Consider the following 51,296-nt stretch of genomic DNA (forward strand, 5'->3'; position numbering starts at 1 on the left):
CTTCCCAAGGAACCGGACCTGCAGAATGCTGCATAACTGAAAATGGAAAAGATAAATGACTGAAATACTAACACATAGCATATGAAGTCAAACCGTAATTGGTTGAAATCATGTGCTTAAAGAATAAGTGCGAAACTTTAATAAGTTACATATGCAAGGGCATCTACATCATGGGTCAGAAACAGTTCAAAACTTCTTTCAACCCTCCTTCCCTGGTATCCCATACGCCTCATCAAATTCCACAGCATCTCCACATATTCATTTACCACCGGTCTATGCAGAAAACCATATTGGAACGCAATGCTATCCTCCCCTTTAAACCTAGCATGCTCATCCCTCCTTTCATGAACGTATTCTTCCCAACGGGTCAGCATAAAAAAGGCCGATGCAAAAATGTCGATCCCAACGATGATCGTATTTTCCGTCTCGACAATCTCGTCATTCCCATAGATTACAGGAATATCCTTTTCGGTGGTAAAAACATTGCTAGCAAACCCAATTCTCTCCGGAAGTGCTTCTCTTACCTGGTAGGATAAAGGGGCAGGATAGCTGGAAAAAAAGCTGTCCTTGATCGCCAATTCATTCTCATGGATTTGAACAACATAATCCCGGACGGCTTCATTGATATGAAGGGAATATGATAACCCCAGATAGCCAGTGAATATAGCATCAATAATGTACTCTCTTTCAGGTACATTGTTATTTGGAATCTGAATATTAATCATGAAACGGTTCCAGGAATTATTTCCCCTTTCCCCAGCTATTGAACTATAAAACGGAGAGGCTTATTAAAGGTTTTTTGTACCCGTTGATTTACAAACCAGAGAACATATACACCGGGCGACAAAAAGGCCTGAAAAGTCATCAATTTGGTCTTTTCTCCCTCATTAATGGTATTACTGCTATCGTGGATTCTTCCGTCCATTCCCATGACATTGATATTGCTTGATTCTTCCAAAGCTTTTTCTAATTCAAGTGTAAATTCTCCAGAATTTGGATTCGGATAAATCTCGAAATCATTATACGTTGTGTCAGGTGGGTCAGGCGGATCAGAAGCATTAATGGAAATCTCTATCACATTTGAAAATGTTGACATCCCACTCCTGTCAACTGCCTCTGACCTGAGGCTATGATCGCCTGTAACATCGCTATCCCAGACAAATTTCCATACAGATTGAGAAATCATCTCACCATTGCCCAAAAATAACTCTCCATCAAGATAAAAGCTCACAGAATTCACAAAACCACTTTCATCGGCTGTTTCAGCCTGCATTACTATCTGGTCACCTTCCTCATACTCACTTCCATTCACCGGTGCAATGAGGCTGATTGACACTGATCCAAGCTCATGAGCACCGAGATCACGTGCAGAACCACTGTAGAGTAGACCCACATCAATGCCACGGTCAATTAAGTCTGAGCCCGTCACAGGTCTCATAAAAGTAATATCGGGCAACGAACCATTTGGTTTTCTGGGTCTCAAAAGCTGATCCATATCAAGACTCTCAAAATCCCCCTCTGTTACATTGTAATCGGGATTATCTGCGGATCGATGATAGGGCCCCTGGATCCATGTATTATGATCCTGGGTGATATATAAGGGATATTCGTAATTACAAGCACTAAACGCACACTGGTAATCGCTACGTTGAGCGAATATAATATTATTCCTATACACATCATGAGCAGGATCAACTCCACAATCGAAATAATTGGGGCCTGCTCCAAATCCCTGACCGTCCCCATAGGAACTATTATTGAAATAATACATCCTGGGGCCATAATCTTCACTATAAAGATTCAGCTCTGCAAAACCCGTCGCCCTGTTGCGAGCAGAGATGCAGTTCCTCGTCCATCTCTTACCATCGGTTAATACCCGGCTATAGGAGAATTTAAAACCCGTACCATCTCCAGAATATTCCCCGTAATTCCCATTATTAAAGGTCCAGCAACTATCTATCTGAATTTGTTTGGTGCTCCCGATATCATATCCGTCATCTGACACATTCCATACCCTGCAACCTCTGAGAACTGTCAGGTAGGTAGTATCATTCTCATCACCCCTGCTGGATGCCATTATGCCATCTCCATCACCACCAGGCCAGGAAACATCCAGACTATCACAGCAATTATATACATCGCAATTTATGAAATATACCGTATCGTATTCCCTCGCCCACATGCCGGCCCCGCCAACATTGTGTACGGTCATTTGTTCAAAATGAACCGTACCCAGTCGTCCTCCGCTCACCCCCACGCAGTTATGGGATGGATCCAACATTCTGACATTCCTAACCGTAAGGCCCTTAAATTTAATATAGGTGGCATTGGCTATTCCAATTCCATTGTTCCCGGTCCCTGGCTCGCTAGCATAGGTACAATCCAGTATGGGATAATTGCCTTCTGCAAAGTCGGGAGGATAGGCGAAAAAACAAATGGGATTCTCTGGCGTTCCATTATTCCCATATCCCAGATCCGGATCAATTCGTGTAACAGCATATCCCACAGAGGATTTGGTTGGAGGGTACCATGTACCGCCTCTGAAATATACCGTATCCCCGGCCCTTGCTATATTAAAGGCTCTTTGCCAGGTTGCCCAGGGCCTGGCTATATCTGTCCCGAGATTAAGATCACTTGCATAGGAACCATAAACATCATCATAAGCCGGATCCTGCACGTAAAAAACATCCTGTCCTGACAAATAAACGCTTAGGGAAATACAATATATGATAAAGACGTGTTTCATATTGACTCTAAAGATAATCCTTTACTCTAACACCTTCTGAAAATGGTCCTCCAGATTATAAGCAGGTCTCCAAAAAAGTTCATACTATGATAGTAATCCAGGTTGATTCTAACTTTATCCGGCCAAATCACCTCTTCATTGTATTTTATCGGATCCTCCACTTTTGAAAGCAGTTCCTCCTCATTCGCATACTTCAAAGATGCCGGCCCTGTTATTCCAGGTCTTAGTTCCAGGATTAATAACTCTTCCCCGGAGAGCATTTTTGCATACCAGGGCATATCAGGTCTGGGCCCGACAAGGCTCATATCACCTTTGAGAACATTCCACAATTCAGGTAGTTCATCAAGCTTAAATTTTCTAAGTATTCCACCCAATTTAGTTATCCTGCTTTCTCCTTTAATTGAAACTGTACTTCCTCTATGTTCAAGAAACATCGAACGGAATTTAACCAAGGTAAATTCCTTCCCCCATCTGCCAGCTCTCTGCTGGCGGAAGAAGACAGGGCCTGGCATCCTGATCTTAATCAGGACAGCAATCACTGCAAATAAAGGTGAAAGTATCAATAAACCCGATATGGAAACCACGATATCAAACAACCTTTTCAAGACTTAATCTTATTAATCACTAATTCTTAACGAATTCAACCAATAAAAAGTTGTTCTGGAGATGCTTTAAAATTATTATATGCTGGTTTTTTGAATGAGCCTGTATTACCAACGCATTATCCCGTGAAATGGTGGACATACAGCGGAATCCCATTCTCCATGCAGTCTCATACATGATCTGATTCATGGCCACCCCAATCCCCTTTCCCCTATACTCCTTGTCAATCAGGCGGCCGACAAAACACTTCTTATTTATGAAAAAGCGTAGAAAAAAATAACCGATGAGAAAATCCTCATCAAACACCCCCATCATCACAAAGGATTTCTTCCTGAATTGTTTGCCTATTGCATCCATATCAAAAGCATGCGGATTAAAATATTCCAGGTCGGCATGCGTTTGTTTCTTCACCAGTTCATATAACGATCTGGCATCTGGCAGGTTTAATCTCCTGAAAAAATAAGGCGATAGCAAGGCTTCTCCAATAACTTCCGCTACTTTCTGATCCATGCGCCCTTTGAAAATAAGGGTAAAAAACACATTATTTCCCCATTCAATTAAGTTCCACAAAAAGCCTAGATGATGCTTAATATAAATCAGGATTTTCTCCATACTTAAACCCTGCTTAACTCATTTTTCAGGCCCTGTTTCACCGGTAGCTGCCAAAGTAATTTACACCAATTATGATTGCCTTCGATCAATTGGGGTCCCCCTTTCGTTATAGCGATATCCCATCCTACCGATTTATTTTCTGAAGAGAACAAGGCAGCATCTTCAGCCAGTTTCATCACCTCACTCCAGAAGGGAATTTGGAATCCTTCAATCGCTATTCCGGTGACCGGGTGAATTGCCGTGTCATCTTTGGTAATATCACTATAGACACCGGGGCCACATACAATTCCTGAGCTTAGATCGACAGGGGCAGCCAGGTTGCCTGCTCCCATATTGTCAACCGTTGAATTTACAGAAATCCGGAGCCGGGCTCCCAGAAAACTGACACTCCCGTCATGTACCTGAGTGAAGATCCTTACGGTATTCAGGCCGGAAGGAGATAACTTCATTATAGAAGGGTGTTGTACCACATACTCTTCAAGCAGATCATAATCCTTCTTGGACATATAGTTAATTAGGGAGTCAGCAGTATACCCGGAAACGGAAATAACTTCCACTTCCGCACCAACCTGTCCGCGTGAATTCTTTAATACCAGACGTGCAGCAGGATCACTGAAAACTGTCTCCATGGCTTTAACATTTTCCTTCAACTCCTTCAGGCTATAATACCTACGATTAACAAATTTCCCGAAATGATCCAAAAACTGTATCTTATTTTCGAGTAATTCTCTGCTCTTTTTAGGATTCATTGCAAGCTGGTACTCATACAGATATCCTGTTCCCGCCCATGTTTTCCGGTCAGACTTTTCCAGTTCAAAAAATCGAAAATAGAAATAATCCAGTATAGATATGTTATATCTGAAAACTGCACAAACTGCATCCGCGAAAACTCTGCATCCTGGTTTTGCAGTCTTATCAGTAGCATAACGAACAAACTTCCAGAGCTTTTTATAATCCGTCTGCTTAAAATAATATAACAGATATATGACCCTTCTCATCTATTAATAGTATTCCACATTTCTATAACAATTATCTAGTTCATCAATTTCTTTCTGATCCGGCCAGAAAGGTCCAAATACCGATTCGACTTCAACAAGAGCAGGACTGAATGCATTCCATTCTAAGAGCTTAGGTTCACCTGTCTCTGTAACACATACATCCCATCCAATAATCCTGAGATAAGGGCATTGAAGATGTGCAAACTTACATTTTTCCAGGATCTTATCAAATACGGGAATCTTCAAATCCCTATAGGCAAATCCTGTGTTTTTGTGCCTACCATCATCGGGAAGTAACAACTTACCAACGTATGCAACTTCAGAAGGTACCCCCTCAGGACTGAAGTAAACAAATTGTCCACCAGATGTAAGATTGTCAACCTTTGAACCATCGCTACCAAACCTCAATGCTACGAACTTTACACTGACATTGCCCTCATGCCCTAAAAATGTCGTTACCCTAAAGGTATTTACACTATCCGGGTAAAGTTCATTAAGTGCCTTATATTGCTTAATAATTGGTTGAATTACATAATTCCGATCCTTTCTTAACAGCTCAGCACTGAATTCGTTGGAATGAACAAACTGAATCTGTTTTCCTCCCCTACCGGCTTCTTGTTTGATTACTATGAGCCCATTATATTCAGACATGATACTTTTGACCTCTTCGGTACCCAATTTCTGCATATCCGGACCGAAAAACATACCTGATACGTAAGTAACTAGCGGGATAACTGCAAAATCTTCAAAAAGCCTGTGATCCATAGTTTTCACATCGCTAAGTCTTCTGTAAATAGCGGGATTCGCTTTGGGTAAAAGGATATAACGATAATAATCAAATGGTAACCAACCTTCAACAAATTTGCCCCTGATTTCCGTGTAGAAGGCCAGATAGGGCCAGTAAGCTGAACTGCCAAATCGCTGCTTGGCGTAACTTTTAATCTGCTTCTTGATCTCCCGGTTAACAACTCGAAATCCTTTAATTCGAATAAGCTGCCTACGATTAACTCGTGCTATATATCTGGAGCGAACTAATAGCAGCCTAATGGTAAAAACTTGCCATTTACGCTTAAGTTTGAACAATCTGTTCTCTATTCTCACTTTCATGACTTATCCTGATAGAGTTTATATGATCTATTTGGAAGCTATCTCCAATTCCGGTCAATATACGCCAATTCCGGTTATAATACCCCTTTAGTTTCTTATCCAATTTCCTGCCAAAGGAATTTGCTTTCAAAAGCTTGTATAATATTCTGCCTCGCAAAGGGATCCGGTAACCCATACCCTTCTGCATAACCTGAGTACATGGTGTGCAAATCCCACAGGGTTCTCCCTTTAATGGATGGACACAAAACCAGGTTTTGGAAACAATATCACTAAATCCAAGCTTATTGTAGGATTCCAGGGTTTCCAATTTTGTCATATTATTGAGTGGTAAAGGAAACCGAAAATAACCATATAAATCCTGCAAAAACTTTTCTGACTTATCCCTGTTTAGTTCCCGATAGGCAATATAAGTTCCTCCTTGAACGGGCACCGATACTTCTGCAAACTCACTGTATTTTAAGAAAAGATATCCTAGTTTTCCCACCGGATTATGCTCGATTCCGATCTCAAGACTAAGATTGTATTGTTTAGCGTATCTTGACAACAACTCGTACTGGCGGCCAATTGGAATTTCTTCACATATTTTTTTATACGCAAAGCTAATATCTTCGTCTGCATAATTTCCTCCTGGTTAAAAACTATTATAGGAAGAAAACGGCACTTTGTTGATTCCCGTTCCTCAAGATGTTCTCTTATGGCCTTAATTGCCTGCAGCTCATTGGGAACAGATTTCTTTCTGGCCTTCATATAGTAGGGCTGTATTTCTACCTCCAGAAGTGACAACTCACAAATCCTATATGTTGAATCGAATCCTCCGGTCCAGAGTATATCAACTCTATGCATGATATAAAGAATGATTATAAAAAAATGAAAATGAAACCAAAAGTCGCAACTGCTAATACCTATGCTCAGATTTCATTATATAAGTAATTCATAATGATTCATTTACTCTATCTCCAATACCTGTTATAATACTTTTTAAGTTTCTTATCCATTTTTCTTCCTAAGGAATTTGCTTTCAACAATCTGTACAAAAGCCTTCCAGTTTGTGGTATCCGATGAGCTATTCCGGTCTCCATAACCTGGGTACATGGCGTACAAATCCCGCATGGCTTTTTGAAGATCGGATGGGCACAAAACCATGTCATAGGGATAAGCTCTTCAAAACCAAGTTTTTTATATGCTTCTATAACCTGAAGTTTGGTCAATTGAAAGAGTGGAAGTGGGAATCGAAAGTTTCCATATAGATCACACAAAAACTTCTCAGATTTTACTTTGTCCAAGGCTTGATATTTAATGAATCCTCCCCCTTTAATTGGCTTGGAGACTCCCTCAACAGATCCATATTTCTCAAATAATCCCTCTACTTTACTGTTTGGTTGATGCTCAATACCAAGCTCAATTGAAAGATTTTCTTGTCTGGCATATTGTGATAAATACTTATACTGGGTACCGATTTTATTAATCTCACATACCTTCCTGTAGGCACTAGATACCTCTTCATCAATAATAATTTCCTCCTGGTTAAAGATTAATAAAGGAAGAAAACGACACTTTGTTGATTCCCGTTCCTCAAGATGTTCTCTTATGGCCTTAATTGCCTGCAGCTCATTGGAAACAGATTTTTTTTTGGCTATCATATAATGAGCCTGAATTTCCACTTCCAGAAATGATAACTCACAAATCCTATATGATGAATCTAAGCCTCCTGTCCAGAAAATATCTACTCTTTGCATCTTGATTTAAGAAAATTATGAAAGATTAAAATAACCGGAAGTCCTTGCAGTTAGTACTTATGCTCAAACTTCCTTTTTATATAACGAAATACCTTGCTCGAATCCTGCCGGTGATAGTTTTTCCTCCAGAATTTCCTCAAAGGGATAACCAGCCAGGCCTTCATGCGAGTGAATAAGGGAAACCTGAAACCCATCCCGGCCATGACAGCATCGCTGCATGGCCCGCAGGTTCCACACGGAGAAATCTTCTTTTTAGGACGGTGGCAGAATGAGGTCCTGATTAAAATTTCGTGCCAACCACCCTTTCTGGCGATACTGAACATTTCCTTTTTCGTTAGGTTTATGGTGGGGTATCGAAAGGGTGTAAATGCTTTACACTTTTCAAAATCCTTAAAGAATGGTTTATCTCTGGTAACTCTGGTCAGCGCCACTTCAATTTCTTCGATATCGAAAGCTTTGCAATAGCAGGACATGACATCATACTGTTCTGTTACCTTGTCTAGATTCCTTAATTCATTGATATGGCCGATCACATCCTCATCCCTGGGTATCAAACCTTCGTTCACGTAGATGGTGGGAAGAAAGCGGGATCCTACTTCCGGATATTTCCGTACAATCATGCGTCTGAGATAGATCATGGTGTCAATCTCGATGCCCGTGGAAGACTCATACCTGACAAGGTAGTGAGGCTGTACGGTATTTTCTGAGGTCAGCAGCAACTGAATAATCCTGAAGGTGGAGTCGACACCACTGGTCCAGAATACATTTACAACATTGCTGTTTCCCGGTATATCAGTATTATTCATGGTGCTATAGTCTTATATTGAGCTCACTCATGATTACTTTGCTGAGCGAATCAAATTCATATGCGCCCAAAAATTTACTAAGCTTGGGTATCACTGTTTTCCTGTTAAACCAGTATGCCTGTAGTTGCAATCTTGCCTTGATGGAAGATTTTCTGACCTGATCCATATAAAAGTCCTGGAAAGGCGGGGGATCAATTTCATAGGGGTGCATGTACATATTGACGGGTCTTTTACCCGATATTTTATTCATGGCAAATTTATTCATCCCGTAGGGAAAGATGCGTAAATATCCACCCCCGCATACCGGAAATTCACGATTAAGAATGCTTAATGTGGACATGGGGGCTTCTATGATCTCAGTGCCATTCCGGAGGCTGATCCTCCTGATATCTTTTTGAAAACCAGGCCAGCCATACCTGCCCGTTCCCGCCGGGAAAATGCTGCTATCATATTTCAGGCCGGCTTCCACCAGGACTTCCAGTACCCAGGAATTTTCCTGGTTAATGGAGAATGCCGGGGCACGATGGCCAAGCACCTGCTGTCCTGAAACGTCCTCCACCTCCTGTTTAGCCCTTTTCAGCTCGGAAAATACCTGCTTCCTGTTCAGTTTATCATATCTGGTATGTGAATAACCATGGATCCCCAGTTCATTTCCACGATTTGCTATTTCCCTGACAAGTTCAGGATATGTTTCTGCCACTTCACCGAGGATGAAAAATGTTGCCTTTGTATGAAAGAAATCAAAAAGGTCCAGCAACTTCAGCGTATTCTCCTTCACCCTGTAGGTTGGTGCCATATCCCTGGCAAAGAAGTATCTCATGGCCAGATTAACAGCATCTTCCACATCAACGGTAAGGGCATGAATCATGTCAGTTCTCATGGCGTTTACGTCTGGAAAATTTCCTTCTCAACTTATTCAAGTTAACATATTGCCTGATGTTGGTCAGCACATATCCCAATGAAATAAAGGGATCATCCCACCTGAAATTCTGGTAATAGGTGTTCCTGCCGAAAAAACTAAAAAAGAATGGATCAGACTTTCTGAGCGTGCTAAAAGAAACAGCAAGCATCCATGGAAGTTCGAGAAGCATATTCCTTAAAATAATCCCCTTTTTATACGCGCCGGAGAGGACCTCTTTGCTGCCAAACACTTGTTCATAGTGAAACATGGCGACATCAATACCCGATTCAAAGACTACCCGGACCATGGCTCCGACTCGTGGATTAATCTCGATCACTTTGGCTGTATTATCTCTTTCATCCATGATAAGATCGAGGTTTGCACTACCGACCCATCCGATCTTCTCCATTAATTCAATCACAATCGATTGAATATCTGTCTGAGCTGTTGTGACACTACAACTACTTGTCCCTCCCGAAACAGGAAAGTAACGTTCTTTCCTGATTACAGCACAGAACCTGACCTTTGATTTCCTGTCACAGAATACCTCAACGGTGTACTGTACCCTGTTTGGAATATACTCCTGAATCAGCAGTGACCCATACTCCTTTTTCAGACTATTAAGTTTAAGGTCCAGTTCATGGGCATCAGATAAGACGTAAACCCCTTCCGAACCTACTCCTGTCCTCGGCTTCACCACCTGGGGGAACTGAATATCCTCAACAATCTTTTGCATATCGATTTTTTCCGGATCAATGGTATGAGGACAGGAAATACCCTTCTCCATGCAAAACTGCATGGTTAGGAGTTTGTCCGCAGCAAGCCTGAAGACCGGGAATTCAGGAACGATAATATTCGTCAATTCCTGAAGCTTTTCCTTATGCCGCGACAATAGTTTTGCAGTCTTATCCCCAAGGCCCATTACCAAATCAACTCTATGGTTGCTCAGGAAGTCTGACAAACGGCCTACTGTATCCGCTTCATCCCGGTATAATAAAGGCCAGACCAGTTTTTCGCTGGCATATCTGGAAAAGTATCCCGAACTCATCCTGTGCGGGATCACTATTGTAATAAAACAAGCTGCCCTGTACAGGGACCTGATCATAGGAAGGCACTGACTGCTGCTCCCGTCCAACACCAGGATATGCTTCTCTTTGCTTTTCTTATCCATCATACAATCTGCCTGGTGTGAAGAATAACAAACGCTTCTGGGATTTCCGATAGTAGCCCTTAAACTCAAATCCAGCCTTCTTGCAAAGGGCAATGGAAGCATGGTTCTTGTCGTGGGTCATATACCAGACGCTCCTGCCTTCGCGGTAACTCAGATAATTGGCAACAAGTATCAGATCATTAGCCAGTCCCTTGCCCCGGTAATCCGGATGGGTGTACACATATTTGAACTGGACATCATTCTTCCGCATAAACGGCCACAAATAAAAGGCAGGTACACACACAAGCGAAGAAACGACCCGCCCGTCATGCATCATCACATAGGCCCCGTATGAACTGTTCTTAAATATGTGAAAAAAATGAGCCAGGCTGAGAAGTGCCAGAGGCAAACCTGTATTGGGTGGTATAAACCTGAACAGGGAAGGCCTCCAGTCCTTGATGGAATACTCCATTCGCGTTTTGGGTGCTGTAGCTTCTTTGTCCAGCTCTTTCGAAAAAACCAGGATTCTTTTCATATATGCTCCAGCTGTTCCATAATCAAACCATAAGCTTCCTGAACCGTATATTTTTCTTCCAGGAGACGGCCTGCGTTGACTCCCATCGATTTCCGTTCGACCGTGTTCTCCGAAAAATACTTCAGCTGTTCTGTAAATGCATCCAGATCTCCGTGTTCAATGGATTTTCCGCAGGCGTATTCTTCCACGATCGTCCCAATATCCGTATTGCTGTTTACCGCGCAAAGAGCGGGTTTTTGCATATCCAGGTAACTTAGTAAGCGGGATGGGAACTGGGGGATGGTATACTTCTTGTCCAGCAATATAAGCCCCACATCACTGGTGCCAAGTAATTGCTTGAAATCTTCCGCCGGCAGGCGCTTGTATAACAGCACGTTCTGGAGATTCATTTGTTGAATCGCTTTCTTCAGGTAGGAGAAGTGGGTCCCTGATCCCCCGATGAGAAAATACGCATCTGGATAATCCGCCAGCTTCCCCATCGCCTCCACCAGGAAGGGCAGGCCGTGACCCCTGGCTAGATTTCCACTGAAAATAAACACACAGGCTTTATCCGGGATTCCATACCTGTGCCTGATGGCAGTATGGTCAATGGTTACGGGCTTATCCGTGGGCCTGATGGAATTGGGACATACCTGCACCTTCCCGGCCGGAAGATAATTGTTATGTTTCAGGAGATAATCCCTGTTCATGGGAGACATGGTCCCGAGCACATCTGCCACCCTGTAAGTAGCTTTTTCATGATAGCGAAGAAACTGCCAGATAATACTGTATTTCCGGAAAACCCCCAGGTCTACAGAACCCTGGGGCCAGATATCCTTTACCAGCAGATAGAACCTGGCCTTGTAGTTCTTCTTCAGCTTTTTAAAGAGGGCCGACAGGGTTACGGGTGGTGTGGAGGCAATGATCAGGTCAAAGCTTTCTTCTCCATAAAATTCTCTGATGGATCTCAGCATTTTACGGCCAAGAGATAATAATGTCACGGCCTTCTTCAGGTATGTCGTCTTTGCAATCCGTGCTGAAGGTATTCTTAAGACCTGAATGCCATCTTCCTTATTCAGGCTGGGTCGGGCCCCTACCGTTGCGTGGTCTGAACAGGCAACCATTACCTGATGTCCCTTACTTACAAAGGCTGTCATCAGGTCTGTATAAAGGTTTCTTTCCCCTGGACCCGGCCAGGCAATTGAAATCAAGAGGACTTTCATATTAGTTTTTAAATATCCAAAGGAGTGTCCTGGCAGCCTCCCTGACCCTTATATTGTAATCTTCGTAATGATTAATGAGCCTGTCTCTTGCTGGATAGTCTTTCAAAATCTGCATCAACTCTCCCACCTGATCAGGATCAAAGAAAGTCCCGGCCTCTCCCAGTTGCTCCATATTTACCCGCAGGTTTGATGCAATAACAGGAACCTGCAGGGATTTTGCATCTTCTATTACCGTGCTCCAGCCTTCAAACTTACTTGGCTGGATAACCGCAGCGGAATACTCCATGATCTTCAATTGATCCTTTCTGGGAATAACACCTAAAAAACGAACCTGATCCTCCAGCTTGTTCGATTCTATGATTTCATTCAGATCATTCAGGTAGGGAGAATCGGAATCCTGGGGCAGCTTCCCCGTAATGAGCAGATATATTTTATGCCCTTCCTGCTTGAGTCCGGCCACAGCCTGAAGGACTACTCTGTGATTTTTGTGTTTATGGAACTGATTGGATATAAGGTAGTAGTTTTCCGGTAAATTGTATCGGGGACGTAGATCTTCAATTAAGATATCTGGTGAATCATCTTTAATTGATACGAAACGATAAATATGAATTTTTGTCTTTTTCCTTACCCTGTAAAAAGTCTCCAGATCGTTTTTTGCATCCAGACTTGAAACCACAAAATGGTTCGTATGCCGCAAAGCTAATTTCAGCCTTGTGGTTCTTCCCAACAGCTGAATCCTCGTAAAAAACTCCGGATAGTATTTATATTGAAAATCTGCTATCCAGGACACTAATTTCACATTTGTTCTGACGGCAAGCGGATAATCCTGTAAGGGAAATACCGTATCCAGCTCGTATCTGGAGAGTATGGGGGATATAAAGACATTCCTTCTTTTGATCCATGATTGCATATGTCCTCTGGCTATGGACGGGAAATGCCATTCTACCAGATTCAAATAAGGATATTCGATATCCTTGACAAAATCCGAGAACTCGCTTCTGTAGAAAAGATAAATCTCTGGCTTTTCTTCGTTGTCCAGGTAGGAAAGTGTCCTGATAATATTCTTTATATATACGGCACCCCCCATCCAGGATGGCTCAAATTTGAGTAATATGCCCAAGCTAAGCCTTCTTCTCCGTCCGCTATGATCCATCTATCTGTCTAACTTAAGCTTACGGGATAATATTTTTTTCTCATTGGGATAATTCCATGCATCCCAGGCAAAATGTTCCCCATTGCTCCAGTTCTTCCAGCGTCTAAGATCAGAATCCAACATGATTTCCGCAAGACCTGTAAACTTTGTGTTGGGCTGCCATCCAAATTTGTCCTGGGCCTTCTTATAATCTCCTTTAAGATACTGAACGTCCACAGGTCTCATGAAACGTTCATCAATCTTAACATACTCCTGCCAGTCCAGGTTCACTGCTTTAAAGACCACTTCAAGAAACTCCCGGATTGTATGGGTTTCATTGGTGGCAATTACATAGTCATCTGCCTGGTCTTCCTGTAAAATCATCCACATGGCTTCCACATATTCAGGTGCATAGCCCCAATCCCTCCTGGCATCAATATTGCCCAGATCGATATGGTCTTCCAGGCCCAGGCTAATCTTGGCAACAGCATTGGTAATTTTACGGGTCACAAACTCCAACCCACGCAAGGGACTCTCGTGGTTGAACAGGATACCGCAGCTGGCAAAAAGGTTGTAACCCTTTCGATAGATCTTTACCATATTGTGCGCTAAAAGCTTGGATGCAGCGTATGGACTTGAAGGATCAAAGGGGGTATCCTCCGATTGATCAGTAAACAGATTGTCGCCATACATCTCACTTGTGGAAGCCTGATAAAACTTCACATCAGGAGCAATATTCCTGATCGCCTCCAGGAATCTAATCACACCTAAGCCCGTGATCTCTGCTGAGGCCAGGGGCTGTTCGAAGGAAGCTCCCACAAAACTCTGTGCAGCAAGGTTATATATCTCATCGGGTTTTGAAATCTTGATAGCCTCAGTAATGGAAAAGCTATCCAGCAAGTCGACAGGTAAGAGTTCTACTTGATCAAAAATGGAAAGGTACTGTAGTCTCCAGAAATTGGGAGTTGAAAGTCTGCGATAGGTCCCGTATACCCTGTAGCCCTTCTCCAGTAAAAGCTTTGCCAGATAGGCACCATCTTGTCCTGTTATACCTGTTATTAATGCATGTTTCATAAATGCTGGTGTTTTTTTATCCATTCATAATATTCTTTCAGCCCAAGTGCCAGATTGTAAGAAGGATTATATCCCATTCCTGACAATTTATGCAGGTCTGCCCTCCAGTTAATCGGATCACCTTCTCTTTCTTCCCCTGTAAAGGTATATTCCATCCCACCCTCGAAGTAACTGAAAAACACGGAGACGGCCTCTTCAATCCGAATCTCTATTCCATTGGCAACATTAATGGTATCCGCCGTAAAATCTGCTTTCTTAATTATTAACTCAATGGCTTTAACAAGATCAGCTATGTAGATAAAATCACGTGATTCCTTGCCGGTGCCAAAAAGATTGACTGTTTGGCCTGACCTGGCCTTCTGGTACAAATCCCAGAACAATTGCTTCTGTAAACCGATGCCATAGACTGAGAAAAGCCTCAGGGAGCAGGTCGGTATCCCATACAACCGATAGAATTCCTCGCAGATCTGTTCAGCCATCAATTTATGTAACCCATACGGAGAAATTGGATCCAGTGTTGCAGATTCTTCAATGGGCAGGCTCACCGGATTCCCGTAAACCGCAGCACTCGACAGATTTATAAACTTGCAGGAATCCTGATATTCTTTTATGGCATCCAGGATCCTGAATACGTTTACAGTATTCAAAAAATAATCCCTAACGGGATTTTTCAGAGATTCCAGGACACTGGCAGCACCTGAGCAATTAATACAGATATCAAAATCATGGTGTTTGAAAATCTCCTTGTAATCAGAATTCGATGCATCGATTAGAAAATACCCTTCCCTCTTCGAATAGTCTACCACCACATCTGCCTCGTAAATGGTATTCCCTTTCTGAGTTAAATAGGCGGATAGGTGACTTCCGATAAAGCCTTTTGATCCGATAATAATTATTTTCATTGCTAAAGATCGTTAATAAAACGGTAAAATGCCTCTCCAATCAAGTCGTGAGAAGACTTTTTTATGCTTTCCCGGGCATTGTTCCCCATGCGCTCCCGAAGGGTTTCATCTGAAATCAACTGAGCTAGTTTCGCTTCAAAGGCTTTCTCATCAAATAGCGGAATAAGGAATCCATCGTGCCCATCGCTTATCATTTCGGAAGGACCTGCCACACAATCAAAGGCGACGACAGGTAAAGCTGCAGCCATTGCCTCCCCGATAGCATTTGGAAATCCCTCGGAACTGGAAGTAAAGGCAAATATGGAGCTTCTTAGGTAAAGTTCTTCAAGATCTCCCTTCTTACCTGTAAACTGGATCTGATTTTCCATATCCAGGTTTCTTGCCAGTGCCTTCAGATTCTCCATGTTGCTTTGTTTCAGATGATCATAACCCACCAGAACAAGCTTCCAATCCGGAGGGCTAACCCTGGCAAACATCTTTATCAGCAAATCCTGGTGCTTGCTCTTGATAAAGCGGCCAACCATCAGTACCAGCTTTTCTCTTAGCTCTTCCGTTTTTCCTGAATCGGTCTGCCTGATTGGATTACCGATGACTGCAATATTGGGATGCCTGTGCTTTCTCAGGAAGATCTCTCTGGCTTTTTGGGTCTGAAATATCAGTCCCTGGGCTGAGGGATAAAGCCATTTTCTCAGCCTGTCGTGCAATTGTCCCAGGCTTTTATCGGGTTGACTGCGATCTGAGACGTAAACCGGAAATTTCAGCCTCAGGAGGGATAGCAACACGAAATTATTCCAGTATTCACCAAAGCTCAGTATCCGGTGAGGCTTAATCTTTTTGACGGTATTCCTCAGATAAAACAGCGTACGTATGGTACAGATAGTACGGTACCGGTTATCGAATTTAAAGTCGGGCCTGTATACCCGGGCCGATTCTGGAATCGGGAAAAATATTGTACGGTTAATGCCGTACAGAACCAGGTGCAATTCCACATCCTTCTTAGTGGAAAAGTACCATGCCAGCTCTGACATCACCCGTTCCATTCCTCCCGCCTGAAGGGATGGTATGATTAAACAAATCTTACTTTTTCCAAGCTTTTCCATACGTATAAATAGAAGAACTCGGGCCTACTGCTTCTCCATTCCGGCTATCAAGTCCTCGACCATCCATCCATAGGGATTAAACTTACCTGCATGCCATACCACGTCCTGATCCCAGTAGCCAGTACAGAGATCATATCCTTCTTTAGTAAACCCAAAAGAGATCTCAACAATCAGGGGTTTGCCATCCTGAAATATGAAATCATAGGCCATACATTGAACCTTCAGCCTGCTGGAAATATCAAAAGCCAATCGAATTGTATCTTCATCGAAATGCTCTTTTTCATACAACAGGTACCCACTCCCGGAGGCCCTGAAATCGTTTTCCCTGACCAGCCGTTTAATTGCAAATGCCTTATCCCCCACAACCACAACCCGGATATCATATTCATTTCCGGGTATAAAATCCTGAAAATACACATAGCCCATTTCGTTTCCGGTCAGCCTGGCATATTCAGTGGTGTGAAACAATCTGATAACCCCTTTGATCACATCCCATGTTTTCGCTTTACCAATTCTGTACTTCCTGATCCTTTCCTGTAGGTTGCTCCATCCCTCATATTGCTTAAATCCCCGACCAAAAGCCTTCTTAATTAAACGCTTAGCCCGTCTTTCTGACCTGACCAGTTTAACATTGGCGGAACCTGCGCCGGTCCTTAATTTGAATACTTTGGGAAATTCCGCTTCCCTTGCCCAGTTTAACGCTTCCTTTTTATCATAGAATACCACAGCTGGTGCCAAAGGGATATTAAATGCCTCCAGAAGATATTTCTGTCCGACTTTGTCATCGAAATGCCAGACCGTCCTGGAATCGGGAAAGACCCTTTTTCCTGAAGATTCCACAGCATACAGCAGCTGTTTAGCGAACTTGCTTTCTTTTGTTCCCTTATGATTGAAGTGCCACATAAGTGCATCACAATCAGCAAGCTGATCAATAATATCGCTTCCATAACAATCAACCAGTTTATGTGCAATATTGTGCAATTTGCAAAAGGCTATCCACCGATCGCTGAATGAGCCCTTTAACGAATGAATCCCTATCATCATCCTTTATTTTAAATGGGAAATCCAGCCTAAAGGTGGCTTTACCTTCAGGCTGTACTTCGCCAGTTCATTCCTTGATATGTCCTTTCCGTCATAAGTGAGATAAAATCCCTCATCGGATTCATCATGCGGCGCCGACAGCAGGGGTATCTTCTCCCTGGGAAAGTTCATCAAATCTGCAACAACACGATCATGAAAAAGCGAGTGATTGGAAAACAGAACCAATCCCATTGGAAGCGGGTCCGGCTCCAGGGGCCCGTCTCCCTGCCCGCCAATTATCCCATCACTTAAAGTAAATATCTGTCGTTGGGGATTTTTGTGGATCTTCCCCTGCGCATCTCCAAATACGGCAATTTTATTCAGGTCCTTCACCATTCGCCAGCTTGTGTCATTTCCATACCATCCTGCCGCAATCTGATGTTCCGGTCCGGGGCGTGACAGCCTCCACAATAAGGAAGACAGCTTTTTCCAGAACCAGAAACTAGGTTTTCCCTGCCTCCGGTTCGCCCTGTCAAGGGATAATTCTGACCAGAATCTCAAGTAGGACCTTCCGGGATAACAGTCTCCTCCGTTATCGCTTCCCCCGATCCGGTGATGCGGCAGAAAGTCCTTGTCCCCGTTGATCCCTACCAGATTCTTCATGGCACCAGTTATGGCGGTTTTCTGATGTGTCTTGACTTTAGGCAGAGATAGTATAACATCAGCCTCAAAGAACTCCTTGGCAATGCAATAGCGATGGGTACCAATGTAATGTGATGCTTCCATGCGGTCCGGATCATAATTGGTAACCCTGAATTTGGATTTACAGGGCACCGTAATAGGTTCCAGAAGACTGTCTTCACCCAGATCAAAAATCAGGTATTCCTCCATGGGACGTATTTCACCTTCTGTCCTGTTTTTAACGAAATCATAGGTCCGCCGCCGGAAATCCACCACTTCCACCGGGACCTGAAAGGCTGCGGACAGCCTGTTAATCTCCTCAGCAAATCTTGCAGAGATCATTTTGTTCCAGTTACATCCCTGAATAGGGGCATCCCCAATGCGTACACCGGCAGGCCTCATTCGCAGAATAATCTCAAGTGTGGCTAAAATGAAATTATCATTGGTCCGCAGGCAAATTTCATCATCTTCGTTTCTGGATTGCTTTACCCAGTTGGGTTTAATTAAGACATTCTTTCCTCGCACATGTGCCTCACTCAACTCGCTTCCCAGCAGTCCTTCGATGATTCGGCATAATCTTTCCCTGTCCGAATATAAATGTGATAACCGGTCCACGACGCGCTCTTCTGGCCTGTTATAGACAGGAACAATATGTACAAAGGCCGACATACTAGTTTTCTGACTTCATTAAGGCTCCCAATTGAGGTGTAGTGAGAAATGTTGCATCGGGCCAGCGCTTCAGGATGCAACGCAGTAATTCTGACAGGGTTTTAAGTCCCGTGTCACGATTGGCAGCATTCAGGGATCCTATATAATTTACCCGATGAGTACCTATTATGGCCGGCTTGCGCTTATCGAAGGCTACCTGTATGTCTTTCAGGCAGGTATCAACCCAGTCCTTCCCTACCTGACTGGGTTCAAAAAAACAATTCCGGATAATATAATGGATACCGTTCTTCTCCTTCTGTCCCAGATAATGGTATTTTTTTCGAAACTTCCCCTTACCCAACGGTTCATTCTGAATCCTGGATACATAGCGGTATTTGATCTTATTCTCGGCAAGTGCCTGGTTTAATGAATTATGAAACATGCCGTTGGGTGGCACGAAGAATTCGGCCTCATACTGAAATAAATCCTTAAAAAGCTTTTGAGCTTCATGAATCACGTTCTTTAGATACCCGAGTTCCGAGAGATCATCAATGAGAAATGCAGCCTGATAATCCTCTCTGGGATAAGACTTTGGCACAAAACCCCAGAATCCTTCTTGAAATGCCAGGGTAGTCTGCTTTTCATCCATTCGAAGTGAATTCATCCAGGAAGTGACGTTGAGGTGTTCACGTCCATGCAGTTGTGGTACAAATACCCTGTTTTCAATGCCCTCCATCCAGAGCTCAAAAGCGTTTTCGGTCCCTTTATTACGCTTTAAGGTCTCTGTAAAAGGCTCAAAATGGTATTCCTGAAAATCAGCATCTTTAATCTTTTCAAAATCGGGATTTGCAACAATGCTCACCGGGGTAAAAACTGCAGGATTCCCATTGATATCTTTCACGGAAGAAAGTACTTCAAACAAGTATTCCAAATCCTGCCTGCTGGCCAGGGCATCATTCCTGTTATACCGTTCAGCATCGGCAGAGTCCAGATCCAGTCCCTGTTTTGTAAGCCTTTCATATGTTCCTCTTGAAGACATCCGAATACTTCCCCAGTCGTCTGATTCAAATACGACCACCGGCTTGTTGATTTTCCATCCTGGTATATCGGATAATCCTTTAAGCGCCATGGTAATGAAAGCAGGTCTGAGCATTAAATCACTTGCTATTTGTTAAAAAAGCCATTCTGCCAGTGGTATTCCCTGAACCAGTAGAGGCAGACCCAAACCGGGAGAAAACAACAAAGCATTGATAGTCTCTGATCCAACCCGGAAATTCACAGCAGCATAAAGCAGTAATGGGGCAAGCCCTAGCAAACTTAGAAGCCTCAGCCGTTTTTCACCCTCCTTGGCAAAGAGCATCACCAGATAGAAAGTGGTAAACAGGAAGAAGATTATTTGAAATCTGAATCCAAATGAGGGGATTGGTCTGCCAAAATTTACAAATGAGAGGAAGAGGAGTATGAAACTGAAGAGATTTCTCTCCTTCTCATCTGTCTGAACCTTTTTCCTTATCCAGAAAATGACAAACAGGGTAGCAAACAAAAAATAAAAGGCAAGATCATAGCTTAGAAATACGAACCAGGCAGTCTGCTCCTGGTTAAGTGCTACACCTGAGATATACCCCTCACTGGTATAACCGGAATACCGGTTTTCAATGGCTCCTCCAAAATACATGGAAAACCTGCTGAACACGGGCATCAGAAGATCCTGTAACAGATAAGATACAATCGCCAATGGTCCGTAAATCAAATCTCTGTTGCCAAGAAAAAAATAAATGAGCAGAACTACATTTGCAGTTAAGAAGCTCCAATGTATCAGTATGGAAAGCAAAGCCAGAAGCAAATATCTCTTATCCCGGTATAAGACCACATGTATTGCAGCATAGAAGAATATCCAGGCTGCAGTCCACATCCTTACACCGTTTACCGCTGTAATGGGCAGTATTATGATAAAGAAGACCAGGAAGATAAGGGTATTCCAGTTGGGATTCTCCCGATGAAATCCATGCAGCAGGTTGATTGATTTCAAATGAAAATATCCGAAAACAGATGCAAAAATTGCGAAAAGGATCCTGTAGTCAGAAGTAAATCGGGATACCAGGAAAACCATGAAAGAACTGTAAATATCAACCACATTCTCAGCATACAGGCCCCGCAGCTGATACAGGAAAACTCTGAGAGTTGATTCAGATGCCCGTTCCAGCTGAGTGACATAAGCAGCTGAATCCATATTCAGATTCCCGATGACAAAAGTCAGACCATAATAAACCAGAAACATGTACACAACTATCCTGGATTCTTTAAGCCTGTAATTGGCAATGGCTGCTATCAGAGACAGAAAGGGCCAGATCAGGAACAACACATACAGGTACTTACCTACTGAATCGGCAACCCTGGTGCGCTCGTTGAGCAAGCTTCCATATTTAGATATACCAATATTCATTCTACCAGATTCATAAAACTACTGGTCACCTTCCTGATGTCATAGCTATCCTTATCTATCAATCTTTGCCTTTTATAATTGCCCTCTAAAAACTCCTGCACAAGATCTTCGTCCAGCCTATGGGAAGAGATATTTAATACAGGTCTTCCAGAGAGTGCATAATCAATTAATTTACTGGGCACAGCCTCAATATTGGTTTGTGTATCATGAATGGTATCCACATTAACTAGAAAGCTTACCTTGCTCATTTCAAATATCAATGAAAGCCTGTCAATATAGCTTTTTAGCTGAAGTTTTTCACCTAAAACCTCTTTATATCTGAGAAACCACTCCTTCTGGCTTGTATATACGATGAAAATAAAATCGCCTGGATACCGGGAAAGGAATTCCAGGAATAGTGCCAGGTCTCTCTTGCCTGGAATAACCGATCCTGCAAAAATAAAAGAAGATATTTCATAGCTGGGCTTTCCATCGTATAACCGGATCTCTCTGAAGTTGAATCCCTGCGGGATCGTTCGCATTTTACTGCGAAACTCTTTATAAAACTGCGTTTGCATGTCATCAAAAGGAACCGTAATATAACTGCAATCCCTGCAAAAGCGCTTTTCCAGATACTTAAAATAGAAAGGTTTTCTTACACTGTCCAATCGGGCGAACATATAGGGATCTCCACAATCGGCCACCCAGGTGTTAGCAATTAGGTGATCTCTGGATCTTGCCTTGGTGACTCCCCAGTGGACGGGAAAAGGAACAGCAAAAGAAATCATCAAATCATATCCTCTTTCACTTTTCAGGGCCTCTCGAACCAGGTACATCTCTTCAATAGCGGGATACTCAAACAAAACTGCAAGGATTCTGAATATGGCTCTTGATAGGAAAGAAAGCAGAGGTAATTTCCAGATAGGAATGGAAGGGAAAGCAGGTTTTTTCCACATCCTGAAGGATATAGGAAACTCATGCAGAAAACCGGAATAGTCAAAATCCCTGTATTTCGAAACCACGCTTACTTCATGCCCCTGACGGTAAAACTCCTTTGCTAGTTCCGTTGCACGGAAACTCCTGGGAGATATTTCCGGATAGAAGGCACTTGACACCAGTAAAATCCTTCGTTTATCTTGTTTCTTTGCACTATTTCGCATCACGTCTGATTGCAATTCTTAGGTAACTTACAAATAGTATTGCCGCCAGGTAGGGCGAGAAATTATAGGCCCTTCCACTTATCAAATGATTACGTCTGCATCCCCCCAAATCCAATTTTGATATTCCAGCTTGCTTCTGGCTTACAATGGTATCCCTAAGCACTTTAAGAGATCTTGTTCTAATGGCAGAATACAGAGCAAGTAAAACAAACTGAACAATAGGCCCATTCAGGAATATTACCTGTTCATCCCTTAAAGACTCTAATTGTTGGAATTGTCTCAGGTTGCTTGCCGCAATATTAAAGCCATAGCGAACCCGGTCTGTATTAAATTGATTGGATCGCGTAGCTGAACCCCTTCTGGCATATGCCCTGTAAAGGATTTCACTGAAAAATAAGCAGCGACTGGCCATACAATGTATCCTGGCCAGAAATTCCACATCCTGATTCAGAACGATACCCGGCACGTAGAATAATTGATGCGTCTTTAAGAACTTTGTTTCATAAAGGATCCCAACGGAGGAATCCGCGATCAGTTCTTTTTGAGTGCGCATGAAGTGATAGGCCTCAATGCCTGTCAGCGGCTTTTCTCCCTCATTCTCAAATTTCTTTGTATGGTATACCCTTCCATGCTCATCAAGATACTCATAAGCAGGAATAATCAACTGTAATTTAGTCTGTTCAGCTATATTTAAAACCGATCCTAAGCTGTTTTCCCGGACGAGATCATCAGGATCCACAAACAGGATATATTTTCCGGATGCCTTATTCAATCCGGCGTTTCTTGCCATCGAGACACCCTGGTTTTCCTGATCAACCAGTATAATATTTTTGAATTCATCCTGAAGTTTTTGCACTACCTTCCTGCTATTGTCCGGCGATCCATCATTTACGCAGATAATTTCGTATGCCTCATGAGGGATATCCTGGCTCTCAAGACTGCGGATACACCTTTCCAGAAAAGTCTCCACATTATAGATTGGCAGTATTACAGATAATCTTAAACCCATTAGCTTCAAGCAGGTCTGAAGTCGGTCACTTACCTGGTTTATTGAGGGATTTATGCATAAATAATTGTATGCCTTTCAGGTTATAGATAAGAAGACTCAGGCTAACCCTGGTCTTAAAAGGGATCTTTGCTGTAAAAATGTATCTGATAAGGGAAAAGCCGAGCTTCTTCCTCAGGTAGTAATTATATACTCGCTGATTTTCAATATCCGAATTCACCGTCAGTTCAAAGTATCTCCACATCAGTCTGCTTATGGCATCCTTTTGCAGATACTGTCTGGCTAATTCACTTTGACCAGAACGCGCCAGATTCATGGTGTCTTCATATTTATAAATAGATTCACGCAGAAGGCGTGCATTATAGGTGGTCGTATTGCTGTTTTCACGCATTACGTAAAAGTACATGGCTTCGGATGTCCTGACATACTTTAAGGGTTTGAGTGCAAGACGCATATTTACATGGGTGTCCTGATGATATTGCCTGTCAGGGAATTGTACATCGTCAAATAATTCTGATCTGTAAAGCTTGGTGCAAAAACTGGACTTCATCTTGGAACTGAAAAACTGTTTCATCATGAAATCCCCATCTCCAACGGCCAACGGTTCTTCCTTTCCGCTTCTTACCCTTTGATTCCCCTTAATCCAGATATACTGGCACTCAACGATTTCGGCCTGGTTTTCCTCTGCCAGCTCATAAAGGGTGGAATACATGTGTCGGGCAATATGGTCATCTGCATCTACCCAGCCTATATATCTTCCTGTAACGGCTTTTATTCCCTCCCTACGTGCAGTTGTTGTCCCCCCATTCTCTTTATGGATAACCCTGATTCGTCTGTCCTTTCGGGCATATTCATCACAGATCGATCCGCTCGAATCCGTTGACCCATCATTAACCAGGATCATTTCGAAGCCCTTAAAGGTCTGAGCAAGAATTGAATCCAGGCAATCCGGCAAATACTGCTCCGCATTATAGATAGGAACAATTACGCTTATATCAGGTCCTTGTGACATACAATGATTTAGTTTTTTCTTTATCTGTCTGATCTTCTGGCATCACGTATTGATTTGATCTTATCTAAAGCAATCGTCCTGATTTCCATATAAGGAGCCAGCTGCAATAGCTTGCCCAAGCCCAATACCAGCAAGATACCAAGAGCAATTTGCAATAGCAGTTTGACAAGATATCCCACAGGCAGCTGCCATCCTGCAACAAATACAATTGCTCCCACTGTCAGTGCAAACAATAAATAAGGAAGGATGTCCGAAAGTTGCTCTTTTATGGAATAGTTTATCAAACGACCGGAATAATAACTATTGAAGTAGTAGGAAATCAACGCATTTGCCCACATACCAAGGATTAGTACCTCTATTCCATATAGTACGCCTAGAACAATAAAGGGAACTGCTAGGACCTTTTTTATTATCCCTACCCTCAGGACAAGATCCGAACGGCCCAGAACTTTGAGCATATTAAGATTCAATTGCTGCAAGGGAAATAACATGGCCGGGAAGCACAGAAGTTGCAGGTAAATGATTGACTGCCTCCATTTCTCCCCGATAAGCGTCACTACCAAAGGTTCGGCAATGGCAGCCATCAAAACCAGAATTACCATGCTCATGAACATGAGATTTGTAATCAGTTTCTTGTATCCTGCCTTTAATTGATACTTATTGTCCTGCATGTTTGCCAGCACCGGAAAAGTCACCCTCGTCATGATGTTATTTAAGCTCGAGGAAGGCATATTTGCGAAAGATTGTGCCCGGGAATAATAACCAAGTTGTTCAGCTGAGAAGTATTTACCAATGACCAGATAATAAATATTGCTATAAACCGTGTCAATCAATGAACTTATCAATATCTTGCTTCCAAAACCGAACAACTCTTTAAAGGATTTTTTGCTGAAAATTAAACTCGGCATCCAGCGGTTCCATATCCAGAGCAATGAAGATCTGATCAGGGACCCGGACAATGCGCGCCCTACCAGGCTCCACACCCCGAAGCCGTATAAGGCCATGACTATTCCAATAACACCGGATAACACTCCTGATATAATTACAATTCTGGCCTGTAATTTGAAATCAATCCTTTTTGTCAAAGTCGTTGTCTGGATCAGAGTCAGGGACCTTAAAAACAAGCTAAGTGAAAGGACCCGCAATATCCAGACAAGTTCCGGCTCACCGTAGAAATTGCTTATGGGTACGGCGGAAAAGTAAATGAGCAGGTATAAGACCGTGCCCATGATAATATTGTAGAAGAAGACTGTTGAGTAGTCTTCCTGCGTACAGTCATTTTTCCTAATTAATGCTGAAGAAAAACCGCTGTGAATAAAAGTTGTGGAGATGGAGATGAAAATGGTAATCATTCCCACAAGTCCGAACTCTTTCGGAGTGATCAGTCTTGCAAGAACAATTCCCACGATGAAGTGAATGCCGTAGTTTGCAAAACTGTCCACTGCACTCCAAAATATGCCTGAAACGGTTTTTTCTTTTAGCGACATATCTGATTAAACAGAAGACCTAACATATAATAAACTGGATGATTTGAAGGTTTTACCCTTAAAATAAAAGATCAGATTGCTTCTGTTTTCAGTGGAGTACCATTTTCTGATTTGGATGCCTTCTTTTTGTCTTTTGCCTGATTGGGATTAGATTTATTCTTATATTCATATTTGTATTTATAAGAATAACTATATCTTCTTCCCCCGGTCCTTATATCGTTTAGCAGAAGACTGACATTTTTGATCTTATGGAATTCCATTTCACTCAGCGTTCCTCGTAAAGCTCGCTTATCCGTAAGACCGTGCCTTACCGGCAAAAGAACTACATCAGCCCGGGACGCAATTGGGTAAATATCGGCTACGATGCCTATGGGAGGACTATCCACTATGATGCAGTCATACTTCTCCTTTAAAACCTCTATCGATTCCAGAGCTTTTTTTGATCCTACCAGCTCACCGGGATTTGGTGGTATGGGGCCGGCAGGAATAATATGCAAGTTTTCATAACCTGTATCATAGATGACATCTTCCAAATCATTCTTCCCGATGAAATAACTGGTTATCCCTATATCCGTTGAGATACTAAAACTTTTCTTCAATGTGGGCCTTCTTAAATCCAGTCCAATGAGAAGAGTTTTCTTACCTGAAAGGCTATATGCAGAGGCCAGATTTACCGAACAGAATGATTTACCCTCACTAGGGATGGATGATGTCAATACGATCAAAGGACATTTTGAATCCTGAGTATAAAAATCCAGCCGGGTGCGCAAACTCCTGAAAGCTTCAGAAATATTGGAAGTAGGCTCTGTAAGAACTACGGTATTATAACTAATACGACTGTGCGGTAAATAAGCAACCACTGGTAATTTTGTGATGGCTTCCAGATCTTCCTCGGTAACAACCCTGTTCTGGAATAGATTCGTGATAAGAATTCCAAGAGTGGGTATTGCCAGTGTAAGTGCTATAGCCAGGACAATAACCATGTGTTGATCCGGACTGATCGGACCGGTTGCTCTTGCAGGATCCACCAGCTCATAATCCGGAGTACTAGATGCGCTTTGGATCTGAGCCTCTGCTCTTCGCTGTAAAAGTAAAGTATAAAGCACATTATTCAGATTGAATCTTCGTTCGAATCCCAGAAGTTGTCTCTCTTTTTCAGGTAACCTTGATGCTCGCTGATCCAGTTCCCAGATTTGACGGTTATTTTCATCAATGGCCATCTCATTGGCCCTTCGGTTGCTTGATATAATCTGCCAAATATTCTTTTTCGTATTTTCAATCCTCATTTCAAGCTGTCCCTGAAGGGGATTTCGATCCCCGATACCACTACTCAGGAATTCTGCCTGTAATCCTGCCATATCCTGCATTAGCGCAATCAACATCTGATCATCGATTCCAATTGCAGCTGGCATAACAGCTGACTCAGTGTACTCATCACTTTCCAGATACTCTTCCAGATAATTGTAATAATTCCTTTCCAGATTCAGCCTCGCCTTCTCATTTTCAAGTGTAAGCACCTGACTTACAATTTGCTGACTCTGGGCTGACACGTCCATAATCCTATTCCTGGAACGGAACTCCTGTAATTCGGTTTCCGTTAGAGTCAATGAGTCTGACACGGATACCAATTGCGAATTAATAAAGTCTATTATACGTTTTGCCTCCAGGTTCTTCTTCTCCAGATTATCATTTATGAAGATTTCTGTTAGTTTGTTAAGAAATACAATATCCTTGATCCTGTTAGGCCCTTGTAGTGAAATATTGATTATGCTTCCCTCCCTGGTTTGATTTCTAATCTGCAACCTGGACATATACTTTTGTGTCAATTGATCCTTATTCAAAAACTGAATATAGATTTTTGAACCTGACTTATATTCACTCTCCAATTCAGACTGAGGTTCAATAATAAAAGACCCCTCATCAAATTGAATTTCTTGGCTAAAGAACAATATGGTGTCCATTTTCGAGCCATAAGCAGATAAGGAAGTCAACCTAAATCGATTACTGTCGAGATATTTAAATTCGAAAGTGTTATTATAGGGCAAGCCATCTTCCCCTTCCGTTATTCTGAGCGGGCTTAACGGATAATAAGAAGCCTGGCTCATTAATCCTTTGCGGTAAACATCGATTTCAAATGGCAACTCATCAACCGTCTTCCTTATCATATTGTATGAGGAAAGAATGATGATCTGATTTTCCAGATTTTGTAATCCGGGTCGCAATTCAAATCCTTGAAGAATATCCTCTCCAGGACTACGTTCCTGGTCAACCATTATTCTCGCTGAAATCAAATAATTCGGGATTGTTGTCTTTAAATAAAGGATTGCGCCAATGACAGAAATAATCAGGAAAATGAGATATAAATACCAGTTTCGAAGCATGGCATATAATACTCTGCGTATGTTGATTAAATCAATCCCGGTCTTTGTTGGGTTATACTGAGTTGTCGTATTATTCATGAATTAATTCTGTTGGATATATATAAGGTTTTGAACTAAAATAAAGAGAGATAATGTAGCTGTTATTGACGATAATACAAATGTCCAGGGAAACGAATTGATTGAAAAATATCTCCCCTTCTTCGGCTTCACATACAATACATCATTAGGCTGAACATAGTAATACTCGGAATCTATTATGTTCCTATCCGTAAGATCAAATTCCACAATATCCGAAGTATCTTCTCCTTGCCTGATGATCGCAACACGATAACGGTCCCCAAATTCTGATATATCACCAGCCATAGCCAAAGCCTGGAAAATGTTTAACCTATCTTTGTAAACAGGATATAGGCCTGGAGCTTCAACTTCACCAAGAATTGCAATATTATTATTGACCAGCCTGACGATTAGAGAGGGATCCCTAACGTAATCGCGGAGTTCTGACTCGATAACTTCCTTTACTTCATTGATAGTCAAGCCTCTGACCTCAACAAGTCCAATATAGGGCAGGTCAATAGTACCATTTGGCTGTACAGAATATGAGGATAATTGAATAGCTGCCTCACTCATTCCCATACCAACTCCAGAACTTTCAGGATTAAATATAGCCGACCATTGAGGATCCGGGGTGGAGATACGAATATAGAGGTTATCATTTGTTTGAATCAAGTAGTCTGAAGGGGGAGTGTAAGCAAACAGGTTCTCTTTATCATCATATTGCTGTAGATAAGTTGTTTCCTTGGTATGAACACAACTTACTGCAGATACAATCAGCAATACAGTAAAGAACGGAATTAGTGATCGGGTCAACAATCCTTTAGGGTTTTGGTCGAACTTCATGAAATGTTTTAGTTATCAGTTTCTTAAATATATCTTGTGTTCGAAATAACTCATATAATATAATCCTCTATTTATCAAAAAATGACACTTCGAACTCTTATAACTATTTGAATGTCAATGTAAAGAATATTCTACTTATATTAGCTGCAACCACACAAACTGAAAAGAAGAATCAAAAATTTACCTTTAAAACCAAACTTATCGATTTTCACTGTCATGTTGATGATTTAACTCAAGTTTTTATCAGAGAGTTGCAAACACACTAGTTAAGCGATGGCTCAAGGAAAAAAACATGCCATGCAAATTGCATGAGAGCGAGGTATTGACCATTGTAATCTATTTTCATTTAATATGTTACAAAGACTTCAAATATTACTATCTGTTGAAAGTAGCCGGCGAGAACACTCAAATCGGGTAATGAAGCAACTTGCAACCAATTGACAATGCAGCATTGGCTGGTTCTTTGGAATTAAGCTTCATTGTGTGATCAACAATCGGGGAGAAATCCTTGTCTTTGTGCATTTTCCGGAAAAGCCTTCCTCGAACCTGGAGGTGGTTGATATCTCAATGGAATTATCTTGTTCCCTTTATGTCGAACTCATGCTAAATAAATAAATTCTGCACAAAAGAAAATATATAACTAACTCAATATCCGATACAGCTTCGCCCTCTCGGTCCCATTTTTTCACTCAGCAAACCGGGCTGCTCGTATTTCGATATAAACGTAAATATAGTTAGATAGTTTCAAGAAGTTCTGGTTCTAAAGTTCCTGTTTGACCAACTGGATTTTTACTGAAGTCTACTGGTATAAAGCTATCGTCAAGTACTATCAATGCCTTCGTAAACCGGAACAAAAAACTCACCCATCATTTCTCTGAATTCGTCAAAAAGTGCGCACACAATGTTCAACAAAAACCCTCACTTCTCCTTAAGATACTCCACCAGAAACTCACTCAAATCTACCATGTGCAACTGCTGGGGAATATCCAGGTATGATTCAAATTGAACTCTTTCATTACTCAGATAAAAATGCAAGCCATCAATAGTATGGACGGCCTCTACCTGATGAAAAGGAAGTCCTATGTTTACTCTTTTCCCGGTACCTGAGAAAAACGCGTCATCCGTGTAGGCATAAAACAAATAAACAAAGGGCTGTATGTAGCCAGCATACCCACATAGAACCAGCAGTCTTTCATCCTCCATATAGGTAGCCCCGGTGACCAGCCCCTGGATATTAAAACTCTCTCTTTTCCTGGCCATATGAATGCCAGGAGTCTTGGGTAAGACGTACTGGGTGGTAAGGCCGGAGAGCCATTGCTTGCTGAATAGGTAGATACTATCGGAACCCACTACAAATGCTTCGCAGTCAAATTCGGTCTGATTTAATCCACTGGAAACCAGACTTTCTTGATCGCTATAAGTAAAGCTGATGCTATCGATGGAAGGCGATCCGGAGCTCATGGAGGCTAATTCCACACGAAGTATATTCAGATTGTCTCTGTACCCCATGTTATTGCCGAAATCACCCACATAAATAAATTCATCGTCCCGGTCAATTTCTTCCCAATCCTGGTTGACCACCCCTGGCAGCATATAATTGCCAACGATCTCGGCTGTACCGGGGTTTAGCTGGTACAGTCTGGTATCCGTATCGTCATTATGGGTCCATAAATATCCGTCCCAATGCATTAATCCTGAAGTCTCACTAAGCTGCCTATCCAGGTCAAGGGTCCAGGAAGGCTCTACCTGGGGAATCTGGTAGATGCAGCTATGATCATCCTGGGTGGCTTCCCTGTCATAATTGATGGCCAGGGGATCGGTACAGCCCGGTTGACCCGAGGTGCAAGATACTTGCGAATACAGAATAAGCAGCAGAAGATATTCAGGAAGGAGATATTTCATCAGGGCAATTCTATGTATTTCTTCATTCCATCAGTGAACCAGACTTGATAGGCGCCAATTTCATCCCCGTAAATGAAATAAGCATCCACCCCTTTCTGATCCCTGACAAAATCCCTGGCCTTTTCCAGGCCCAGGACCATACAGGCCGTTGCATAGGCATCGGCCGTCATGCATTCATCGGCTAAAATAGTCACGCTGAGCAGGCTGGAAGCCTCCGGATAACCGGTCAACGGATCAATGGAGTGGGTGATCTTTACCCCCTCCTTTTCATAAAATTTCCGGTAGTTGCCCGAGGTAGCCAGGGAACGGTTGTGCATGGAAATGATTACCTGCAGCTGTTCCCCGGGGATCATGTTCCCGAATTCGGGACGATCCACTCCGATTCTCCAGAAATTACCTTTCTCATTAACACCCCTGGTACGGATCTCCCCCCCGATCTCCACCATATAGTTCTTACATCCCAGGCCCTCCAGGTAGGCGGAGACCACATCCACCGCGTAACCCTGGGCAATGGCATTTACATTCAGTTTCACGTGAGGATTCGCCTTACGAACCTGATCTCCATAGAGAAAAACCTTATCCATGCCCACATACTGCAGCAGACTATCCACCAGAGCACTGTCCAGGTCCTGCTTCTCACCCGGGCCAAAACCCCAGGCATCGATCAGGGGAGCCAGGGTAATGTCAAAGGCCCCCCCGGTGACCTGGTAAACCCTTCCCGATTCACGAAAAACGGTACGGAACAGGGAATCGGTCTTTACCCCAGTTTCGTTTCTGTTGATGGCACTGATGATGCTGGTACTGTCATAGGAGTTCAGAGAAGCATCGAATACTTTCAGGACCGAGTCAATCTGCTCCTTCAGATTCTGCTCCCCGGGGTGCTGGCAGGTAAGGTGATAGGTGGTTCCCTGGGTAAAGCCCTGCAGATATAGGTACTCCGCATCTGAGGCGGGATTGCAGGAGCTGGGCCAGGCCAGGCCAGCCAGCAGTACCAGTAATATAAAGGGTCCGGATTTCATGGGAGGGGTCCAGGTCTCATCGCTCTTTCAAAAACAAACTCCAAGATACGAAATGGCTGTCACATAAACCACCACTTTTACATGGCAAAACAGAAAAGGCATATCTGCAGGCGGTCCTCCCCCAATTCTTTCATCTTAACGATACTGTTGCTAATGGAGCGGTCTCTTCTATATTCTCCTAAGGAAAATCCCCTGTGTGTTTTAGAGGAGCCTTAGCCAGCCAAAGGCTGGGTTCAGCGACAGTTAAAATACACAGGGGAATTTCCCTAACCGAAGTCGTCAAAGTCGATCATCTCATCAGGCACTCCCATGTTATAGAGGAGGTTGGATACAGCACTGTTCATTTGTGGCGGGCCGCACATGTAGTATTCAATCTCTTCCGGCTCCTCGTGGTAGCGCAGGTAGTTGTCATAAAGTACCTGGTGGATAAATCCAACGGGGCCGTCCCAGTTGTCCTCCTCGGTGGGTTCCGAAAGAGCAATATTGAAAGTGAAATTAGGGAACTCCTTTTCGATGTCCCTGAAGTGGTCCTCGTAAAAGATCTCCCTCCTCGAACGTGCCCCATACCAGTAACTGACTTTCCGTTTGGTCTTCAGGGTATGGAAGAGGTGAAAAATGTGGGAGCGCATGGGGGCCATGCCGGCACCTCCGCCCACATAGACCATCTCATTCTTCGTATCCTTGATAAAGAACTCCCCGTAGGGACCCGATACCATCACCTTGTCGCCGGGTTTGCGGGAGAAGATGTAGGAAGAACAAATTCCCGGATTCACATTCTTGAACCGGCCGTGGCTCACATCCCAGGGAGGAGTGGCGATACGGATATTCAGCATCACAATGTTCCCTTCGGCAGGATGGTTGGCCATGGAGTAGGCCCGGTAGGTCTCTTCGGGATTCTTCATATAAAGGTCCCACATGTTGAATTTATCCCACTCATCGCGGTACTCCTCCTCCACATCGATATCCTTGGAGAAATCAACCTCAACCCTGGGAACATCGATCTGGATATATCCACCCGATTTGAAGTTGAGCTTCTCCCCTTCCGGGAGCCTCACTACAAACTCCTTGATAAAAGTGGCCACATTGTGGTTGGAAACCACCTCGCATTCCCATTTCTTGATTCCCATCACCTCTTCGGGAATCTGGATGGTCATATCTTCACGAAGCTTCACCTGGCATCCCAGCCTCCACTGCTGCTGCTGCTCCTTACGGGTAAAGAAGCCCGTTTCGGTGGGAAGAATAGAGCCTCCCCCTTCCAGTACCTGGCACTTGCACATGCCACAGGTTCCTCCGCCTCCGCAGGCCGAGGGCAGGAAAATCTCATTGTTCGACAGGGTATTCAGCACGGTGCTTCCCGGGGATACCGTAAACTCCTTGTCATTGACCTTCAGGATCACATCTCCCTGCGGGGTCAGTTTATACCTGGCATAAAGCAGCATCACCACCAGCAGCAGGATCACAAACAGGAAAACGGCTGCGCTGATCAAAATCACCGTAATTGTTGAAGTGAGAAAAATCATAGTTCTTATAATTTAATACCCATAAAACTCATAAATGCGATCCCCATCAGACCGGTAATAATAAAGGTGATGCCCAGTCCGCGCAGTGGTGCGGGAACATTGGAATACTGGATCTTTTCACGGATGGCTGCGATGCCCACAATGGCCAGGAACCAGCCCACCCCTGAACCAAGCCCGAATACCGTGGCTTCGGCAATATTGGCATATTCACGCTCCTGCATAAACAGAGAGCCTCCCAGGATGGCGCAGTTCACCGCGATCAGCGGCAGGAAGATTCCCAGCGAGGTATAGAGTGTGGGCGCAAATTTCTCGATGACCATCTCCACCAGCTGCACCATGGAAGCGATCACAGCGATGAACATGATGAAAGTGAGAAAACTCAGGTCCACATCGGCCAGCGTGGGATTAATCCAGGTCAGGGCCCCGGCCTTCAGGATAAACTTCTCCAGAAGGAAGTTAATGGGAACGGTAAATCCGAGTACAAAGATCACAGCGATCCCCAGTCCCGTGGAAGTCTTCACCGTTTTGGAAACGGCGAGGTAGGAACACATGCCCAGGAAATAGGCAAAGATCATGTTATCGATGAAGATGGACTTGACAAATATGTTGACTAAATTTTCCATGAATGCTAATTTCTATTGTTCAAAAAAAATGAGTTAGTCCTCAATCAGGTCTTTCCGGCGCGAACGCTGTACCCAGATAATAACACCCACCACCACCAGGGCCATGGGGGGCAGGATCATCATCCCGTTATTTACATAACCGGCATTGTAAAAGGCCTGAGGAATCACCTGTATATCCAGCAGGGTACCCGATCCGAGCAACTCCCTGAAGAAAGCCACAATAATCAGGATGACGGCATAACCGGCCGCATTGCCCAATCCGTCGAGCAGCGAGGCCCAGGGCTTGTTGGCCAGCGCAAAAGCTTCCAGACGACCCATGATAATGCAGTTGGTAATAATCAGGCCCACAAAGACCGAAAGCTGCTTGCTCACGTCGTAGGCATAGGCCTTCAAAACCTGGTCGACCAGGATCACCATGGTGGCAATCACTACCAGCTGAACGATAATCCGGATCCGTGGCGGAATGGATTTCCTCAGCAGGGAAATCACCACATTGGAAACAGCCATCACCACCATCACCGAAATGGCCAGAACAATGGAGGGTTTGAGCTTTACAGTAACCGCCAGAGCAGAACAGATTCCCAGTACCTGAACGGTAATGGGATTGCTCTTCCCCAGTGGCTCGGTCAGAAGCTTCAGGTTTTTCGGCGACAATAAAGGTTCCTTTTCAGTACTCATAGCTTAGTTATTTGCAAGTTCTTTAAAATGGGCCACATAGCCTGTCATGCAGTCGATAATCATCTCTTCGAGTCCTTTCGAGGTAATGGTTCCCCCTGAAATAGCATCCACCTGGTGTTTGTGCGAGGGATCGGCCCCTCCCTTTACCACCTCGATGGAAACAAATTCACCGGCCTCATTAAAAATCGTCTTCCCGGTAAAAGGCTCCTGGAACCAGCCCGTATTGATCTCCGCACCCAGTCCCGGCGTCTCCCCTTTGTGGTCAAATACGGCTCCCGAGATCGTATTCATATCCTCCTCAAAAGCGATATATCCCCAGATAGGGCCCCAGAGCCCTTTGCCCTGGAGGGGGACCACATATTTTTTTGGTCCGTCGTTCTCCGAATAAACAAAAACCGGGTAGTTCCGCTCCTCCCTGGCTAAACGTATTTCGGCAGGGAGATTCAGCATCACTTCAAAGGCGTCGGCCTCCAGCATGTTGCCTTCGAAATCGACCACATAGGAAGCTGTAATAAACTGTTCGAATTCCTCATTGATGTAAGTGTTCTTATCAGCCGCCTCAGTTGCATTTTCAGCCCTGCCCACCGTACGGAGAACGTCCTGTTTCTTTTCGATCTCCACATTCATCTCCTGGAGCGGCTTCAATTGCGTGGAAACGAATGAAAGCAGCACGGCCACAATCGTTACCATGATCAGCGAAAAGACAAAAATGTATGTGTTGCTAAAACTTCTCATGTTCGTTTCGTAAAATTAGGTTGCAATTACTTTAGCTCTTTTCAATCTCTTCTTGATATTGGCCTCAATGATGTAGTGGTCAATCAAAGGAGCGAAGACATTCATCAGCAGAATAGCCAGCATAACCCCTTCCGGATAGGCCGGGTTGAGCACCCGGATCAGGATGGCCAGGAAGCCAATCAGGAAGCCATAGATCCATTTGCCTCTTTCGGTCTGAGCCGCAGTTACCGGATCGGTGGCCATATAGACCGCGCCAAAGGCAAAACCTCCCAGAAGCAGGTGCTCCCAGAAAGGAAGTGCCATAAATGCATTGACAGCAAAGAGATTCAGGAGCACGCCCATAACTGCACCACCGGCAAATACGGAAAAAATAATCTTCCAGCTGCCCACCCCGGTCAGGATCAGGATCGCGGCCCCGATCAGGATCGCCAGGGTGGAAGTCTCCCCGATGGATCCGGGGATGGTCCCCAGAAACATGTCCCAGGTGGTGTAAGCTTCCCCCAGTCCGTTTACAAAAGAGGAGGTATTCTGTGCCGCCTGTCCCAGGATGGTGGCTCCCGAATAGCCGTCAATCACCCCTGTTCCGTCGGTCAGCCCGGCAATCCATACCTTGTCGCCCGACATCTGGCTGGGATAGGCAAAGAAGAGGAAGGCCCTGGCCACCAGGGCAGGGTTCAGGATGTTCATCCCGGTTCCCCCGAAGACCTCTTTCCCGATCACCACGGCAAAAACAGTGGCAACGGCCACCATCCAGAGGGGTACATCGGCAGGCATCACCAGGGGAATCAGCATCCCGGACACAAAATATCCTTCGGCCACTTCCTCGTTGCGCCACTGGGCAAAGGCAATCTCGATCCCCAGACCCACCACGTAAGAGACAATGAAGATGGGCAATATCTTCAGGAACCCGAACCAGACCATCTGCCAGAAACCGGCGGCCTCTCCCAGGGCCTGGAAGTGATGGAAGCCGGTGTTCCAGATCCCGAACAGCAGGGCCGGCACCATGGCAATCATGACGAGGATCAGGGATCTCTTCATATCATTGGCATCCCTGATATGCACCCGTCCGGTGGTCACCTTGTCCGGCACAAAGAGAAAAGTCTCAATGGCTTCAAATCCCGCCAGGAACATGTGAAGCTTACCCCCCTTTTCAAACGGGGGTTTGATCTTATCAACAAATCGTCGTAAACTCATGTGTAAACTATGTATGTATTATTCTTCCATTTCTTTCCGAAGTGCCTTCAGCCCGTCCCGGAGAATTTTAGTAACGGGCGTCTTGGAGGTGCAAACAAACTCGCAAAGGGCCAGATCCTCCTCATCCAGCTCGTAAATTCCCAGTTGCTCCATCTTGTCAATATCATTCACCAGGATGGCTTTCAGCAACTGCATGGGATAAATATCCATGGGCAGCACCTTTTCATATTCACCGGTCATCACGAAGGGTCGCTTTCCTCCGTGGTAATTCGTGTCCATATCAAACTTCCGCCTGGGAGTCAGCCACCTGGAAGCAAAGGACCTGGCCACAGACATCTTTTTGAATCCCGGCAGGATCCATCCGAACAGTTCATGGTAATTGCCTTCCCGGATCACGGTGACCTGAGAATCAAAGCAGCCCACATATCCTTTTTCCGCATCAATCTGTTTTCCCTGGAGCACATTCCCGCTGATCACCCGGTTGTCACCCTCTTTCAGCTGATTTTCCAGGATAGGGGCTACTTCGGTTCCCCGAATGGTCCTGTAGTACTGGGGCTTTTCCACCCTGGCCCCCGTTAGTGCCACCACCACCGAGGGATCATATTTCCCGGTTTTAAAAAGGCGCCCGATGGCAATCACGTCCTGGGGCTGAACCACCCAGATCACCTCTCCCTTATTGATGGGGTCCAGCTTATGAATCTGGATGCCCACATTCCCGGCAGGATGTGGACCCGAAAAACGGTTGACCTCTACTCCTTTGATATCGCTGAGGGTACGAACGGAAGGGTATCGGCCATCCAGGTTCAGATGCACTTTCCCTTCGGTGAGCCGCCTCAGGGCATTGACCCCCCACTGAAAATCGGCTTCCGAATCCTTGAGCAGAAAATCAAAATCAGGAGCCAGAGGAGCCGTATCAAAGGCCGAGATGAAAATCGACTTGGGGACCTCGTCCGTTTTTGCAATAACCGTGTAGGGACGCCGCCGGATCAGCGGCCAAAGCCCGCTGTTCAGTAGATTCTCCACAATCTGCTCCCGCTTCATCTCAGAAGGATCTCCCTGCATGAACGTTTCAGCCGTATCCTTCCCGTCGTCCTCCAGAACAACTTCGATGATCCTTCTGCGCTCCCCCCGGTTGATAGAGGACAGGATCCCGCTCACCGGCGAGGTGAATTTTATCTCAGGGTGGTACTTGTCGTAAAAAATGGGGGTTCCCACCTTCACCTCATCGCAGAGTTTTGGAATGATCTTCGGAGTTAGTCCGTGCCAGTCGCCCGGCTTGATTGCATAGGTCCTGGCCCTGGGGGCCTTCACATAAATAAGCTCGGCCTGTCCGTTCATCCTGATGTCCAGACCCTTTTTAATCTTGATTACCTCAGCCATGGATTATTTTGTAACAGATATAATAATCTTAAAATGAATTATAAAAATAATTAAATTTACCTACTCTCAAAGCGTGGTAAATATATTCAAGGGCATGCTTCCTGCACGCAGGTCCCTGACAGATCATACAGATTGCGATATTATGAAAATAGCCTCCGTTCTCATAACATATTTAATGCTGATACAGGTCAGTTTTGTCCCTGCCGCTGGTCAGGAACTCTATTCGGACGACCAGGGACAGGTGCGTGAGATGGTTCTCGATCATAGTATAAAAACCGTTCAATTGTACCGGGAAGGCTGGCCCATGAGCTATCCGGTGGTCCGGCTCAGCGAAGATGTCCCCCTGATCCTGGAGTTTGATGACCTCTCGGAAGAACAGCCCGCCTTTATGTACCGGATGATCCACTGCAACGCCGACTGGACACCCTCTGACCTGAGTGAACAGGAATACCTGGAAGGCTACCCCGAAAATGAGATCCGGACTTCAGTTCCATCCTTTAACACCTATACCAGTTACCTGCACTACCGCCTCCGGATCCCCAACGAAGACACCCGGCTTTTGCTGTCGGGCAACTACCTCCTGCTGGTCTATCGCGACAGGAACCCCGACGACGTGGTCTTCACCAGGCGTTTTATGATGACCGAAGGGAGGGTAAACATTGAGGCCAACGCCCATATTCCGGATTTGAACCCGTACAAAGGCTGCTGCCAGGAAGTGGATTTCACCGTGAACCATGCCGGTATCACCATCGATGATCCCTTCAGCGAAACCAGGGCGGTGGTATACCAGAACGGCCTCTGGGATCTGGGCATTGATATCTTGCAGCCCTACATGATCCGGCCGGGACAGCTGGTATACGACTATCAGAAAGAGAATATCTTCCAGGGGGGAAATGAATTCCGCTTTTTCGATACCAAGAATACCCGGACCCCCACCTACTTCGTGCAGGAAATCAACTTCGTGGATCCCTTCTTCCATTTTGAGTTGAAACCCGACCAGCCCCGCTCCCCTCACAATTATTTCTTCCAGGAAGATATAAACGGCCGCTATGCCATTGAGGCGGAAGGGAGCCAGGATCCGGGAGTGGACAGCGATTATGTGGTGGTGCACTTCCGCCTGGAGATGCCTTTGCCCCTGGAAGGTTCCGTCTATATGACCGGAGCACTGACCAACTGGCAGTTTGATGAACTGAGCCGCATGGAATATAATGATCAGGAACAGGCCTATATGCTTAACCTGCTGCTGAAACAGGGGGTCTATAACTACAGGTATCTATTTCTGCCTGCCTTCAGCGAACAGTTTGACATGGCCGAAATAGAAGGAAGTCACTTTGAGACCGGGAACGAATACCTGATCCTCTTCTATCACCGCCCACCGGGCTCCCGGTACGACCGCCTCCTGGGTCACCAGGTGATACACACCAACCAGTAAGAAAAAGGCTTTCCGTGCAATTTTGAAGGGCTTCAGAGCCCGATGCTGTCCGATATCTCCCTCATGGCATCCACCGAGATCCGGATAAACTCATCCAGGGGAATCCCGATCTCTTCACATTCCAGAATGTGATCCCGGTTCACGCTGGCGGCAAAGGCCTTCTCCTTCATCCGTTTGCGGACCGACTTATATTTTACACTGGCAATCTTTTGATCCGGGTAGACCAGCGTGGTGGCATAGATCAGGCCGGTGATGGTCTCCCCGGCTGCCAGGGCATGCTGAAAGCGGGTGGTCCTGGGGATTCCGGTGGCCTTTTCGTTATGCATGCGGATGGCATCGAGCATTTCCTCATCAAATCCAAAATCTGCCAGCAGTTCCTCCGCTTTTAAGGCATGCACCCTGGGATCGGCCTGGGTAAGCTCCACATCCACATCGTGCAGCAGGCCGGCCAGGCCCCAGCGATCCTCCTCCTCGCCCAGTCTCTTTGCCAGGGCACGCAATACGGCCTCCGAGGCCAGAGAATGAATGAAAGTCTTCTCATTTTTCACATGTTCGCGTAAGCGCTCCACCGCTTTTTCTCTTGAAATATCCACGGCTACCTGGCGATAATGATTGGTTTAACCACCACATCCTTCCCCGAAGAAATCTGAATAAAGTACAGGCCTGGCTGTTGGGGACTCAGGTCCAGTTCAAGGACCTGTAAGCCGGGTTCAAGTTTACGTTCAAGCAGTACAGCACCGCTGGCACTGATCACAAACAACTGTCTTGTCTCCGGCTCTCCCAGATTCACATAAAAATGCCCTTCACCCGGGTTGGGATAGATGCTTATAAGCCCTTCAGCGGCCTCAATTCCTGTGGGACTAAGTCCCGAGATGCTCAGATCAAAAGTGCCGTAAGCTCCCGAACCATCCCGGGCAATGGCCAGGACTTCCGCTTCTCCCTCGCCCAGGGCAATAAATAAACCCTCCGAGGTAATGGAACCCACCGGGCTGCCCGCAGAACTGCTCACGTGCCAGAATACATCCTTGTTACTTGCATTGAACGGGCTAACATTCGCATAAAGCTGTAGCATATCCCCTGTATCCAACACAGAAACGTTCCCGGCGGAAGTCACTTCAATGCTCAGGACCTCAACAACTGCAGGCAGAATAGTCAGCATATAGTCTCCGCTTATTCCGGAACCATCCCGGGCCGAGGCTATCACCTGCACCAAACCCGTATTCCCGGCAGTAAGCAGTCCCCCGGCATCCACGGAGGCCGTTCCGGAGATCTCAATAACACTCCATTCCAGATACTTGTTGGAGGCATTTTCCGGAAGGATGTTTGCATAAAACTGCAAGGTACGAAGCGATTCCAGGCTGTTGACACCTCCTGCCGAAACAATCTCAATGCTTTCTACCAGGACTTCGGGTAATGTAATCGATATATAAAAGATTTCATCCACCCCGGAAGCGTCAGCTGCAGTGGCCACAATGCCCACAGTTCCCGGATTCCCCGCCGTTAATAGTCCCGATGCACTGATGCTGGCGCTTCCCGTTTGGTTGATTACGCTCCAGAGGATATCCGAGTTGCTGGCATCCTCCGGAAGTACCTGGGCCGAAAATTGCAGTGTCGATCCCGTTTCCAGGCTTGTAATTTCACCCGCCGAAAATATGGTGATTTCTTCCACCAGTATGACCGGTGGAAGAATGTCTAAAGCAAAGTTATCTGTCACACCCGAACCGTCCAGGGCCGCCGCCAGAACAGTCACGGTACCCGGATCTCTGCCTATCAGGAATCCACTGCTTGTTATGGTGGCTGTACCGCTGCCATCGATAACACTCCATTCAACTCCCGGATTGCTGGCTTCCTCGGGAAGCACTTCAGCCGAGAACAGCAGGGAGGATCCCGATTCCACACTTGTGGCACCGCCATTCGAAGATATGATTATGTTTACCACCGGGATAACAGGAAGGACAACACTCAGAGAAAAAGTGTCTGCCACCTGTGACCCATCTTCGGCTTTAGCAATCACCTGAACGGTGCCGGCTGTCAGGCCGGTCACCAGTCCCTCCCCCGATACACTGGCTGTCCCGCTTTCATTAACGATGCTCCAGAGAACCGTGGTATTGCTTGCCTCCTGGGGCGACACACTGGCAAAGCACTGAAGACTTTGTCCCTCCGGAAGTTCAGTCTCCCCCCCGGCGGTGGTAATCAGAATATCGCTTACCGGAACAAGCGGATCGAGGACAGGCACCAGAAGAGTATCTGCAACTCCCGAACCGTCGAGGGCCCTGGCAAGCACCCGGACTTCCCCGGGCTGTCCGCCCCTGATCAATCCGTCCTGGCTGATGGTCGCCGTCCCGCTACCCTGGAGCACGCTCCACTGAATCTCCTGGCTGGTAGCGTTTTCAGGCAGAACTGTGGCCAGCAGCTGCAGCTGTTGGCCCGTCATAACACTTGTATCCCCCGTGGCATAAAGCCCGATATCGCTTACCGCAATCTCGTTATCCCAGCCTGCAATCCTGGCCAGCATCCACCACATGGCTTTGGCCAGGCGCAGAGCTCCCACCTCACCGATGTGATCCCCGTCCTCGGTAAAAGAGATCAGGTTCCAGTTTGCGTCGTAATCCAGCATATTCTCAGGGTGGATCTGTGCATGGGGCCGGGGACTTCCATCGTCGTTCCAGACTGCCATGTTCTGTTCTCCACTGTTGCTCCAGCACAAAATATCTGCATAGTCAAATAATATCCTGGAGGCATCCCCGGCTACATGGGCTCTGATATAATCATGTTTAATCTCACGCTGGAAGCCATTTTCAGTGCCAGCATGTTCGGGCCAGTCCACCGGACCTGTAGTATATATCCATTTCGTGGGGTAAGAATTATCTGTAGAGTGCTGATTATACGATTCCACGGCTTCCAGATAAGTATCCATGCTTACACTGTTGCCTGTCAGGGCCTGATCTTCAGCATCCAGTCCCCATCGCATGCTTCCCTCGGGGCTTCCTGAGGAACGGCCGGCCCAGCGAACCTGATATACCGGATCTTCAAGCCCTCCCGGTTCATCTCCCAGGGTCATGTCCCAGCACCAGCCAAAACCCATCACATCAAAAGGGTTTCCTGTGGCAGCCTGGTCACTGATATCATCCTTTATACCGGCAACACCGGCCTCTGAGAAAAAGATATCTTCCCCGGCAATCATGTGCCTGCCCATCCTGAGATACTGACTTGTTTCGGAGGAAGGAGAACCCATGTTATAAATCTCCACCTGGTAGGTATTGTCCATCTCCTCAAGAAGTACCAACCCCAGCCTGTAAGCCAAAGAGTGGGACTCCCCGGCTATGGAAACCAGCATGGTCTTAACCGCATCTATATATTTTTGAGGTATTTGATTATATTGATCAACTACCGTATGATCAGCCACAATTTGTGCATTCATCATCAAATTGAAACAAATAAAGAAAATAATTAATTGTATGATTTTCATATTCAGCAATTTAATTATTTCTTTTCCCAATTAAATAATTCTTGACATAATTGGAAATACCTTCTTCCAAACTGGTAAATGCGTGAATATAGCCCACCTCTCTAAGTTTAGTCATATCCGCTTCAGTGAAATACTGGTAGGTATCCCGGATATCCTCGGGAGTATCAATGAACGTGATTACAGCCTTTTTATCCAATGCCCGAAAGGTGTTGCTTACCAGATCGCTAAAGGTTCTTGCTTTCCCGGTACCCAAATTATACAATCCGCTTTCGGGCCGTTTCTCCATCAGGAAAATGATGACCGGGACCACATCCTTCACATAAATAAAATCCCGGGCCTGCTCTCCATCCTTATAATCGGGATGATGCGACCGGAACAATTTCATTTGCCCGGTTTCCTGAATCTGCCTGAAGGCATGGTAAACCACAGATGCCATCCGGCCCTTGTGGTACTCATTAGGCCCATAAACATTGAAGAATTTCAGTCCGGCCCAGAAGAAGGGCTTGTGCTCCTGCTCCAGCACCCAGCGGTCGAACTCATTCTTGCTGCGTCCGTATGGGTTAAGCGGTTTTAACTCCGGAACCACCTGGTGGGAATCCACATAACCCTGTTCCCCCAATCCGTAAGTGGCTGCCGAGCTGGCATAGATCAGCGGCAGGCCAAACTCCACACATAAAGAATACACCGCTTTTGAATAGTCGAGGTTCAGCTCCAGGAATACTTCCCAGTCAGTCTCCGTGGTATCGGTGCGGGCACCCAGGTGAATGACCATCTGAACCTGCCGGTGATTTTCCCTGAGCCAGCTGCAGAACTCCCTCCTGTCCAGGAGCATTTTAAACTGCTTCCCGAAGTAATTCCGCTCTTTGTCAGGTCGGGAAAAATCATCCACCAGCACCAGGTCGTAATACCCTTCAGCATTCAATCCGGTGATCAGATTACTGCCTATAAAGCCTGCTGCTCCAGTCACAATTATCACCTTATAAAGATACGGATTTGTTCTGTTCTACAGAATACAGAAGAAGGGTTTTAAATAATATTTAACATCTGCTTATGAATAATTTGTTTCTTTGTACTCATGGAACAAATCAATAACGGCCTGGGTGAAAGCCAAACAGGCGGATACAACCGCATCGAAAGATGGGATGAGGAGACCACCTCCAGGATCACAGACTATTACGCAGAGATCCTGAACCTGCTGGGTGAGGATGCCCAGCGGGAAGGACTTAAAGAAACCCCGAAGAGGGTGGCAAAGTCCTTACAGTTCCTTACCCAGGGTTACGGGACAGATCCTTCCGATATTCTCAAGTCTGCCATGTTTCACGAAGAGTATTCCGAAATGGTCATCGTGAAGGATATCGAGCTCTTCTCTTTGTGCGAACATCATATGCTTCCCTTTATCGGGAAGGCACACGTGGCCTACATTCCCAACGGACGAATCACCGGCCTTAGTAAAATTGCCAGGGTCGTGGATGGCTATGCCCGAAGGCTGCAGGTGCAGGAAAGGCTAACGGTACAGATCAGGGACTGTATACAGGATACCTTAAAACCACTGGGTGTGGCGGTGGTCATCGAAGCCCTGCACCTTTGTATGGTCATGCGCGGTGTTCAGAAGCAGCATTCGGTTACCACCACCTCTGCTTTTACAGGCGCTTTCATGAATTCAGACAAAACAAGGGAAGAATTCATTCACCTGATTGGGAACAAGCTACATTGATATTTAATTAGACTATGAAAGCATACGTATTCCCCGGACAGGGGGCACAATTTGTGGGAATGGGCAAGAAATTGTATGAACAAAGTGCCCGGGCCAGGGAGATGTTCGAAGAGGCCAATGAGATACTGGGTTTCAGGATCACCGACCTGATGTTCGACGGAGAGGAGGAGGATCTGAAACAGACCCGCGTCACCCAGCCGGCCATATTTCTGCACTCCGTGATCCTGGCTTCCACCCTGGATGACTTTCATCCGGATATGGTGGCCGGCCATTCCCTGGGCGAGTTCTCCGCGCTGGTTGCCAACCGGGCTCTCTCTTTTGAAAACGGGCTGAACCTGGTATTTAAAAGGGCCATGGCCATGCAGAAGGCCTGCGAGCTGCAATCGTCCACCATGGCAGCCATTATCGGCCTGGAGGACGAACAGGTGGAAGAGGTGTGCCGGGAGATCGATGAGATCGTCGTGGCCGCCAACTACAACAGCCCGGGACAGATCGTCATTTCCGGATCGCTTCCGGGCATTGATGCGGCCGTGGAGAAGCTTTCTGCCCTGGGAGCCAAACGCGCCCTGAAACTGGCTGTGGGGGGTGCCTTCCACTCGCCCCTGATGGAGCCTGCCCGCTTGGAGCTGGAAGAGGCCATTCAGGCCGCTCCCTTTGCAACTCCCCTTTGTCCGGTCTATCAAAACGTGAACGCCCTTCCCTCCGTAGACCCCGGAAGCATTAAAGCAAATCTGGTTTCACAGCTGACTTCCCCGGTCCGGTGGACCCAGACTGTCAGGCAGATGATTGCCGACGGGGCCGGCTCCTTTACCGAAGTAGGACCGGGCAAGGTCCTGCAGGGCCTGATTAAGAAAGTCGACCGGGGCATGGAGACCCGCAGTGCCTAGTCCAATCCCCTGAATTCACCGGCACATGAAGATTAAAAAAATTGGAGGTACCTCTTTAGGCAGTGCTCAGAACATCCGGATGGTCAAACAGATTCTGGATGGCCACAAGGAGCACTGCGTGGTGGTGATCAGCGCCTCCGACGGGGTCACGGACCGGCTGATTCATGCCGCACAACTGGCACGGGATCAGCAGGTCGCTTACCAGGAGCTGGCCGGAGGACTCCGCTATACCCATCTGGAACTTGTTAATGACCTGCTGGAAGGTCCTCTTCGGCAGAAAGCCGTCCGGGAGGTGAACCATCTGCTAGATGAGTTCGAGGAGATTCTGCGGGGGGTGTTCCGTCTTCGCGACCTGAGTGCCCGGACCCAGGATCTGATCCTCAGTTTCGGGGAGAGGCTCTCGGCCTCTATCGTGGCCTGGTATCTGGACGACGCGCTCTGCATCGATGCCAGGGAACTGATCCGGACCGACAGCCAGTTTGGAAACACTACGGTGGATTTAGAAGTGAGTTACCGGGCCATTGCCGAACGCTTCAGGGATATCCGTCAGCTTACCGTGCTTCCCGGATTCATTGCTTCCGACCAGGATGGTGAAACCACCACCCTGGGCAGGGGCGGATCGGATTATACGGCAGCCATTGTGGCCGCAGCCCTGGGCGCCGAAGTCCTGGAGATATGGACCGATGTGGATGGCTTTATGACCGCCGATCCGAAGATTGTCCCGAAGGCATACACCGTTAAATGCATGAGCTATGAAGAGGCCATGGAGCTTTCCCACTTTGGCGCCAGGGTCATCTACACCCCCACCCTGACCCCGGCTTACAAGTCCGGCATTCCCATACGGGTAAAAAACACCTTCAATCCGGAGCTGCCCGGCACGCTTATCACCACAGGAAGCCTCTGCCGGCAGAACGAACTGATCAAAGGGATCTCCTCGATCAACTATGTCAGCCTGGTGACCGTCAGGGGAACCGGTATGGTAGGCAAAACCGGCACCTCAGCCCGGGTATTCAGCTCCCTGGCCAGGGCTCAGGTAAATGTGATCCTGATCACCCAGGCCTCTTCCGAAATGACCATCTCCTTTGCCGTCTCCCCGGCCGACGAAAGTAAGGCTGTGGCAGCCCTGCAGGAAGAGTTCGAGGTGGAGATACAGCTGCGCAAAGAGATGCAGATCGAGGTAATCAACAGGCTCTCCATCATTGCCATCGTGGGCGAAGGGATGCGCCACACACCCGGTATCTCGGCCATCCTGTTTCGTTCCCTGGGCAGAAACGGGATCAGTGTGATCGCCACCGCCCAGGGCTCCAGCGAACTGAATATCTCGGTGGTGATCGAGGTCAACAGCCTGAAAAAAGCGATGAATGTGATCCACGAAGGCTTTTTCCTCTCGGATTACCGCGAATTGCACCTCTACCTGGCCGGACTGGGAAACGTGGGGAAGAAATTTTTGCTGCAGCTGCAAACACAGCAGGAAAAACTGATGGAGAACCTGAAACTGAAGATCAACCTGGTGGGGATTATCAACAGCCGGAAAATGATCATCGATCCGGAAGGGATCGACCCGGCGGCCTACCTGGAGCGGCTGGAATCGGGCGAAAATTCCGACCTGGACCTGATGATAGAAGCCATCGGCAAAAACAACCTGCGAAATTCGGTCTTTATCGATTGCACGGCCAACGAACAGGTGGGCATGGTCTACGAACGGCTCTTTGAAAAATACGTTTCGGTGGTCACTGCCAATAAGATCGCTGCCAGTTCTTCCTACGGGTATTACCAAAAGCTTAAAAGCACAGCCATCCGGAACGGGGTCAAATTCAGCTTTGAGACCAATGTGGCGGCAGGACTGCCCGTGATAAGCACCATCAACGACCTGATTAAAAGCGGGGACCGGATCCTGAAGCTGGAAGCGGTTGTTTCAGGGACCCTCAATTACATCTTCAATACCATGAGCAGCAAGATTCCCTTCAGCAAAGCCATCCGGATGGCCAAGGAGGAGGGCTACTCGGAACCCGATCCCCGGCTCGATCTGAGCGGTACCGATGTAAAACGAAAGCTGCTGATCCTGGCAAGAGAATCGGGTTACCCCCTGGAAGAAAAAGATATAGAGGTGCAGCCCTTCCTGCCGGAGGCTCTTTTTGAAGGGAGCCAGGAGGCCTTCTGGGAGGGGGTCAGGGAGCTGGATAAGGAGTTTGAGGAGAAGCGTATCGGGATGGAAGAGAGGGGCCTGAAGTGGCGCTACCTGGCCAGGCTGGAGAATGGCAAAGGGGCCATGGGACTCGAGGAGGTGAATCCCACGCACCCGGCCCACGCCCTGGAGGCCAGCAACAATATCATCCTGATTACCAGCGACCGCTACCATGAACTCCCGCTGATTGTAAAAGGCTATGGCGCAGGGGCGGAGGTTACTGCCGCCGGGGTTTTTGCGGACGTTATCCGGGTGGCAAACGTATAAAAACAGCCAGCAGAGAAGCAGGCCTGCATCGCAGGCCGCAGCGACAGAGCAGTTTGAAATGACAGAAAGAAAAAATATAGAGGCTGTCATCCTGGATATGGACGGGATCCTGATCGATTCGGAGCGTCACTGGCAGCTCACCGAGCGCGCCATTTTTGCCGAACTGGGGATCGATCTGAGCGAAAAGCTGCTGGTCGAGACCAGGGGACTGAACACCGGGGAGATGATGGCCCACTGGTCGGCCCGTTTCCCTCTGGATGGACGTGATACGGCAGCCCTGATGAAGGAGTACGACCGGCGCATGGTGGAGACCATGAAAAAAGAGGTCCCGCTGATGGAGGGCGCCCGCGAGCTGATCGGGATGTTCCGGGGGCAGGGACTGCCTCTGGCGCTGGCCACCTGCTCCACCCCGGAGCATATCGATGCCGTGATGGAGAAGCACGGATTGCGCGATTCCTTTGACCACCTGGTTTCCGCCGCTGTGGATATGCCGGGGAAGCCCCACCCGGAGGTCTTCCTTCGCACGGCCCGGCTTCTGAAGGCCGATCCCACGCGCTGCCTGGTATTCGAGGACTCCTTCAACGGCCTGGTGGCTGCCAAGGCAGCCAGGATGATCGTGGTGGTCATGCCCGATCCCCTGGAATTTAAGCAGGAACGCTTTGGTGCAGCGGATCTGAAGATTGGCTCTCTGACCGAATTTACACTGGATACACTAAACAAGCTGCAGAAGAAACCATGAGTAGCAAGGAGATAAAAGTATTCGGACCGGCAAGCGTCTCCAATGTGGGACCCGGGTTTGACCTGCTGGGATTTGCCCTGGAAGCGCCCGGCGATGAATTGATCGTCCGGAGAAACGGCACCTCCGGACTGGTGCTCTATAATCAGACCGAGTACAGGCTTCCCGCCGATCCGGAACTGAATGTGGCTGCGGTGGCTGCAGCCTCCCTGCTCAGGGAGCTGCACAGCTATGAAGGTTTCGACCTGGTCTTTACCCGGAAGATAGCTCCGGGAAGCGGTGTGGGATCCAGTGCGGCCAGCTGTGTGGCAGCCGTGATGGGAATTAACGAACTGCTGGGCTCACCCTTTGAAACAGCCGAACTGATCCCCTTTGCCCTGGAAGGGGAAAAGGTGGCCAGCGGATCCACCCATGCCGATAACATTGCTCCGGCCCTGCTGGGTGGCATCACCCTGATCCGGGGTTACGATCCTCTGGATATCAAACACATCCCCTACCCCGACGATCTGTGGTGCTCGGTTTTACATCCCCATCTGGAAATTAAGACCGCCGAAAGCCGGAAACAGATCCCGCAAACGGTTCCCCTGGAGATTGCCCTGAAACAGTGCGGGAACCTGGCCGGACTGGTAGCCGGACTCGCCACGGGCGACTACCCCCTGATCAGCCGGTCGGTAAACGATCACCTGGCCGAACCCTATCGCATCCACCAGCTGCCCGATTTTGCGGAACTGAAAAAATCGGCCCTGGATGCCGGTTCAGTAGGAACCGGACTCTCCGGGTCGGGCCCCTCCGTATTCAGCCTTTGCCGGGGAGAGGAGATGGCCGCCAGCGTGGGCAAGGTTATGCTTTCTCATTTTAAGTCCCGGGGAATCGATTCGAGGCTTTACATCTCCCGGATCAGCCAGGCAGGATGCAAAATTATCTGACATGCACTACTACAGCACCAGCAACCGGGAGTTAAGGATCCCTCTGAAAGAAGCGGTTATCAAAGGGCTGGCGGCCGATCGCGGGCTCTTTATGCCGGCCTCGATCCCCGTCCTTAACAGGCGGACCCTGGAAGGATTCAGGGGGATGGAACTTCCCATGATCGCCCGGACACTCTCCGCTGCTCTCTTTGGATCGGATATCCCTGCTGCGGAACTGAAAAAAATCACCGAAGAGGCCATCAACTTCGATACCCCGCTGGTGCAGGTGGAAGAGAAACTCTATGCCCTGGAACTGTTCCACGGTCCCACCCTGGCATTCAAGGATGTGGGTGCACGCTTCCTGGCCAGGCTCCTGGGCTATTATACCAGGAAAATGGAGGAGGATATCCATGTGCTGGTGGCCACCTCGGGCGATACCGGAAGCGCGGTGGCCAACGGTTTCCTGGGTGTAGAGGGGGTCCGGGTTCATGTGCTCTACCCCTCCGGCGGAGTCACCCCGCTCCAGGAGAAACAGTTCACCACCCTGGGCAAGAACATCACCGCCCTGGAAGTGGCCGGAAATTTTGACGACTGTCAGCTCCTGGTCAAAGAGGCTTTTATGGATGAAGAGCTGTGCGGAGGGATGAAACTGACCTCGGCCAACTCCATCAACCTGGCCAGGTTCCTGCCCCAGGCCTTCTATTATTTCAGGGGGTGGGCCCAGCTGGAACCGGGAACCCGGGTTTTCTTCTCGGTTCCGAGCGGGAATTACGGCAATATGACAGCCGGACTGGTGGCCAGGGAAATGGGACTGCCGGTGCATACCTTCCTGTCGGTAAATAACCTCAACGATGTAGTCGCCTCCTACCTGCTCACCGGGAGCTTCAAGCCCAGGCCCTCCACTTCGACCATTGCCAACGCCATGGATGTGGGCAATCCCAGTAATTTCGACCGGATTCTGGATCTCTTTCAGCGGAAACACGAGTGGATCACCCGGCATCTGCAGGGATACAGCTATTCCGATAAAGAGATCCGGGAGGTGATCGGCGAAGTATATAAAAGGACGGGCTACCTCTGCGACCCGCATGGTGCCACGGGATACCAGGCGGCTGTTTCCTACCGGAAAGAGCACCCGGAGCTTACCGGAATCTTCCTGGAAACGGCCCATCCGGCCAAGTTCAGAGAGAGTGTGGAAGAGGTCACCGGCGAAAGGGTGGAACTGCCCGGCAGGCTGGCCGCCTTCGCCGACAGGGAGAAATTGTCTGTGCCCCTCCCCAACGACTACCTGGAATTCCGGAACTACCTGCTAAGCAGCCGGTGATCCGTTCA

The 51,296-nt window shown here is 46.5% G+C and carries 45 protein-coding genes; 7 read left to right on the forward strand and 38 right to left on the reverse strand.

All coding sequences use genetic code 11. The annotated features are described in order from the left end of the window. Positions 1-137 precede the first annotated feature (137 nt). The 35 genes from P1P86_12605 to P1P86_12775 form a co-directional block, all read right to left on the reverse strand. On the reverse strand, positions 138-725 hold the full coding sequence (locus P1P86_12605; GenBank protein MDF1576020.1) for a hypothetical protein: 588 nt from the start codon (positions 723-725) through the stop codon (positions 138-140). A gap of 35 nt (positions 726-760) precedes the next feature. Further along, complete coding sequence (locus P1P86_12610) at positions 761-2,746, reverse strand: right-handed parallel beta-helix repeat-containing protein (protein ID MDF1576021.1); 1,986 nt, start codon at positions 2,744-2,746, stop codon at positions 761-763. 26 nt (positions 2,747-2,772) lie between these two features. Beyond that, positions 2,773-3,351, reverse strand: a complete 579-nt coding sequence (locus P1P86_12615; GenBank protein MDF1576022.1) for a sugar transferase — start codon at positions 3,349-3,351, stop codon at positions 2,773-2,775. A 19-nt stretch (positions 3,352-3,370) separates the two neighbouring features. Beyond that, complete coding sequence (locus P1P86_12620) at positions 3,371-3,961, reverse strand: hypothetical protein (GenBank protein ID MDF1576023.1); 591 nt, start codon at positions 3,959-3,961, stop codon at positions 3,371-3,373. 2 nt (positions 3,962-3,963) lie between these two features. Then, positions 3,964-4,959 carry a sugar-transfer associated ATP-grasp domain-containing protein gene (locus P1P86_12625; GenBank protein ID MDF1576024.1) on the reverse strand — a complete coding sequence of 332 codons (996 nt, stop codon included), beginning with the start codon at positions 4,957-4,959 and terminating at the stop codon, positions 3,964-3,966. Between the two features lie 3 nt (positions 4,960-4,962). Then, positions 4,963-5,724: a sugar-transfer associated ATP-grasp domain-containing protein gene (locus tag P1P86_12630; GenBank protein ID MDF1576025.1), complete on the reverse strand. Its 762-nt coding sequence runs from the start codon at positions 5,722-5,724 to the stop codon at positions 4,963-4,965. Positions 5,725-6,028: 304 nt separating this feature from the next. Next, positions 6,029-6,550, reverse strand: a complete 522-nt coding sequence (locus P1P86_12635) for a hypothetical protein (GenBank protein MDF1576026.1) — start codon at positions 6,548-6,550, stop codon at positions 6,029-6,031. 466 nt (positions 6,551-7,016) lie between these two features. Further along, on the reverse strand, positions 7,017-7,802 hold the full coding sequence (locus tag P1P86_12640) for a hypothetical protein (GenBank protein MDF1576027.1): 786 nt from the start codon (positions 7,800-7,802) through the stop codon (positions 7,017-7,019). 50 nt (positions 7,803-7,852) lie between these two features. Beyond that, positions 7,853-8,608 carry a hypothetical protein gene (locus tag P1P86_12645; protein MDF1576028.1) on the reverse strand — a complete coding sequence of 252 codons (756 nt, stop codon included), beginning with the start codon at positions 8,606-8,608 and terminating at the stop codon, positions 7,853-7,855. Between the two features lie 4 nt (positions 8,609-8,612). Beyond that, entirely contained in the window at positions 8,613-9,488 is an 876-nt protein-coding gene (locus tag P1P86_12650; GenBank protein ID MDF1576029.1) for a DUF3473 domain-containing protein, read from the reverse strand. Further along, the gene (locus tag P1P86_12655) at positions 9,478-10,683 is read right to left on the reverse strand and encodes an ATP-grasp domain-containing protein (GenBank protein MDF1576030.1); all 1,206 of its coding nucleotides are present in this window, start codon (positions 10,681-10,683) and stop codon (positions 9,478-9,480) included. The genes P1P86_12650 and P1P86_12655 overlap by 11 nt, the downstream gene beginning before the upstream one ends. Beyond that, positions 10,673-11,194 carry a GNAT family N-acetyltransferase gene (locus P1P86_12660; GenBank protein MDF1576031.1) on the reverse strand — a complete coding sequence of 174 codons (522 nt, stop codon included), beginning with the start codon at positions 11,192-11,194 and terminating at the stop codon, positions 10,673-10,675. The genes P1P86_12655 and P1P86_12660 overlap by 11 nt, the downstream gene beginning before the upstream one ends. Beyond that, positions 11,191-12,330 carry a glycosyltransferase family 4 protein gene (locus tag P1P86_12665; GenBank protein ID MDF1576032.1) on the reverse strand — a complete coding sequence of 380 codons (1,140 nt, stop codon included), beginning with the start codon at positions 12,328-12,330 and terminating at the stop codon, positions 11,191-11,193. The genes P1P86_12660 and P1P86_12665 overlap by 4 nt, the downstream gene beginning before the upstream one ends. A 67-nt stretch (positions 12,331-12,397) precedes the next feature. After that, entirely contained in the window at positions 12,398-13,483 is a 1,086-nt protein-coding gene (locus tag P1P86_12670) for a glycosyltransferase family 1 protein (GenBank protein MDF1576033.1), read from the reverse strand. 66 nt (positions 13,484-13,549) lie between these two features. Continuing rightward, entirely contained in the window at positions 13,550-14,602 is a 1,053-nt protein-coding gene (locus P1P86_12675; protein ID MDF1576034.1) for a GDP-mannose 4,6-dehydratase, read from the reverse strand. After that, complete coding sequence (locus tag P1P86_12680) at positions 14,599-15,504, reverse strand: SDR family oxidoreductase (GenBank protein ID MDF1576035.1); 906 nt, start codon at positions 15,502-15,504, stop codon at positions 14,599-14,601. The genes P1P86_12675 and P1P86_12680 overlap by 4 nt, the downstream gene beginning before the upstream one ends. Positions 15,505-15,506: 2 nt before the next feature. Then, a complete protein-coding gene (locus tag P1P86_12685) occupies positions 15,507-16,604 on the reverse strand; it encodes a glycosyltransferase (protein MDF1576036.1) in 1,098 nt (365 codons plus the stop codon). Positions 16,605-16,628: 24 nt separating this feature from the next. Further along, on the reverse strand, positions 16,629-17,645 hold the full coding sequence (locus P1P86_12690) for a hypothetical protein (GenBank protein ID MDF1576037.1): 1,017 nt from the start codon (positions 17,643-17,645) through the stop codon (positions 16,629-16,631). A 6-nt stretch (positions 17,646-17,651) separates the two neighbouring features. Then, on the reverse strand, positions 17,652-18,974 hold the full coding sequence (locus P1P86_12695) for a DUF362 domain-containing protein (protein MDF1576038.1): 1,323 nt from the start codon (positions 18,972-18,974) through the stop codon (positions 17,652-17,654). A 1-nt stretch (position 18,975) separates the two neighbouring features. Next, a complete protein-coding gene (locus P1P86_12700) occupies positions 18,976-20,106 on the reverse strand; it encodes a hypothetical protein (protein ID MDF1576039.1) in 1,131 nt (376 codons plus the stop codon). A gap of 18 nt (positions 20,107-20,124) precedes the next feature. Then, positions 20,125-21,396 carry an EpsG family protein gene (locus P1P86_12705; GenBank protein ID MDF1576040.1) on the reverse strand — a complete coding sequence of 424 codons (1,272 nt, stop codon included), beginning with the start codon at positions 21,394-21,396 and terminating at the stop codon, positions 20,125-20,127. Further along, entirely contained in the window at positions 21,393-22,490 is a 1,098-nt protein-coding gene (locus P1P86_12710) for a hypothetical protein (GenBank protein MDF1576041.1), read from the reverse strand. Before P1P86_12710 ends, P1P86_12705 begins: the two co-directional genes overlap by 4 nt. Before the next feature lie 34 nt (positions 22,491-22,524). Further along, positions 22,525-23,544 carry a glycosyltransferase gene (locus P1P86_12715; protein MDF1576042.1) on the reverse strand — a complete coding sequence of 340 codons (1,020 nt, stop codon included), beginning with the start codon at positions 23,542-23,544 and terminating at the stop codon, positions 22,525-22,527. Positions 23,545-23,569: 25 nt separating this feature from the next. Continuing rightward, positions 23,570-24,553 carry a glycosyltransferase gene (locus P1P86_12720; GenBank protein MDF1576043.1) on the reverse strand — a complete coding sequence of 328 codons (984 nt, stop codon included), beginning with the start codon at positions 24,551-24,553 and terminating at the stop codon, positions 23,570-23,572. 20 nt (positions 24,554-24,573) lie between these two features. Next, positions 24,574-26,040 (reverse strand): lipopolysaccharide biosynthesis protein, encoded by a 1,467-nt coding sequence (locus P1P86_12725; GenBank protein MDF1576044.1) that lies wholly within the window; start codon positions 26,038-26,040, stop codon positions 24,574-24,576. A 71-nt stretch (positions 26,041-26,111) separates the two neighbouring features. Then, positions 26,112-28,499, reverse strand: a complete 2,388-nt coding sequence (locus P1P86_12730; protein ID MDF1576045.1) for a polysaccharide biosynthesis tyrosine autokinase — start codon at positions 28,497-28,499, stop codon at positions 26,112-26,114. A 3-nt stretch (positions 28,500-28,502) separates the two neighbouring features. Next, positions 28,503-29,321 (reverse strand): polysaccharide export protein, encoded by an 819-nt coding sequence (locus P1P86_12735; GenBank protein MDF1576046.1) that lies wholly within the window; start codon positions 29,319-29,321, stop codon positions 28,503-28,505. Between the two features lie 918 nt (positions 29,322-30,239). After that, entirely contained in the window at positions 30,240-31,223 is a 984-nt protein-coding gene (locus tag P1P86_12740) for a hypothetical protein (protein ID MDF1576047.1), read from the reverse strand. Beyond that, entirely contained in the window at positions 31,223-32,242 is a 1,020-nt protein-coding gene (locus tag P1P86_12745) for an FAD:protein FMN transferase (GenBank protein ID MDF1576048.1), read from the reverse strand. Before P1P86_12745 ends, P1P86_12740 begins: the two co-directional genes overlap by 1 nt. A gap of 266 nt (positions 32,243-32,508) precedes the next feature. Next, positions 32,509-33,762 carry an NADH:ubiquinone reductase (Na(+)-transporting) subunit F gene (gene nqrF / locus P1P86_12750; protein MDF1576049.1) on the reverse strand — a complete coding sequence of 418 codons (1,254 nt, stop codon included), beginning with the start codon at positions 33,760-33,762 and terminating at the stop codon, positions 32,509-32,511. A 5-nt stretch (positions 33,763-33,767) separates the two neighbouring features. After that, entirely contained in the window at positions 33,768-34,385 is a 618-nt protein-coding gene (gene nqrE, locus P1P86_12755) for an NADH:ubiquinone reductase (Na(+)-transporting) subunit E (GenBank protein ID MDF1576050.1), read from the reverse strand. A 33-nt stretch (positions 34,386-34,418) separates the two neighbouring features. Continuing rightward, positions 34,419-35,063, reverse strand: coding sequence for an NADH:ubiquinone reductase (Na(+)-transporting) subunit D (locus P1P86_12760; GenBank protein MDF1576051.1), 645 nt, complete (start codon positions 35,061-35,063; stop codon positions 34,419-34,421). Positions 35,064-35,066: 3 nt separating this feature from the next. After that, entirely contained in the window at positions 35,067-35,798 is a 732-nt protein-coding gene (nqrC, locus tag P1P86_12765; GenBank protein ID MDF1576052.1) for an NADH:ubiquinone reductase (Na(+)-transporting) subunit C, read from the reverse strand. 15 nt (positions 35,799-35,813) lie between these two features. Next, positions 35,814-36,992 carry an NADH:ubiquinone reductase (Na(+)-transporting) subunit B gene (locus P1P86_12770; GenBank protein ID MDF1576053.1) on the reverse strand — a complete coding sequence of 393 codons (1,179 nt, stop codon included), beginning with the start codon at positions 36,990-36,992 and terminating at the stop codon, positions 35,814-35,816. Between the two features lie 18 nt (positions 36,993-37,010). Continuing rightward, positions 37,011-38,372 (reverse strand): Na(+)-translocating NADH-quinone reductase subunit A, encoded by a 1,362-nt coding sequence (locus tag P1P86_12775; GenBank protein MDF1576054.1) that lies wholly within the window; start codon positions 38,370-38,372, stop codon positions 37,011-37,013. Positions 38,373-38,514: 142 nt separating this feature from the next. Between P1P86_12775 and P1P86_12780 the strand changes: the two genes are divergently transcribed. Further along, positions 38,515-39,804 (forward strand): DUF5103 domain-containing protein, encoded by a 1,290-nt coding sequence (locus P1P86_12780; protein MDF1576055.1) that lies wholly within the window; start codon positions 38,515-38,517, stop codon positions 39,802-39,804. A 32-nt stretch (positions 39,805-39,836) separates the two neighbouring features. Here the strand turns inward: P1P86_12780 and P1P86_12785 are convergent, their stop codons facing one another. Genes P1P86_12785 through rfaD form a run of 3 tightly spaced genes read right to left on the reverse strand, consistent with a single transcriptional unit; the run spans position 39,837 to position 44,240 of the window. Continuing rightward, a complete protein-coding gene (locus P1P86_12785) occupies positions 39,837-40,397 on the reverse strand; it encodes an HDIG domain-containing protein (GenBank protein MDF1576056.1) in 561 nt (186 codons plus the stop codon). Between the two features lie 2 nt (positions 40,398-40,399). After that, positions 40,400-43,273, reverse strand: coding sequence for an Ig-like domain-containing protein (locus P1P86_12790; GenBank protein ID MDF1576057.1), 2,874 nt, complete (start codon positions 43,271-43,273; stop codon positions 40,400-40,402). Positions 43,274-43,283: 10 nt separating this feature from the next. Further along, on the reverse strand, positions 43,284-44,240 hold the full coding sequence (rfaD, locus tag P1P86_12795) for an ADP-glyceromanno-heptose 6-epimerase (GenBank protein MDF1576058.1): 957 nt from the start codon (positions 44,238-44,240) through the stop codon (positions 43,284-43,286). A gap of 108 nt (positions 44,241-44,348) precedes the next feature. On the opposite strand from rfaD, the gene folE reads away from it, so the two are divergent. From folE to thrC, 6 genes are read left to right on the forward strand one after another with little or no spacing between them, the layout of a single operon-like run. Further along, positions 44,349-44,987, forward strand: coding sequence for a GTP cyclohydrolase I FolE (gene folE / locus P1P86_12800; protein MDF1576059.1), 639 nt, complete (start codon positions 44,349-44,351; stop codon positions 44,985-44,987). Positions 44,988-45,001: 14 nt separating this feature from the next. Further along, positions 45,002-45,874 carry an ACP S-malonyltransferase gene (gene fabD / locus P1P86_12805; protein MDF1576060.1) on the forward strand — a complete coding sequence of 291 codons (873 nt, stop codon included), beginning with the start codon at positions 45,002-45,004 and terminating at the stop codon, positions 45,872-45,874. 25 nt (positions 45,875-45,899) lie between these two features. After that, on the forward strand, positions 45,900-48,326 hold the full coding sequence (thrA, locus tag P1P86_12810; GenBank protein MDF1576061.1) for a bifunctional aspartate kinase/homoserine dehydrogenase I: 2,427 nt from the start codon (positions 45,900-45,902) through the stop codon (positions 48,324-48,326). Between the two features lie 58 nt (positions 48,327-48,384). Continuing rightward, positions 48,385-49,065, forward strand: a complete 681-nt coding sequence (hxpB, locus tag P1P86_12815) for a hexitol phosphatase HxpB (protein MDF1576062.1) — start codon at positions 48,385-48,387, stop codon at positions 49,063-49,065. Further along, the gene (locus P1P86_12820) at positions 49,062-49,988 is read left to right on the forward strand and encodes a homoserine kinase (protein MDF1576063.1); all 927 of its coding nucleotides are present in this window, start codon (positions 49,062-49,064) and stop codon (positions 49,986-49,988) included. The genes hxpB and P1P86_12820 overlap by 4 nt, the downstream gene beginning before the upstream one ends. Before the next feature lies 1 nt (position 49,989). After that, positions 49,990-51,288, forward strand: a complete 1,299-nt coding sequence (gene thrC, locus P1P86_12825) for a threonine synthase (GenBank protein ID MDF1576064.1) — start codon at positions 49,990-49,992, stop codon at positions 51,286-51,288. Positions 51,289-51,296 lie beyond the last annotated feature (8 nt).

The organism is Bacteroidales bacterium, assembly GCA_029210725.1.
Taxonomy (GTDB): domain Bacteria; phylum Bacteroidota; class Bacteroidia; order Bacteroidales.

Bases quoted from the DNA above. Each gene is read 5' to 3' on its own strand.
- P1P86_12655 (MDF1576030.1), bottom strand. From the start codon at position 10,683: ATGATGGATAAGAAAAGCAAAGAGAAGCATATCCTGGTGTTGGACGGG.
- P1P86_12695 (MDF1576038.1), bottom strand. From the start codon at position 18,974: ATGTCGGCCTTTGTACATATTGTTCCTGTCTATAACAGGCCAGAAGAG.
- P1P86_12740 (MDF1576047.1), bottom strand. From the start codon at position 31,223: ATGAAATATCTCCTTCCTGAATATCTTCTGCTGCTTATTCTGTATTCG.
- P1P86_12790 (MDF1576057.1), bottom strand. From the start codon at position 43,273: ATGAAAATCATACAATTAATTATTTTCTTTATTTGTTTCAATTTGATG.
- fabD (MDF1576060.1), top strand. From the start codon at position 45,002: ATGAAAGCATACGTATTCCCCGGACAGGGGGCACAATTTGTGGGAATG.
- P1P86_12760 (MDF1576051.1), bottom strand. From the start codon at position 35,063: ATGAGTACTGAAAAGGAACCTTTATTGTCGCCGAAAAACCTGAAGCTT.
- P1P86_12770 (MDF1576053.1), bottom strand. From the start codon at position 36,992: ATGAGTTTACGACGATTTGTTGATAAGATCAAACCCCCGTTTGAAAAG.
- P1P86_12705 (MDF1576040.1), bottom strand. From the start codon at position 21,396: ATGAATATTGGTATATCTAAATATGGAAGCTTGCTCAACGAGCGCACC.
- P1P86_12745 (MDF1576048.1), bottom strand. From the start codon at position 32,242: ATGAAATCCGGACCCTTTATATTACTGGTACTGCTGGCTGGCCTGGCC.
- P1P86_12680 (MDF1576035.1), bottom strand. From the start codon at position 15,504: ATGAAAATAATTATTATCGGATCAAAAGGCTTTATCGGAAGTCACCTA.
- P1P86_12610 (MDF1576021.1), bottom strand. From the start codon at position 2,746: ATGAAACACGTCTTTATCATATATTGTATTTCCCTAAGCGTTTATTTG.
- P1P86_12775 (MDF1576054.1), bottom strand. From the start codon at position 38,372: ATGGCTGAGGTAATCAAGATTAAAAAGGGTCTGGACATCAGGATGAAC.
- P1P86_12675 (MDF1576034.1), bottom strand. From the start codon at position 14,602: ATGAAACATGCATTAATAACAGGTATAACAGGACAAGATGGTGCCTAT.
- nqrE (MDF1576050.1), bottom strand. From the start codon at position 34,385: ATGGAAAATTTAGTCAACATATTTGTCAAGTCCATCTTCATCGATAAC.
- P1P86_12625 (MDF1576024.1), bottom strand. From the start codon at position 4,959: ATGAGAAGGGTCATATATCTGTTATATTATTTTAAGCAGACGGATTAT.
- P1P86_12665 (MDF1576032.1), bottom strand. From the start codon at position 12,330: ATGACAGCCTTTGTAAGTAAGGGACATCAGGTAATGGTTGCCTGTTCA.
- P1P86_12730 (MDF1576045.1), bottom strand. From the start codon at position 28,499: ATGAATAATACGACAACTCAGTATAACCCAACAAAGACCGGGATTGAT.
- P1P86_12650 (MDF1576029.1), bottom strand. From the start codon at position 9,488: ATGAGAACTGACATGATTCATGCCCTTACCGTTGATGTGGAAGATGCT.
- nqrC (MDF1576052.1), bottom strand. From the start codon at position 35,798: ATGAGAAGTTTTAGCAACACATACATTTTTGTCTTTTCGCTGATCATG.
- P1P86_12690 (MDF1576037.1), bottom strand. From the start codon at position 17,645: ATGATAGGGATTCATTCGTTAAAGGGCTCATTCAGCGATCGGTGGATA.
- P1P86_12685 (MDF1576036.1), bottom strand. From the start codon at position 16,604: ATGGAAAAGCTTGGAAAAAGTAAGATTTGTTTAATCATACCATCCCTT.
- P1P86_12645 (MDF1576028.1), bottom strand. From the start codon at position 8,608: ATGAATAATACTGATATACCGGGAAACAGCAATGTTGTAAATGTATTC.
- folE (MDF1576059.1), top strand. From the start codon at position 44,349: ATGGAACAAATCAATAACGGCCTGGGTGAAAGCCAAACAGGCGGATAC.
- P1P86_12715 (MDF1576042.1), bottom strand. From the start codon at position 23,544: ATGGGTTTAAGATTATCTGTAATACTGCCAATCTATAATGTGGAGACT.
- thrA (MDF1576061.1), top strand. From the start codon at position 45,900: ATGAAGATTAAAAAAATTGGAGGTACCTCTTTAGGCAGTGCTCAGAAC.
- P1P86_12620 (MDF1576023.1), bottom strand. From the start codon at position 3,961: ATGGAGAAAATCCTGATTTATATTAAGCATCATCTAGGCTTTTTGTGG.
- P1P86_12725 (MDF1576044.1), bottom strand. From the start codon at position 26,040: ATGTCGCTAAAAGAAAAAACCGTTTCAGGCATATTTTGGAGTGCAGTG.
- hxpB (MDF1576062.1), top strand. From the start codon at position 48,385: ATGACAGAAAGAAAAAATATAGAGGCTGTCATCCTGGATATGGACGGG.
- P1P86_12605 (MDF1576020.1), bottom strand. From the start codon at position 725: ATGATTAATATTCAGATTCCAAATAACAATGTACCTGAAAGAGAGTAC.
- P1P86_12700 (MDF1576039.1), bottom strand. From the start codon at position 20,106: ATGCTCAGACCTGCTTTCATTACCATGGCGCTTAAAGGATTATCCGAT.
- thrC (MDF1576064.1), top strand. From the start codon at position 49,990: ATGCACTACTACAGCACCAGCAACCGGGAGTTAAGGATCCCTCTGAAA.
- P1P86_12670 (MDF1576033.1), bottom strand. From the start codon at position 13,483: ATGGGGGGTGCCGTATATATAAAGAATATTATCAGGACACTTTCCTAC.
- P1P86_12820 (MDF1576063.1), top strand. From the start codon at position 49,062: ATGAGTAGCAAGGAGATAAAAGTATTCGGACCGGCAAGCGTCTCCAAT.
- P1P86_12735 (MDF1576046.1), bottom strand. From the start codon at position 29,321: ATGAAGTTCGACCAAAACCCTAAAGGATTGTTGACCCGATCACTAATT.
- P1P86_12630 (MDF1576025.1), bottom strand. From the start codon at position 5,724: ATGGATCACAGGCTTTTTGAAGATTTTGCAGTTATCCCGCTAGTTACT.
- P1P86_12640 (MDF1576027.1), bottom strand. From the start codon at position 7,802: ATGCAAAGAGTAGATATTTTCTGGACAGGAGGCTTAGATTCATCATAT.
- nqrF (MDF1576049.1), bottom strand. From the start codon at position 33,762: ATGATTTTTCTCACTTCAACAATTACGGTGATTTTGATCAGCGCAGCC.
- P1P86_12780 (MDF1576055.1), top strand. From the start codon at position 38,515: ATGAAAATAGCCTCCGTTCTCATAACATATTTAATGCTGATACAGGTC.
- P1P86_12720 (MDF1576043.1), bottom strand. From the start codon at position 24,553: ATGTCACAAGGACCTGATATAAGCGTAATTGTTCCTATCTATAATGCG.
- P1P86_12660 (MDF1576031.1), bottom strand. From the start codon at position 11,194: ATGAAAAGAATCCTGGTTTTTTCGAAAGAGCTGGACAAAGAAGCTACA.